The organism is Aeromonas sp. YN13HZO-058, assembly GCF_001921245.1.
Taxonomy (GTDB): domain Bacteria; phylum Pseudomonadota; class Gammaproteobacteria; order Enterobacterales; family Aeromonadaceae; genus Aeromonas; species Aeromonas allosaccharophila.
In genome coordinates this window covers 1-56,268 of record NZ_MQSY01000059.1, presented here as the reverse complement: position 1 = coordinate 56,268, position 56,268 = coordinate 1, and the positions used below count along the sequence as shown (strand labels likewise).

The window sequence follows — 56,268 nt, the reverse complement described above, 5'->3', positions numbered from 1 at the left end:
TCCCCCAGATGGAGCTGGGCTTTCTCCCGCTGGAACACCTCGTTCTCCAGATCCTCGATGGCCTGCAGACGCAGGCTCTCGGCCCGGTTGGTCTCGGCAATCTGGGCATTGAGGCGACTGATGTTCTCCTGCAACTGGGTATTGAGCTCCAGATCCCGCTCACGCATATCCTGCAGCTTGCGCACCATGCGCGTCAGCCGCTGGCGGGAGTCCTCCAGCTGATCCACCACGATGGAGAGAAAATAGACGGCCCAGGGGGTCACCAGCAGGCCGAAGAAGACCGAGCGAACAAAGTCGATCACATCGATATTACCGCGCAGGAACAGGGTCACCCCCATCTGGATGGCGACCGCCAGCACGATAATGCCCGCCGCCAGAAACATGCTGAATCGCACCAGTCCCAGCTTGGTCATCAGATCGACGTAATATTGCGCCCAGGATTTAATCTGTTTCATCTTGTTGTTTTCCCCCGATATTCGCGGTACAGAATACCAGCACAACAGGGGGAACTCTTCTTTATCTCATCCCGTTGCGTCACGATTCTGTGAGCTGGCTGACGAATGTCGGCTGCTTGAACCTCATCTTTTCATCCCGAACGATCGGATCAGGAGAACACTTCGATGCGTCACATCTCTCTGCTGGGCCTTGGCCTGCTTGTCGCCAACAGCGCCCATGCCGATTTGGGGAGCATTCCCAAAGAGTCCGGCTGGTCCGGTTTTCTGCTGGGCGGCATCAATGTCGTCACCTACGAATCCAACTTCTACAGCGGCGATGATGACCACAACACCCTCTCCGGTCTGGGCAGCCCGCAGAGCAGTTCGGCCGTCACGCCGCTGATCAATGCCGACATCCGCTACACCTTTGCCGACACCCGCACCCAAATTTTTCTCGGCAACCTGATCCAGGATGCCATTCGCTTCGACTTCACCCAGCAACTGGGGCTGCGGCAGGAGCTGGGGGACAAGGGGATTGTCGGCGGCTCGCTGGTGTTCAGCGCCATGCCAACCGAGCAGTGGAGCGATCCGTTTGCCGTGGGGGTGGCCCGCAGCTCGACCGACATCAACTCGACCGGCGTGCGGGCAAGCTGGGACAATATCTGGGGCAGCAATTTCAATGGCAGCCTGACCACCCGCAACATCGACGTGGATGAAGAGCGCAGCGGCCAGCAATACGACGCCATCCACCATACCAACTACGCCTCGGCCCTCGATCGCAACGGCAAGATCCACGCCCTCGAACTCTCCTATCAGTGGCGCTTGAGCGGCGGCCACGTGATTGAGCCCGCGCTGATCTATCGCGATGCGGATCTCGACGGGCGCGCCCAGCGCTACAAGCAGAGCGGCATACAGCTGACCTATGCCAAGCGGGGCGCCCAGTGGTCATTTGTCAGCAACCTCTACCTCGGCCAGAGCAACTATGACGAGGCCAACCCCCTCTTCGGCCAGTACGCCGATGCCGACGAGTTTGCGGCGAACGCCATCTTCTTCTGGCACAACCTGTTTGGCGTTAGCGCCCTCTCGGCGACCGCCAGCGCGGCGTATGGCAAATCCAGCTCGGATATCAGCTTCTACGATTCACAAGCCACCCGCTTCAGCACCGGCCTGCTCTACAACTTCTGACCCCCGATACAGCGCAAAAACACAAGGCCACTCGAAAGTGGCCTTGATGTCGTCTGGCTTGCGCCTCAAATCCCGAGGGAGTCGAGCAGATCGTCGTGATCGTTGGCGACCGGGGCTGCTGCCTGAACCGGCTTGGCAGCATCCAGCTTGGTCTGGGCGATCAGCGCATCGGGATCCAGCTCCTCATGCTCCATCCCCTCATTGTGGATGCGGATGAACTCGGTTTTGTCCATCGCCAGCTCCAGATAGAAGATGTTGTTGCGGGCGGTGAAGAAGGTGACGCGGCGGGACTCCGGGCTGTCGAGATTGGTATCGACGCTCAGCATTACCTGTTTGTTGAGGGCCAGCATCTTCGGCTGGTTCTGGGTGATGTGGGTCTGCAGATCCCGGCCCACCTTGACGGTGAAGCTGCCGACGATCTGGTTCATCAGCTCGCCCATCACGTTGCTCACCTCGTCAGAGGTGTGGGAGATGGCGAGATCCTCCTTGGAGAGCCCCATGCTGAGCATGTAGCTCTCGTACAGCTCCATGGCGGCGGCGGCGGAGAAGTTGATCACCACCAGACCGGAAAAACCGCCATCGAACAGCACGAAACAGCCGATATCGGGCTTGAGGCAGGTCTTGCTGATCCGCTGCACCATGCCGGAAAAACGCACCTGACTCATGGTCGCGGCACTCAAAACGTCCGTCACCGAGTTGCACAGGCTGAGCAGCACATCCTCTGTGGTCAATACGGCATCGTCATCGGATCTTGTCACTATCATGGGACCTTCCTGAACTTCGAAAATGGGCTTATCTATACCATAACTCTAACAGATGGCGCGGCCCGGAGACTGAAATAGCGACACGCCTCTCAGTTGACTCCGTTATCAGCAGCCACAGGGGTGAAACCGCTCAGCTTGGCGAGCCGGGCACGCCATGTATCGGCCTGCTGCGCCAAAACTTGTGGCTCGTAAGGCACGGCCGGATGAGCTCCCCAGATGGGGCCGGGCCAGGCGCGATCCGTCGCAAAGCGGGCGACATGGTGAAGGTGGAGTTGCGGCACCAGATTGCCCAACGCCCCTATGTTGATCTTGTCCGGGCTGAGGGCCTGTTCCATCAGGGCGGCGACGGCGCAGGACTCCTGCATCAGCTGTTGCTGCTGCTCCGGCGCCAGATGGTGAATTTCCCGCAAGTTAGCCACTCGCGGTACCAGGATCAGCCAGGGATACTGGCTGTCTTTGGCCAGCAAGACACGGCAGAGGGGCAGATCCCCGAGCCACCGGGTATCTGCCTGCAGGCGTGAATGCAATTCAAACATGAAAACCTCGTTGAGTACGATGAACAGAGCGCCTGAAAAAGGAGTGTCCACGTTACTGCAACGGGCGGAAAACTTAAAGCTGCGGCACGGCCCAACCGATGAAGCGCTTGCGCAGGGCCGGATCGGCCTGCAGGAACAACTGCTGCAACTGCCCTTCCAGCTCGCTGGCTGCCACAACGGGTTGCGCCCCGCTGGCGAGCGTAGCCGTTGGCTGCGCAGCAACGGCGACGGCCGTCAACGCCGCCTTGCCGCCGCTGCGGTTGTATTCAGCCAGTTTGCCGTTCCAATCCACCCCAAGCAGCATGCCGCTGGTCACCAGCGCATCCTGCTGGATGGCAAGCGCCCGGCCATTCTCCTGCAACGCTACCACTGGTGCCTTGGCATACGCCTGCATGCCCCGCTCGTCTCCCGGTACGCTGGCAGTCAGCTGCAAATGTTGATTGCTGCCCTGATAGCGCACCACCTGCGGCTCGGAGCGCACCTGCCGGTCATTCTCGCTGCTGCTGCGACTGGGGATCACCCCCTCGAAGCGCACCAGCAGTTGCTGCTCGCCATCCGCCAGGGTGGCATGCTGCTCATCCTGCAAGGTGCCGTTGCTCACCGCGAGGATGCGAAAATTATCCGGCACCTTCACTTCCACCATGGCCTGCGCACTGCCCGCCGCCAACACTGCACAGAGCAGCACAAACCCGGTCAACCCTCTATTGCTCTTCATTCCCGCTGATCTTCCTGATGCCGATGATGGGCGCAGGGTAACAGCCGAAGATGACAGAAAAATAACGCGGCTCAGAGCAGGTAGCGGGACCGCTCGGCAAACCACTGGGCCAGCACTTGCTTGAACAGCCGGATCTTGCGCGGCACTCGCCGCTGCTGGGCATGCAGCACATGAAGCTGATGCAGGCCGCTCTGCCACTCATCGAGCACTGTCACCAGCTCCCCCGCCGTCAGCAGCGATTCCACCAGCATTAGCGGGCACTTGGCATAGCCCATACCGGCGCGCGCCAATTGCAGCACAGTGCTGTAGTGGTTGGCTCGCACCTTGCCCTGCACCAGAATGTGGGCCTCTTCCCCCTCACGGATAAAGTGCCACTGCTCCCAGGCCGGATTGTGCCCCTGCAACAGGCAGCTGCGCCCGCTCAGCTCATAGGGCGTGGCAGGACGCCCCTCGCGCGCCACCAGTGCGGGGCTGGCCACCACCACATCCTTGAGCCGACCCAGCGGCAGGGCCACCAGATTGTCCGGCACCTCGTTCATGGCGCGCAGGGCGATGTCGTTCTCACCCTGACTCATGTCGACCATCTGGTTGGTGAAGTTGAGCTCCACCTCCACTCCCGGACAGAGCGTGGCAAAGCTGGCCAGCAGCTCGCTCACCATGCGATCGCCAGTGCTGACCGGGCAGGTAAAGCGCAGGCGGCCGCCATCCTCTTCGGTCAGCGCCTGAATATCCTGCTCCGCCTGTCGTGCCAGCGCGAAGATCTCCCCCGCCTGCTGATAGAGGGTCTTGCCTGCCTCGGTCAGGCTGAGGCGGCGGGTGGTGCGCTGCAACAGTTGCGCATTGAGGGAGGACTCCAGCGCGCTGACGTGGCGGCTCAGCATCCCCTTGCTCACTCCCAGCGTATCAGCAGCGGCCGAGAAACTGCCGCGCAGCACCACTTCGTAAAAGCTGGCCAGATGGGCGATATCCATCATTAGCTCCAATATGGAAACAATTGGTTTATTTTACGCGCTTTTTCGCATTTTCTGTTGCGCTAGAATCAACACATCCCAACCAGGAGTGATGCAGATGAAAATTGTGATTGTGGGTGCCTCCGGCACCGTCGGCTCCGCGGTCAGTGAACTGCTTGCCAAAGATCATCAGGTGATCCGGGTCGGCCACAGCCGTGGTGATGCCACGGTCGACATGCGCGATCCCACCTCCATCAAGGCGCTGTTTGCCAAGCTGGGGCAGTTCGATGCGCTGGTCGTCGCCAGCGGCAGCGTGGCCTTCAACGGGCTGACCGAGATGACCGACGAGCAGTGGCAGGTGGGAGTGGAGAGCAAGCTGATGGGCCAGATCAACCTGACCCGCGCCGCCATTCCCCATCTGAATGACAAGGGCTCCATCACCCTGATCAGCGGCATCCTGAGCGAGGAGCCGATCAACTGGGGCGTGAGTGCCAGCACCGTCAACGGCGCCATCGATCACTTTGTGAAAGCGGCCGCCTGCGAGCTGCCACGGGGCCTTCGCATCAATGTGGTGAGCCCCACCGTGCTGGAAGAGTCGATGGACAAATACGCCGACTTCTTCCCGGGCTTCGTGCCGGTGCCCGCCGCCAAGGTGGCGCAGGCTTACAAGAAGTCGGTGCTGGGTATCCAGACCGGTCAGGTGTTCAGGGTCAACGGCTGATCGCCGCTCGCTTGCCGCCAGACCAACAATAAAAACGGGCCCCGCTGCGGGGCCCGTCTGTTTCTCTGCCTATCTCCTTCGCCACCAGCAAACGTTTGTTTATTAGCGACAAAAAAAGAGGGCAACCCTTAATCGATCAGACCGTACTGCTCGCGCAGCACCTCGATGATCTCCTGCTTGGGATTGGCAGAGCGCTCCAGCTTGTGGCCGATGATCTTCTCGGCAATCCCGACGTAGGTGTTGGAGATATCCATCATCACTTCGGTCGGCAGCTTGTTGTCGCGAGCCAGGGCGAAACGTTCCGGCATGCGGTTCTTGTTGAGCAGGATGTCCGGGTCCGGGAAGTGGTTAAGCAGCCACTGACGGAAACCCTCTTTGGACTTCTCGACGATCTGGCCGTCGCGCAGCGCCGCGCCATCCCAGATACGGGAGCTGTCGGGGGTGCCCACTTCGTCCATGTAGATCAGCTTCTCGTTGCCCGCCGCATCGTGGACGTAACCAAACTCGAACTTGGTATCGACGAAGATCTGATCCAGTGCGGCCAGCGCGTCGCTGATGACGTTGAAGCCCTCTTTGAGCAGCACTTCGTAGCGGTCGATGTCGGCCGGTTTGCTGAAGTTGAAGCCTTTATAGTGGCGCTCGATATCGGCACGGGAGACGTTAACGTCGTCGGCTTCAGGCACGCCATCCAACCCTTTCAGCACGCCCTTGGTAGACGGGGTGATGAGGATCTCCGGCAGCTTCTGATCTTTTTTCAGCCCTTCCGGCAGGGTGATACCGCAGAACTCGCGCTCACCATCCTTGTAGGCACGCCACATGGAGCCGGTGATGTATTGGCGGGCAATCGCCTCGATCATCACCGGACGGGCTTTTTGCACGATCCAGACGAAGGGGTGCGGAATATCCAGAATGTGGCTGTCGGCCAGTCCCTTCTCCTTGAACAGCTTGAACCAGTGGCTGGAGATGGCGTTGAGCGCCGCCCCTTTGCCCGGTACGCCGTTCAGGCCATCCACACCTTGCCAGATGCAATCGAAGGCCGAGATGCGATCGCTGATCACCATGAGGGCGAGGGGCGCATCGGCCGGCACATCATAGCCTTTCTCTTTTATGAGCCGGGCACTGTCTTCGGGGGTCAACCAGTAGACGCTGCGCACTTTGCCGGAATGGACAGGTTTATCGGTACGGATCGGCAAATCGTCATTCACCGCCAATACTTGATCTGCAAGACTCATGGCTAATAACACTTCCTGTTTGTGGGGGGTAAACATCGCGAGTCCCTCACCTGCATGTTGTGTTTGCAACGGGCTGGCAAGGGGACTCACCTCATCGAAAACCGGTCACAATCCCCCCTCGTATTCAGGGGAATTCTGATAACAAAACAGGGGCACAAGGCCCCTGTATTTATTCTGCTTTTGCTGCTGCCTGATCGGCCAGCCCCTTGGCGAACGCCTCGGACAGGCTGATATACATCTGGGAGATAACCCCGGACGATACCGGCTTCTTGTCCTTGTCGAACAGGGTGATGGAGGTCTTGCCTCCCGCCATTTCGCCAAGCTGGAAGCGGTATTTCTCCTCCTCCAGTTTGAACGGCTCGCTCCCTTTCGCCTTCCAGAACTCGGCACCCGGCTCTTCGTACTCGACGTCGATCCAGCCCAGTGACTGCTGGGTGTCCTTGATGATGAAACCGTAAGCGGGCAACACCTGGTTGAGGCGACGCCACACCTGATCAAAGGAGCCTTCGGCAATCCAGGCGCTCAGTTCGTTGTTGTCCAGACCCAGCTGCAGGCCCATACCATCGTTGAACTTGTGCTGTTCGCGGGCTTTCAGCTGGCTGTCGTAATAGAGAGAGAACTGGTTCAGCACCCGCGCGGCATAGCGCTGGGCATCGGCAGGGGTCAGCTTGTTGCTGGTCTCGCCGTCGATGGTCTCTTCGTGATCCAGCACCCGGACCGACATGTTGACGGCGTGGCGCTGGGCATCGTTGCGCACGGTGAACTGGTAGCGCTGACGGATTTTGAAATCTTCGTCATCTTCACCCCAGCCATCGAGGGCGACCGTGTTGTCAAACCAGCCGGTCTGCAATACGCCGTCCTGCTGATCCAGCTTCTCGGTGGTGACCTTGTGTTTGGCCAGGAAGTTCATCAGGAACGACCAGGTATCGCGCTCCACGCTCTGGCTGGTGCTCAGGGCATAGAAGGCAACGGTCGGTTCGGCTGCGGCCTGCACCACCTGACTGCCCGGTACCACGGTCAGCAGCTGGGCGGGCGGGCGCACGTCGATCTGGGCGCCTAGGGCACCTTCACGGCTGCTCTCGGGCAGCGGCGGGATATCGTACTGGCTGTTGAAGGTGGGGGCGCTCAATCCTGCGGGGATCAAGAACGCGCGGCCCTCAAGGCGGGCATCTTCATAATCGAAGTCACGGTTGGCCATTTTGCGATCCTGGGGGGTACTGCAACCGGCCAAGACGGCCAGGGTCGCAACGCTCAGCACCAGACGGGCTCTATTTCCCTTTCCATTAGATTTAAACACTCGCCATCAACTCCGCTGTGGTCAGTGCTCGCGCCATCAGCTGTTCGCCCTCGGGGGTGAGGTCAACCAGCGGCAGGCGCAAGGTGGCTGTTGCAATCAACCCCAGTTGGGCACAGGCCCACTTCACCGGGGTAGGGCTCGGTTCGCAGAACAGAGTCTTGTGCAACGGCATCAAAAGATTGTTGATGTCATGCGCCCGCCCGGCATCACCGGCCAGCGCAGCACGACACATGTCGGCCATCTGGGCCGCTGCAATATTGGTGGTGACCGAAATCACGCCATCGCCACCTTGCAGCATAAAATCACAACCAGTGGCATCATCGCCACTGTAGAGAGCAAACTCCGGCCCGCACAGTTCGCGCAGCAGCGGAGTGCGGCTCAAATCACCGGTTGCCTCTTTCAAACCGATAATGCCGGGAACCTTGGCCAGACGGGCCACGGTCTCCGGTTTGAGATCGCAGCAGGTTCGACCGGGCACATTATAAAGAATTTGGGGCAGACCACTAGCCTCGGCGATCGCACAATAGTGACGATAGAGACCTTCCTGAGTGGGTTTGTTGTAATAAGGGGTCACCGAGAGGCCCGCTACCACGCCGGTTTTGGCCAGTCGTCTGGTCAATTCAATGGCATGGGCGGTATTGTTGGAGCCGCAACCGGCAATGACGGGAATGCGTCCGGCAGCATACTCAACGGTCTTTTCAACGACGGCGATATGCTCCTGCTCGCTCAGGGTCACCGATTCCCCCGTGGTCCCCACCGCAACAATGGCGCTGGTCCCGGCGCTGACATGATAGTCGACCAGTTTGGCCAGACTGGCCCAATCGACTTCACCTGAAGCCAGCATGGGGGTAACGAGCGCAACAATACTACCGCGTAACATGGACTTTTCTCCCGATTTTCAGGGGCGTAATGGTAAAGCTGCCCCCTTTGAAAAACAAGGGAGAGAGGGGGCAAGCCGTGATACCATCCGGCACAAAAAGCAATGGACGAAAGTCGGCAGCGCCCCTCAGGGAGTGGTCATCAGGGCCGGAGGGTTGGCTTGCCAGCGCGGCTTTCGCAACGAAATAACGGACGAGAGAAGATTTATGACTCACTACCTGGTCGTAACGGCCATCGGCACGGACAGGCCTGGCATCGTCAATGAAGTGACCCGCCACGTCAGTGGCTGTGGTTGCAACATTGTGGACAGCCGCCTTGGCATCTTCGGCAATGAATTTACCTTTATCATGCTGCTCTCGGGCGACTGGAACAGCTTGATGCAACTCGAAATCAGCCTGCCCCTGCGTAGTCAGGAGTGGGATCTCATCACCATGATGAAACGCACCGAACGCCACCAATCCCTGCAGTATGACGTCCGCGCCAGTGCCGACCTGTTGATCCGCGACGAGCCCGGCATCGTAAGCCAGTGCACCCAGTTCTTCAGCGAACATGGCTGGAATATCCAGGCGATGCAATCCATGACCCTGGAGCAGCAGCCGTTCAACCTGCTGAAGATCAGTTTTCAGCTCAATCTGGCCAGAGAGGGTGAAGTGGAAGGTTCGCAAACCGCCTTCGCCGAATTCTGTCGTCAACTGGGTGCCGAATCGTTCGAGTTTATCGTCAATCGCAAACACGCCTGAGGGCGTTTTACCCGAGGAGACCCCATGCAACCACTACAAGCTGGCAGCCCCGCCCCCGATTTCTCCCTGCCCGATCAGAATGGCAATCAGGTCAGCCTCGCTGGCCTGCGCGGCAAAAAAGTGCTGGTCTACTTCTATCCCAAGGCGATGACCCCCGGCTGCACCACCCAGGCCTGCAGCCTGCGCGATGTGAACGCCGAGCTGACCGCCCTCAATGTGGTGGTACTTGGCATCAGCCCGGATCCGGCCAAACGGCTGAAAAAGTTCGAAGAGCGGGACCAGCTCAACTTCACCCTGCTGGCCGATGAAGACCACGCAGTGGCCGATGCTTTTGGCGTCTGGGGCCCGAAGAAATTTATGGGCAAGGAGTATGACGGCATTCACCGCCAGAGCTTCCTGATCGATGAGGAGGGCAAGATTGCCCACCACTTCGACAAGTTCAAAACCAGCGATCACCATCAGGTGGTGCTGGATTTCCTCAAGGGGTAACCCTCCCCTGCGTTATTGAAAGGCCTGCCACGCAGGCCTTTTTTGTCTGGCCAGCCGCCCCTCGCCTGCAGATTTTTCTCACCAACTCCCCCGCCCAGATCAAAAAATTCATTTTATATATGGGTTAACGTGACCCCAGAATCATCTTCCAGCGAGATATCCCATGAACATGAGCAACACTGAGCGTTTGATCCTGAGCAACCAGTACGAAATTCTGGCGAAACTCAACCCGGAGAAGGCGGACGTCTACCAGCGCGCCAGCACCATCATCGAGCGCGGCTACTGCCTGCAGATCCTCGAGCTGGAGAAGAGCTTCGGCCATCTGGATCTGGCGACCTGCCAGGAGGTGATCGATACCCTGGAGCTGCACCACGCACTGGCCATCTCATGGGGCAATCTGGATGCCGCCGATCAGGGCGAGATCAATGCCAGCCGGCTGGAGTTCAACGGCTACAGCCGCAGCCAGGAGCGGGAGCTGGCCGACTACGTCTGCTTCCTGCTGGAGGTGGACAAGCGCTTCCCCGAACTCAAGTGCCCGTGCGACGAGCTCTCCAGCGACATCGCCATGCGTGACAAGTACCAGCGGATGCTGCAGGTATGGCGTCAGTGCCCCCGTCAGTACAAGCTCTCCATCCAGGAGATCCGCAAGGTACTGGCGGCCTGATCCGCACACCGACCGCAACAAAAAAGGCGCCACTGGCGCCTTTTTGCATCTGAAGCGGATTATTCGTAGAGAAAAGATTTATCGAGCTGCTGGAAGGCGGCCTTGAGGGTATCGGCCAGCTCTTCGTAGCGCGGCTGTGACACCAGCTGGCGGCGACCCCCCTGCTCGTTCATCTTGCCGTTGATCTCCCGATACCAGCTCGCCAGCGAAGGGGGCAAACGGGTGTCGGCACGCTGGCCGAGCCAGTAGTAGCCCTGCAGCGGCAAACTGAGCAGAAACAGCACGGACGTGATGACGGAGGGCCAGTAGTGCAGCTCGCCAAACTGGAACTGCAGCATCACACTCAGCACTGCCAGCGCGGGGATCACCTTGAGGGCGAACTCGGTCGCCTTGATCACCCGATTTTCAGGAAACATCGAATTGAGCTCGGGACGGCGCGGCCAAAGCGTCATATAATGGCGCCCTTGCTGTAACTTAGTTCCAAAAATGTTCATGCTCATACTACCTCCGAGCGCTTTTTGAACGTACTAACGGCAAAACCTCGACAAAATTTGATGCAAAGTAACAAAGGTTGAGGATGACTTTGTTATTTTTCAACAATCGGGTTATCCTTTGTACGCCCATTTTTGCGTCAAAAGCGTCTTGCTATTGACCTGTCAGGGACGTCTGGATTTCGGGTCTTGTATCACTATACAAGGGGCAAGCAACAGATTGCCAACCCTCATAAGGATAAGTTGAAAGTTTTTGGCCGCACCGCGTCCAACGCATCCGCCTACACAACCCAATCTGCGATAGGATTTATTCATGAGTAAGCTGGTTCTTGTTCTTAACTGTGGCAGCTCTTCCCTGAAGTTTGCTGTCATTGACGCAACCACCGGTGATGACCTGCTGTCCGGCCTGGCCGAGTGCTTCAACCTCGACGACGCCCGCATCAAGTGGAAACTGCATGGCGAGAAAGGCAGTGCCGATCTGGGCGCGGGTGCCGCTCACCAGGAAGCACTGGACTTCATCGTCAACAAGATCCTGCCGCTCAATCCGGAACTGGCCAAGAACCTGATCGCCATCGGTCACCGTGTTGTTCACGGTGGCGAGCGCTTCACCTCTTCCGTTGTCATCTGCGAAGACGTGATTGCCGGTATCGAAGCCGCTGTGCCTTACGCTCCGCTGCACAACCCGGCTCACCTGATCGGTATCCGTGAAGCACGCCGCGTATTCCCGGCACTGGCTGACAAGAACGTGGCCGTATTCGACACCGCGTTCCACCAGACCATGCCGGAAGAAGCCTTCCTGTACGCCCTGCCGTACAAGCTCTACAAAGAGAACGGCATCCGTCGCTACGGCGCCCACGGCACCAGCCACTACTACATCAGCCTGGAAGCTGCCAAGCAGCTGAACAAGCCGGTTGAAGAGCTGAACATCATCAACTGCCACCTGGGCAACGGCGGTTCCGTCTGCGCCATCAAGAACGGCAAGTCTGTCGACACCTCCATGGGTCTGACCCCGCTGGAAGGCCTGGTCATGGGTACCCGCTCCGGCGATCTGGACCCGGCCATCATCTTCTTCCTGCACGACAAGCTGGGCATGAGCGTTGCCGATATCAACACCATGCTGACCAAAGAGTCCGGCCTGCTGGGTCTGACCGAAGTGACCTCCGACTGTCGTTTCGTTGAAGACAACTACGACAGCAAAGAAGAAGCCAAGCGTGCCATGGACGTTTACTGCTACCGCCTGGCCAAGTACATCGGTGCCTACGCCGCCGCCATGGACGGTCGTCTGGACGCCGTCGTCTTCACCGGTGGTATCGGTGAAAACTCCGCACCTATCCGTGAAATCACCCTGAACAAGCTGGGTCTGCTGGGCTTTGACGTCGATCACGACGCCAACCTGAAGGCTCGTTTTGGCAAGGGCGGCGAGATCACCAAGGCCGGTTCTACCAAGGCCCTGGTTATCCCGACCAATGAAGAGTGGGTGATTGCCCACGACGCGCTGGAACTGGTCGGCGCTTAATTGACGCAGTAACCTCGAGGCCGCCCACCAGGGCGGCCTTTTCCTGATCCCAAAAAATGAACAAGGGGTATAAAGTGGCACGCACTATTATGCTTATCCCGGTCGGCACTGGTGTCGGCGTAACTTCCGTGAGTCTTGGCGTTGTTCGCGCTATGGAACGTCACGGTGTCAATGTCAGCTTCTTCAAACCGGTTGCCCAGCCGCGTCCGGGTGAAACCGGTACCGAGCGCTCTACCGCCGTTATCCGCGCTGCTGCCAACATCAATCCGCCCGAGCCGTTCGCCCTCTCCTACGCCGAGAACATGATCAGCGCCAGCAACACCGACATCCTGCTGGAAGAGATCGTGGCCCGCTTCGAAGAGCACGTGAAAACCAGCGGTGCCGAAGTGCTGGTTGTCGAAGGTATGGTGCCGACCGACAAGCAGCCCTTTGCCAACAAGCTGAACTACGACGTTGCCAAGGCGCTGGATGCCGACATGGTATTCGTGACCCATCCGGGCCATGACTCCAGCCAGAAGCTGAAAGAGCGCATCGAGCTGGCCTGCTCCAACTTCGGTGGTGTCAACAACCCCCGTATCGTGGGTTGCGTGATCAACAAGGTTGGCGCACCGGTTGACGAGCACGGCGTAACCCGCCCTGATCTGACCGAGATGTTCGAAGCGCATCACCATGCGTCTGACGCCGCCCACAACCTGGAAGTGCTGCAAGTGTTCGGCAAGAGCCCGCTGCGAATCCTGGGTTGCATCCCTTGGAACACCCAGCTGATCGCCCCGCGCGCCAAGGATCTCGCCAAGCATCTGGCCGCCAAGATCCTGAACAAGGGCGAACTGGACAGCCGTCGCCTGCAGACCGTGACCTTCTGTGCCCGCTCTATCCACAACATGATCGAGCACTTCCGTCCGGGCAGCCTGCTGGTGACCTCTGGCGACCGTTCCGACGTCATCGTCTCCGCCTGTCTGGCCGCCATGAACGGCGTCAAGCTGGGCGCGCTGCTGCTGACCGGTAACTACCATCCGGAACCGCAAGTGATGGCCCTGTGCCAACAGGCGATGGCTACCGGCCTGCCGATCATGATCACCGGCACCAACACCTGGCAGACCGCCGTCAGCCTGCAGAACTTCAACGTCGATATCCCGGAAGATGACCGCGAGCGGATCGAACTGGTGCAGGACTATGTGGCTGGCCACATCGACAAGCACTGGATCGAGTCGCTGACTGTCAGCTCTACCCGTTCCCGTCGTCTGAGCCCGCCGGCGTTCCGTTATCAGCTGACCGAACTGGCCCGCCATGCCAACAAGCGTGTCGTGCTGCCGGAAGGCGATGAGCCGCGCACCATCAAGGCTGCCGCCATCTGTGCCGAGCGTGGCATCGCCCGTCCGGTGCTGCTGGGCAACCCGGAAGAGATCCGTCGCGTCGCCGAGCAGCAGGGTGTGGTACTGACCGATCGCGTCGAGATCATCGATCCGGTTGTGGTACGCGAGCGCTATGTGCCGCGTCTGGTCGAGCTGCGCAAGAACAAGGGCATGACCGAAGTGGTTGCCCGCGAACAGCTGGAAGACAACGTGGTACTGGGTACCATGATGCTGGAGCGCAATGAAGTTGACGGCCTGGTATCCGGCGCGGTGCACACCACTGCCAACACCATCCGTCCGCCGATGCAGATCATCAAGACTGCCCCGGGCTCTTCCCTGATCTCCTCCATCTTCTTCATGCTGCTGCCTGACCAAGTTCTGGTCTACGGTGACTGCGCGATCAACCCGGATCCGACTGCCGAGCAGCTGGCCGAGATCGCCATCCAGTCCGCCGACTCTGCCGCCGCATTCGGCATCGAGCCGCGTGTAGCCATGATCTCCTACTCTACCGGTACCTCTGGCGCCGGTGCCGATGTAGAGAAAGTGCGTGAAGCGACCGAGCTGGCCAAGGCCAAGCGTCCCGACCTCATCATCGACGGCCCGCTGCAGTACGACGCGGCCATCATGGAGAACGTGGCCAAGTCCAAGGCACCGAACTCACCGGTTGCCGGTAAAGCCACCGTGTTCGTGTTCCCTGACCTGAACACCGGTAACACCACTTACAAAGCGGTACAGCGTTCTGCTGATCTGGTCTCCATCGGCCCGATGCTGCAAGGCATGCGCAAGCCGGTCAACGACCTGTCCCGTGGCGCCCTGGTTGACGACATCGTCTACACCATCGCCCTGACCGGTATCCAGGCTGCTCAGGCTGACGAACAAGCTTAATCAGCTCTAGCCTGAAAAAACCGATCACAAAGGCTGCTCACCCCAGGTGAGCAGCCTTTTTTATTAGTTCTCTTTTGAAGACCAGTGAAACATCCCATCCGCACCGTGTTGTGCAGAATAATGCCATCCGGCACGTCAACAACGTTTTGAGCAGAGCGTCTCGGGGACGTGTGCTCACCAAATCAAAGATGCATCTGAAATACATTCCAGATCATAAGGTTGGCTATACGGAGGCATTCATGGCGGAGCGCTTATAGCAAATCCGCCACCATCGGCATGAGAATTTGACCTGTCAGAAGTTGCAGTGAAAAAGACCCGTTCGATACGCTATTTCTCAATGTGCCCACTCGGCAAAATCCAACATCATGGAGGAATGGAAATGCTGATGAAGAAGCTCTCTGCAGTCATGCTGCTGGCCTGCTTGCCCCTGTTCAGCCAACCCGTGCTGGCAGCGGAGAAAACTGCGCCCAAGCAGACCACCACAATCGCAGCCGCCAAGGAGGACGGCAAACTGAATATCAATACAGCCACCCTTGCCGAACTCACCAGCCTGAAAGGGATTGGCGACAAGAAGGCACAAGCTATCGTCGACTATCGGGAAAAACAGGGTAAATTCACCTCGGTCGATCAGCTGGCGGATGTCAACGGCATTGGTCCGGCCACGCTGGAAGCCAACAGGGATATGATAATAGTCAAATAATGTCGAATGGATCAGTTACAAATGGGGCAGCCGGTGGATGCCCCATTTTTCTTGGAGTATCATGGCCGCACTTTAATCCCGCTGGATAGTTTTCCATGAAAAAGACTCCTCTTGTTGTTCGCAAGGCCGTGCTCCCGGTAGCAGGTCTGGGTACCCGCATGTTGCCAGCCACCAAAGCCATCCCGAAAGAGATGCTACCGGTGGTCGACAAACCGCTGATCCAGTATGTGGTGCGCGAAGCGATCGCCGCCGGCATCAAGGAGATCATTCTGGTCACCCACTCAAGCAAGAACTCCATCGAAAACCACTTCGACAAGAGCTTCGAGCTGGAAGCGACCCTCGAGAAGCGGGTCAAGCGCCAGCTGCTGGAAGAGGTGCAACAGATCTGCCCGAAAGACGTCACCATCATGCACGTCCGCCAGGGCGAGGCCAAAGGTCTGGGCCACGCTGTGTTGTGTGCCCGTCCGCTGATCGGTGACAACCCCTTCGCCGTGCTGCTGCCGGATGTACTGATCGACGAGGTTGCCAGCAACCTCAAGCAGGACAACCTGGCCGAGATGGTGCACATGTTCGAAGAGAACCAGATCAGCCAGATCATGGTGGAAGCGGTGCCCGAGAGCGAAGTGGACAAGTACGGCATCGCCGACATCAAGGGTGAAGCGCTGACCGAGGGGATGTCCCTGCCGATGCAGGCCATTGTCGAGAAGCCGCCCCGTGACGAAGCCCCCTCCAATCTGGCGGTCGTGGGTCGCTATGTGCTCTCCTCCAATATCTGGCCGCTGCTGGAGAAGACCCCGGCCGGTGCCGGTGACGAGATCCAGCTGACCGACGCCATCGCCATGCTGATGGAGCAGGAACAGGTCAACGCCTACTTCATGAAAGGCAAGAGCCACGATTGCGGCAGCAAGCTTGGCTACATGAAAGCCAATGTGGAATATGCCGTGCGCCATCAGGAGCTGAACGGTGAATTCATCGGCTGGCTGAAGCAGTTCGTCAAGCAGTTGTAATCGCTGATAAATCTGTTTTTTATAGAGGTATTCAAGGAGCATCAAATGATGCTCCTTTTTCATTCGCGCAACAAAAAATCAATCAATAGTAAATAAACTCTCAGCAAATCATAATGTTGTAATTTATTCACGCATGCTCTATAAGGATTGAGGCGTGTTTCTCGCCCTTGCATAAAAAACTCCAAAAAATATAAGACACAGGTGGAAGTTCCAATGAATAACCCGTCAAAAGGGACCTTTTTAGGTCACCCTAAAGGGCTTTTTTTGCTCTTTAGTACCGAACTGTGGGAGAGATTCTCCTATTACGGCATGCGTGCCGTGCTGGTGCTCTATCTGACTGACCTGACTGCCAACGGCGGTCTGGGCTGGAGTCAGGCTGATGCCCTCAAACTCTACGGTATCTATACCGGTCTGGTTTATATCACTCCGCTGATCGGCGGCTGGCTGGCTGACTCCTTCCTGGGTCAACGTCGCGCCATCCTGATCGGTGCCGTGCTGATGGCCGCAGGTCAGTTCACCCTAGCACTGCCCCACGCCATGTTCCCGGATATGGTCAACACCATGTTCTACGCTGGCCTCGCGCTGCTGATCGTGGGTAACGGCCTGTTCAAACCGAACATCTCCACCATGGTGGGTGACCTCTATGAAGAGGGTGATCACCGCCGTGATGGTGCCTTCACCATCTTCTATATGGGCATCAACCTGGGTTCCCTGCTGGCAGGCGTGATCTGTGGTGCTGCCGCCACAGCCTACGGCTGGCAAGCTGCCTTCGTCGGCGCCGGTATCGGCATGCTGCTCTCTCTGGTGATCCAGGCCACCATGGCCCAGCGTTTCCTCGGTGACATCGGTCGCGTCACTGCCGCCCAGCGCGCAGCCGCCCTGCGTACTACCGAGCAGAAAGCGCCGCTGACCAAGCAGGAAGTGGATCGCATCAAGGTCATCCTGGTGCTGGGTCTGTTCACCATCATCTTCTGGGCCGGTTTCGAGCAGGCCGGTGGTCTGATGAACCTCTACACCCAGGAGTATACCGACCGCATGATCGGCAGCTTCGAAGTGCCGACCGCCTGGTTCCAGTCCCTGAACCCCTTCTTCATTATCACTCTGGCCCCGATCGTGGCAGCCATCTGGATCAAGCTCGGCAAGAAAGAGCCGAACTCTCCGGTCAAGTTCGCCATGGGTCTGCTGTTCCTGGCTGTCGGCTTCCTGTTCATGATCGGTGCAGTGCTGCAGCAAGGTGGTGACCAGACCGTCAAGACCTCCATGTTCTGGCTGGTTGGCGCTTACCTGTTCCACACCCTGGGCGAGCTCTGCCTCTCCCCGATCGGCCTCTCCATGGTGACCAAACTGGCTCCGCTGCGTCTGGCCTCCCTGATGATGGGTGCATGGTTCGGCTTCGTTGCCCTGGCCAACTATGCTGCCGGCTTTATCGGCTCCTTCGTGGGTGAAGCGGGCCCGATCGCCATCTTCGGTGGCATCGCCCTGGCTGCGTTACTGAGCGCCCTGATCCTGCTGACCATGGCCAACCGCCTGGTTTACTGGATGCACGGTGCCGAAGGCCCAGCCAAAGAGCCGCAAGCTCAAGAGAAGAAACTGCACTCCGCCGCCGTCTAAACGGTCAGGATTGTAAAAAACAGACAGGGCGCCCATCGGGCGCCCTGTTTGCTTTGACCTGTTGTCAGGCGGCATCAGTGATGGCGTACCTGCACATCCAGCGATCCGCCGCTGTCGCTGCGAAACTGCAAAGCAAACGGTTCATGCCAACTGCGCTTGTGCAGGGCATAGTGGCTGCTGTGCATCAAGCCAAGGGGCAAGCCACCGGAGCGCATCAACCAGTGAGGAGAGGTGAGCCCGGCGTTGGCAAACACCAGCCCATCGTGCTGATCAAACAGCAGCGCCGCCATGGCAAAAGAGTGACGTAACCCAGACGCCATCAGCTGATGATTGAGGTAGTCGAGCAACCGGTGCGGCTGGCTTAGCAAACGGCTCTCGTTTTGCTGAAACTGGCGATAGGGGACGTTCATCAAGGAGCGCACCAGCGCTCCGCAAAATGCCGCATCCGTTCCCATGATGGGCAGCTCCATCACCAGCACCAGCAGTTTGTCCTCCACCTTGAAGGTATCGGGAATGAACAGATGGCCCAACCCCTTGAACGTAACCTGCCAGGGGCCCCACTCCTGCAAGCCCGGCGGTTTAAGCCCCGCCAGCAGTCGGCTGGCCGCCTTGTCGTGGGCACTGAAGTAGTCGATATGATCCATCAGCTCCAGCTGCTGCGCCCGGTTGGCGCTGCCGTTGAGGCACTGTTCGATGCTGCGCTCGACCAGTGCATAATCCTCCAGCGGCTTGAGCAGATAATCCCGCGCACCGGCACGCAACGCGCTGGCGACCGCCTCCATGGTGCTCTGAGCCGAAATGACGATAACCGGAATATGGGGATAGCGGGCAGAGAGGCAGGCGATCACCTCGTGACCATCCATATTGGGCATATTGAGATCGCACAACACCACATCGGGATGATAGAGCGCTGCCGCCGATATCCCCTCAATCCCATCCTCCGCCTGAAACACCGCTGCCCCGTCCCGTGCGAGGTAACTCACTAACGAGTGGCGAAAAACGGCCTCGTCCTCCACCACCAGGATCCGTAGCCCGGCTTTTGGCATCTTGATAAAAACCTTATTAGTCAATTGGTTATTTAAGTAATAAGACTAGACCAAATCGGCTGGAATGCAGCGATTCCTGCGTCAAAAAGAGACAGTTTACCCGGCTTTCGATTTCATCACGCGTATTGATGAGGCGATATCCAGACGCCATCTGCCTGACCCAATCCATTGTCAGCGCCCCCCGCACCATGACCTCTTGGCTAGGGCTCAGGATTAACCGGGTTGTCACCTCCCGTGCGAATTGTGCAAGCCTGCGCCATAAGGGATAATGCCCCCCACTCCAGCCCGTGAAGAAGACCATGACCCCAGCCGAATACAGCGCCCTTGCCCATCCCAGATTGTCCCATCCGGCTCGCAGTCTCTATACCCTGCAGCTGCGCAGACTGGTGCTGGAAAATCAGCTGCCCCGGCTCAACTATCCCGAGCTGGGTCGGGCGCTGGCGGTGGTCGATCCGGGCGATCCCTGCGGCTTCTCGTTTCAGGTCAATGCCCGCCAGCTCACCGAGCTGTTCGATGAACTGATGGAGGCAGGCCTGCTGCAGATCGAGGCGCAACCCGAGAGTGAGCACTACCATCAGTGTCCGTTCCAGTTGCCACTGCTGACCCAGAAACTGCGCAGTCCGCTGCCGGAGCGCCCCTTCCAGATGCATCTGCAGTGGCGCCCGGATGAGGAGCTGCCCGCCCTCGCCCGCCTGTGCGGGGTGATCGATGCCAGCTACAGCGAAGAGGATCTGGGGGAGTTTATCGCCTACTGGCTGGGGCGCCCCGAGGTGTTCGACTCCCAGCATCAATGGATGCTCAAGTTCATTCGCGCCCTCAAGACCCGCCGCTATACCCGCCGCAAGCCGATGGAGGTACAGGGCTACCAGCAGGTGACGCCGGCTCCGGCAGAGGCAGGCCCCAGCAAACGGGCCCAGCAGATGATCGAAGAGGCCAAACGGCTGGCCCAACAGCAAATGCAGGAACCCGCGCCGCAGCAGGAGCCGGATAATGATTGATAGCGGCCCCTGCCTGCAGGCAAAATCAACCCCCTGTCTACCCATCCCTGATCGAGCAGAAGGAGCATTCCATGACTGACCCGCAAGATCCCCTGCGCCAGGAGCTGGAAGAGATCGAAGCCAAGCGCAAAAGAATCGCCAAGGCCAAGCAGGACCATCGCGTTCACGATCCCGAGCTGAGCCAGCACGTTGGCGGTCTACTGGAGCGCATTCGTCGCCTGCAGCAAGAGACCGGCGGCGGCCAGTATGACTACGAGACCCTGCGCAAGGAGTACGATGCCAAGGCCAACGCCGAGGTGCGCGAGCTGCAGAAGGCGGCCCGCCAGGAGCGGATCCAGAAGCTGATCGCCCAGGCCGACCTCAACCCCGACTGGGTGTTCGAGAAGATGGACGCCACTGATCCCGCACTCCAGTACCCCATCGAAACGGCCCGCTACTTTATCAGCGGATTCGAGCACTGGGAGAAGAGCGGCGGCGGCTGCATGCTGATTTACGGCGACTATGGCACCGGAAAATCGACCCTGGCAGGCGCAGTAGCACACGAGCTGATCGCCCTTCACCAGAAGTCGGTGATCTTCCAGCAGTGGGCCTCCATCGTCGATCGCCTGTTCTTCAACGTGATCCCCGATCAGGATGAGCGCAACCAGTACCGCCGCGCGCTGGAAGAGGTAGATCTGCTGATCATCGATGAGGTATCGGCCAACCGCGCCAAGATGGCGGAGAGCCAGTCCAGCTTCCTCGGCCACCTGCTGCGCCGTCGTCGCAACTTGTCAAAGAGCGTCATCATCATCACCAACCACACGCCCCAGAGCCTGCATCAGGCGATCGGTGATTTCAGCTATGAGGCGATCAAGGCGTTCAATCCGGTGGATATCCACCTGAGCGGCCCCAGCCGTCGCCCCAGTATCGGCAACTACAACGGCTGACCCCCTCGATGCGAGTGCGAGTCCTGGCGGCTCGCACTCTCTCCTTCCTGCCAGCTCACAAATAGAAACAACTCTCATTTACAGCACGCGAACAAGCCACTAGGCTAGCCCCTTTTGCCAAGGGAGCTCAGCTATGCCAACCACACTGATTTTCGGAGCCAGCCGCGGGCTGGGCCGCGCCTTTACTCACCACGCCCTGCGCGAGGGTCACCGGGTCGTAGCGCTGGTGCGAAGCCCCGAGATGGCCATGGAACTGAGTGCGCTGGGGGTCGAAGTGATCGAAGGGGATGCGCTGGATCCGGCTGCGGTGCAGCAGGCCTGCCTTGTGTCAGGGCAAGATGCACAGGTCATCTCCACCCTCGGCAGCTTTCGCCAAACGGCGCCGGTGGACTATCAGGGCAACCGTCATGTAATCGATGCCATGGAGCAGGCTGGCCTGAAACGGCTGCTGCTGGTCACCTCCCTCGGCTGTGGCGACAGCTGGCAATATCTGCCACAGCGGGCCCGCGCCGCCTTCGGCCACGAGGTACGTCTCAAGAGTCTGGCGGAGAGCTGGCTGCAGACCAGCACCCTCGCATGGACCATTCTGCGCCCGGCAGGCCTGCAGGATGGCGACGCCACCGGCCGTGCCGAGCTGAGTCAGGGCAAGGAAGTGCACGGACTGGTGCGCCGTGCAGATGTAGCTGCCCAAGGCTTGCGCCTGCTGGCGGATGAGACGGCGGTGGGGCAGATCTACGCCATCGGCGATCCCGCGCTCCAGCGCGGCTAAATCAGCGCCATATCCATCCTCTTCATAGATCCGCGGATACAAAAACGGTCAGCCCAAGGGCTGACCGTTTTTCGCTTTACTGCACGCTTAATGTCACGCGCGCTTGCACTATCCCGCTTAACCGGCGGTCGTTTCACTCTGTACGACCGGCTGGCTGGCCACCGGCAACGACTGCTGCCGCTGGCGCAGCAGCAGACAGGCCAGCGCGCCGTAGAGCAGCGCCAGACCCCATAGCTGCCACCAGTAACGGGAAACCTGCGCAAAGTCGGCCCCCATCTGGTTGAGGCGCAGAAAACCCTCGATGGCCGGAATAGTGGGCACCCACTGAGCCAGCCAGTTGAGGGGCGCCGGGATCAGCTCCAGCGGCCAGATAAAGCCCGCCAGAAAGACCAGCGGCAGGGAGGAGATCAACACCACCTGAGTGGGCAGATCCCGCCGGGTAAAGATCGCCCCCAGCACAATCCCGAACCAGCAGGTCGCCAGCAGGAACGGCAGGGCGAATAACCACAACTCCAGCGGATCGGCATGACGGGCGATGTTGTAGTGATCGAAGCAGAAGCCGAGGAAGTAGCTCACCGGCAGCAGGAACAGCCCGGCCAGCACCAGGGTTCTGGCCAGCAGCAGCGGCAGTACCGGTGCGCTTTGCCAGTAACCGTGCTCGCCGCGACAGCTGCGCTGGTTCTGGGTCGCCCCCAGGATCCCCGCCCCCATCAGCAGCACCTGATGCAGGATCAGCACAAACACCGCCGGCACCACGTAGTTGACGTAGCCCATGGTGGGGTTGAACACCGGCACCACGTTGAGGGCCACCGCATTCCAGCCCATGGCCGCTTGCGGCAGTGCCTCGCCGTGGCTCAGCAAGCGCGCCACCTTCACCTGCGCGGCAAGGGTACCACCCGCCTGCGCCAGCCCTTCGGCAATGGTGCCGTAGACCAGGAAGTAGGAGGCATCACCGGCATAGCTCAGGGTGACGCACTTGCCCTGCATCAGATCCCGATAGAAGTGGTTGGGAATGTGCAGGATCCCGCTCGCCTCTCCGGCCATCATCAGCTGGCGCGCCTCGGCCAGCGAATTGGCCCGCGCCAACAGCTTCACCTGCGGTGTGGCATCGGCTATAAACTCCAGCTGACGCGACAGCTGGCTGCCATCCTCGTTGACCACCACCACCGCCTCTTCCCGCGGCAACTGATGCAGATAGGGCTGGGGATAGAGAAACGAGTAGAAGATTACGCCGCCAAACAGGGTCAGCATGATGGCGCGATCCGCCAGCAGGGTGCGCAGCTCGAGGCGCAACAGATCGACAAATCCCAGCATCACTCGGGCTCCTTCTCGGCGACGGCCACAACGGCAGCAGCTGATTGACGGGCAAGCTCCGCCTGCTGCTTATAACGGCGCACCACCAGCAGCAGGGGGAGCAGGAACAGCAGCAGCGCCCCCAATTGCGGCAAGGCCGATGCGAGGGGCAGACCATAGTTGCTCTGGCCAATCTGCAGCTCCACATAATGAGAAACCGGCAACAGGCTGCGCCAGAAGCGGGCGAAATCCCCCATGGCGCTCACCGGAAAAGTAACCCCCATAAAGGCGAAACCGGGCGCCGTGTAAGCCCCCGCCAGCGACAAGGCGCGGGCCGGATCCCGAATGATGCCGTAAAAGAACGCCCCCATGGTGACGCAGGCGGCCGAGGCGAGCCCAAGACCCACCGTCAGCACCAGCCAACTGCCGTGCATGGGATAGGCCAATCCCTTGAACAACAGCAGCGTCCAGACGATCCCCCAGCCCCAGCCAATCAACACATGGGGCAGCAGGGTACGCCACAGGCCGAACCAGACACCGCGGGTGGTCCAGTCCAGTCCCAGCCGATCGGTGCGGGCTAGCGCATTGAGGCCGAACAGCACCACCAGGATCTGCCACACCGCGGGCAGAATGGCGCTCAGCAGAAACTGGGCATAGCTGGAGTTGAGGTTATAAAGGGCAGTCACCTGACTGCTGATGGGCACCGACTGCCCAATCGCGCCAAGCAGCGCCTTGCCGTCGGCCATCGCCTCCAGCACACCTACCTGACCGTTGAGAGTGCCTACCACCTGCGCCAGCGCCGAGTTGACCAGCTTGGCGATCAGGATGAACTGGCCATTGTTGAACACCGTCACCTGCGGCTGGGTACCCCGGCGGGCATCCCGCTCCAGATGGTTGGGGATCACCACCAGCGCATAGATGTCGCCACCGCGCAGGGCACGCGCGCCCGCATCAATGGAGTCAAACTGATTGGCCACCTTGAGCCCGGCCGAGCCATCCAGCGAGGAGGCGAGCTGGCGCGACAGCACGCTTCGGTCCAGATCCACCAGCCCCACCTTGAGGTCGCGGGCCAGCCCTGCGGAGAAGATCCAGCAGAGGATCCCCATCAGCAGCAGCGGTACCCAGCTCATCAGGGCACGGCTGAACGGGTCCTGCCACAGCAGCCGAAATTCACGTCCCATCAGAGTTCAACCAGCACACTCATGCCAACCCGTAGCCCCTCAACCGGTTGCAGCGGACGGGCCTCCACCTGGAAGCTCTTCATGTCGAAACCCTGACGGGTATCGGTGGCGCGCCAGGTAGCGAAATCCCCCATCACCGCCACATGAGTTACCTTGAAGCGGACTGTCTGATCGCCAAGGCCCGGGATGCGGGCATCAAACTCGGTATCCACGGTGAAACGGGGCAACAGATCTTCGCGGATGTGGAACTGGGCCCAGGCATCGCTCATATCGAGCAGCGTCACCACCGGGAAGCCTTGCGGCGCCAGCTCGCCGCTACGCAGCAGCACCTGACTCACTTCACCATTGTGGGGGCTGGTGATGCGGGTGTCGGCCAGATAGGCCTCTACCTCGGCCACCGAACCCGCCGCCATCTTGGCCTTCTCGCGAGCGGCGATCTTGGTCTCTTCCCGCGCCCCTTCCAGCGCCATCTGGTACTGCTGCCACGCCATCCCTTCGCTGTAGCGGGCAGCTTGCCAGGCAGTCCAGGCCTCATCGCGTTTTTGCAGCGGCATTACGCCATCGCGGTGCAGGCTGGCGACCCGCTCATAGGTCTTGCCACGCAGCTGGGCGGCGGCCTTGGCTTTTTGCCACTGATCCTTGGCGGCGGCGATCTGCTGGGCTCGGGCCCCCTTCTCCGCCTCTTGCGCCAGTGCGCCCGCGGCCGCTTCGCCGGCCTTGGCCTGGCTCAGCTTGGCTTCAATCTCGGGGCTCGCCAGGGTAAAGACCAGCTGATCCCTGGTCAGCTGATCGCCCTTTTTGACCAACACCTCATCGATGCGACCCGGCACCTTGGAGGAGACCGAGTACTGCTGCGCCTCAATTTGCCCTTGCAGGTGCACAGGCTCCGGCTGATAGGCGAGCCAGAAGCGCCAGCCGAGCCAGACCACCAGGATCACCAGCGCCAGCGGCAACAACAGCGGTTTACCCTGGCTCATCTTCTTTTTGATGGGGGGATGGCTCATCACTTCACCTCGACAAACGGGCGACCCTTGGCGGTCGAAACAGACATGAAAAAAGGAACAGACAGGGCAGGGATCATGAGTTCACCTCGATCACCTGACCATGCTGATATTGATTGAAACTGTTCATCTGGCCGGAGAGCGCCAGCAGGCGAGCCAGCGACACTACATATTGATAGGCCGCCGCCGCGCGCTGGGTCTTGACCCCCGCCAGCTGGTTCTGGGCATCCACCACATCGAGAGAGGTGGAGAGCCCCTGACCGAAGGCTTTGTCACGCAGCAGCACGTTCTCCTCTGCCAGCGCCTGGGTAGAGGAGAGGGATTGATACTCCTCCAGACCCTGCGCCGCCTCGCGCCAGGTCTTCTCTACCAGCAGCTCCAGATCCTGGCGGGTCTTGGCTTGCAGCAGATTGACCTGCAGCTCGGCGCTCTTGGCCGCCTGCACCGTCTCGGATCGGCCATCGCGGCTTACCAGCGGCATGCTGACACCCACCCCCACCAGCCAGTCCGGCGCAGTCTTGGCGGCCAGTGAATCATCTTCATAGAGGTTGTAGTTGCCGAACAGGAATACTTCGGGGGCATATTTGCCCTTCTCCATCCGGATCATCCCCTTGGCCTGCTCTTTCTTGGCGCTGAGCAGCTTGAGGCCGGGGTGCACCTCAAGGGTCTGGCTCACCAGTCCCTCAAGGCGCGGCAGCTCCTGATTGACGAACAGGCCGCTGTCGGGCTCGGCGCGGGACAGCTTGAGCATATGGCCGAGGGCCAGCTCGGCGATCTCGAGGCCACGGCGGGATTTCTGGGTATCGATGCGGGCCCGATCATAGGCCGACTGGGCGGAGAGCCGCTCCACCCTGGCGATCTGGCCCTGAGCTTCAAGCTTCTTGGCGTGATCCAGATGGTGGGCCAGCCCCTCTTCGATCTCCTGCTTGGTCTGCACTACCTGAGCGGCCAGCACGACGCCGAAATAGGTCTGGGAGAGGCTCTCGAAAGTGGCTTGCTGTTTGAGCACCAGCAGCTGCTGCGCCTCGCTCACCTGTGCCTGGCGAATGTCCTGCGCCGCATCGATGCGGCCACCGGCAAACAGCGGCCACAGCATCTTGACCGAGCTGGTCACCACGTTCTGTTTGGTCAGCGGGGTAACGAAATCGTCCGGACTGAGGTGAAACTTCTGCATGAGTGGCGCCAGCACCTTGCCCAGTTCCGGATGGTTGGCGATGGGATTGAGATCCATCATGTCCAGTTCCATCGGCTGATCGAGGTGGGTATAGCTGGCCCCCAGATCCACCTTGGGCAGATACATGGCCTTGGCAGCCTCGCGCAGTTGCTTGGCCCGATCGACCCCAGCCTGCTCGGCGGCCAGCCCCTCATCCTGCTGGATGACCCGGGTCCAGGCTTCGCCGAAACTGATGGTCTGCGCCTGTGCCGACCCCAGCACGGCCCCCAGCAGACACGGCCAGAGTGATGTAATGAACCTTGACGTCATAGATCCCCAATCCGCTTTTGTTGCATAAATGTTTGGAGCATTTGCTCGACTTAAGCCCGTTATCATAACGCAAAGCAGGCCGGCAAGTGGACTGACAATTATGCAGACAACCAACATAGGTAGTACAGCCATCCCTCACGAGCAATCTGGCCGTTTTTCAATAACTCCAGAATTTGCAAGCCTTGGCGCGACGTTTTTTTCAGAAAAAAATGGCTGACGCTCAAATACTAACCTTTTCTCCTGCCTAAAAAATGCGTAATATACGCCGCCCTAAGCCGATGGTAACCGTGGAATGCAGATAGGTCCCCACACGCTTGAAACTCCCTTGATTGTGGCTCCCATGGCCGGTGTAACTGACCGACCATTCCGCGAACTTTGTTTGCGACTGGGGGCTGGCATGGCCGTTTCCGAGATGCTGCTGGCCAACCCGGATGTCTGGGATACCCAGAAAACCCGGATGAGGATGGATCACTCTGCAGAAGGCGGATTGCGATCGGTCCAGATTGCCGGGGCCGACCCCGAGATGATGGCGTTTGCTGCCCGCTACAACGTGGAGCAGGGCGCACAGATCGTCGACATCAACATGGGATGTCCGGCAAAAAAAGTGAATAAGAAGTTGGCAGGTTCCGCCCTGCTGCGTGCCCCCGATCAGGTCAAAGCAATTTGCCGGGCCGTGGTGGATGCAGTGGAGGTGCCTGTCACCTTGAAGATCCGCACAGGATGGGATCCGGATAACCGCAATGGCGTGGAGATCGCCCGAATCGCCGAAGATTGCGGTATCGCGGCCCTCGCCGTGCATGGTCGTACCCGTGCCTGCCTCTACCGGGGCGAAGCGGAGTACGACACGATCAGGGCGATTAAGCAGGCCGTATCGATTCCTGTTGTCGCCAATGGTGACATCAACAGCCCGGAGAAAGCCCGGTATGTCCTCGACTATACCGGTGTCGACGCCGTGATGATCGGCCGAGCTGCGCAAGGACGACCCTGGATTTTCCGGGAAATCCGTCATTTTCTTGAGACGGGCACCAAGCTGCCGCCTCCCGAGAGGGAAGAGGTTCGCACCCTGATGAACGAGCATGTAACCAACCTGCACCGGTTTTATGGTGCATATCTGGGAGCGCGCATAGCCCGTAAACACGTGGGCTGGTATCTGGATGAAGAAGAGACGGGCCGAGAATTCCGTAAGCACTTCAATGCCCTGGATTGCGCAGACGCGCAACTTGAGGCACTCGAAGCGTATTTCGATGGATTAGGTTAACAAGATAACTAAAGAGCCGACCGAATATGTTCGAACAAACCCTGACTTCTGATGCATTGGTAACAACTACTCACAATCACGCTGCCGAGCCGACCCAGCGCCCCCTGCGTGACTCTGTGCAACAGGCCCTGCGTAACTACCTGGCCCAGTTGAACGGTCAGGAAGTGATTGATCTGTACGATATGGTTCTCTCCGAAGTCGAAGCGCCGATGCTGGACGTGATCATGCAGTACACCCGTGGTAACCAGACTCGCGCTGCCGTGATGATGGGTATCAACCGTGGCACCCTGCGCAAGAAGCTCAAGCGTTACGGCATGAACTGATTGCTGGCCGCGAGCCGCGACGGCGGTTCAAGGCAGATGCGAAAGGCGCCAGGTAGCAATACCTGGCGCCTTTCCTTTATGCTCTCCCCTCCATTTCACCATGACGACCCCGATGAACCGCACTCCCCTGCTGCTGATGGTACTGGTCACCCTGCTGGCCGCCGCTGGCTGGCTCTTCTCGAAAGAGGCGATCCGCGAACTGCCGCCCGCCGCCTTTATCGGCAGCCGCTTCCTGCTGGCCGCCCTGCTGTTGCTCCCCTTGGCTTGGTTGCGTGAACCACCGCCCACCCGCGCTCAACTGCTGCGCGCTGCAGGTTGCGGCACATTGCTCGGTGCCAGCCTGCTGCTGTGGGTCACCGCCATCAGCCAGAGCGAGGCGCTGGGCAGCGGCGCCTTTATCATGAGCGTCGCCACCCTGATGGCACCGCTAGCCGCCTGGGCCGCCTTCCGGGCCAAGCCCGGCCGTCACTACTGGCTCACTCTACCCATCGCCATCGCTGGTTTGCTGCTGCTCTCCAGCAGCACTCACTGGGGTGGAGATCACCCCGAACAAACGGGCGTGTCGCTCTCGCTGTTCTGGTTTCTGGCGGCGGCCACCACCCTCGGCATCCAGCTCGCCGTCCATCGCCACTTTGCCCAATCCATTGCCCCCACCTGGCTCACCAGCATCCAACTGGCGATGACCGGTCTGCTCGGCACCCTGCTCTCCCTGCTGACCGAACAGTGGCCCGAGGGCGGGATCAGCCACGGTATCTGGGGCTGGTTTGCGGCGAGCGTCTTGATCGCCACCACATTGCGCTACTGGCTGCTTACCCACGCATTGAGCAAGATGACCACCGCCCATGCCGCCCTGATGATGCTGCTGGAGCCGGTCTGGACGCTGATCCTGAGCACCCTCTTCTACAGCGAACCTCTCGGTGGTGCCAAACTGGCCGGTGCCGGACTGGTACTCGGCGCCCTGGTGCTCTACCAACTCCCCCTGCTGCTGCGCAGTGCTAGGCTAAAGCCCGCCACCTGAGTACCGATAGCGGGTATCACTGACATCACTGACTACGTACAAAGACAAACGGGCCTGCAACTGCAGACCCGTTTTTATTGCTGGCTATCCATCCCTTGGCGCTGACAGAAGCGCAACGTCATAAGAGAAACTCAGAGGCGGGAGGCGAAATAGAGATTCACCAGCTTGATAAAGTTGCGCTTGCGTTTGTATTCGGTCGCCAGCGCCCCGAGCTGCTGGCTAAAGCTCTCCTGCAGCGCCTTGTCATCCCCAAGCGATTGCTCCCGCTTGCGCAGCGCCGCTGCAGCTTGCTCATAACCATCGTTATGACCTGTCGCCACATAGCTGGCGGCAACCCGAAAGGTATAACTGATGGCCAGCAGCGGATTGTCCGGGGCGATCTTGTCCGCCAAGGTAAGCAGCAGCTCCGGGCTTATCTTGTGGATGGCCACCCAGTTGCAGGCATCCAGCACCCGCTCCTGATCGAGATAGAAGCGCACCAGCGCATCCTGATGAGAGGATAAATTGAACGGCTGACTGACCGCGGCCTGATCCTTGAAACACTGCTCGGCCCAGGGCAGCAGGGTTTCGTCCTGCCACTCCAACTGTTGTTGCAACTGGCGCAGCCGCTTGAACCCGTCAAAATGAGGCATCCGCTCGAACCCGGCCCGGGCCAGACGCCATGCCCGCCCCTTCTCGCCAAGGGCGATAGAGAGCCGGATCTCGACCTCATCGCACTCACTCTTTTCATGGGGTGATACCGCCAGCTTGCGCGCCTTGGCGAGCCAATACTCCCCCTCCAGCGGCTCATCATGATCGCAGCAGATGCTGCAGAGCCGGAGCCAATCCCGTGGCATGGTGGCAATACTGGCCAGCAAGGTCAGCTCGCGCCGCCAGTCACCGGCCGCGCGGGCCGCATCCAGCAAGGGGAGGGTATAGCGTTGCAGATCCCAGTCATACTCATCGCTCGGCACCCGTTCCGCCCGCAAGCTGGCGAGCTTCTGCTCGCAGCGCGCCAGAAGGGCCGGACTGTGCATGATATCGCCAAACGCCTCCTCTTCGGGGAAGATATCCTGCGGTTGCTCGATGAGGTGAGTAAAGAGCCAGTCGATCTTGTCACTCTCTGGCCATGGCAAGCGAGCAAAAAGCGCAGGGAGGCGTTCGCAGAGCGCAAACTCCAGCTCGCAGCGATCGCCATTGGAGTCATCAACCTGTAACAGCACGGTATTGAGCCGGTCCAGCGCGTAACAGGTCAGCGGCCACTGCTGCTCGAGCGAGAGGGTATCGATCCCCTCCCAGATCTCTTCAAACAACGCTTCGGCCTCGCTGAAGTAGTCGCTCACCGCCCGCCACTCCCACACATCCCGCTTGGGCAGCGCCCTGTTGATCATGCTTTTCAGTTTGGCCGGCGAGAGCGGCTGCTCACTCAGTTCCACTTTCCTCAACCAATAATCCCAGCGCTTCGGGTCGCGCCGGATCTCATCGATCAGCACATCGAGCAGCGCCGGTTGCGCTTGCCGCTCGAAATAGCCGCGCAATCTGGCCCGCGCATCGGGCACCAGTGCCACCGCGCCCTCCTCACCGTCCAAGCCGCTGAGCTGCATATTGAAGGCCAGCGCAGTAGCGACTCCATGTTTGCAGAGCGTCTGATAGTCGGCAGCGGGGCAGTTGCAGTGACTCACCATCGTACGCCCGCACTCCAGTCTGACCCGATAGAGATGACTGCCCTGTACCCGGGCGGTGATGGTCTCACCATCCTGAGCGAGCTGCTGTACCGCCCCCTGACTGGCCAGTTTCACCCCCTTGGCAAAGCTGGCGTCGCCGCTTTGCGCCTTGAGTTCGGCAATATCGATCAGTTCAGCAGAATGTGAGGTGCTGCGGGCCAAAGGGGCTCTCCTTCTCCGGTGTGTCTATGGTCAGATGGCGCCATACATGTGATGGCAAGGTTTATCGAAAGCAGAGCGCATCAAAGCTCGGTGTCTCATCCCATATGGCGTGCTGATGCTCGTCCCAGCGCTCGGCCAGATAAGGCTTGAGGGTTTGCAGGATGGTGATGGACGCGAGCTGCGCATGCAACTGTTTGATATCGCACTGCAGGTAGATAGTACCGATGATCCTCTAACGCGAGATCGGTCTTCTTCTTCGCTCTCTGTTTAAACTTGTGCAAGGTGGCCCCCAGGTCACCATATCACCTGATTGCTGGCAATCTGTTAACGGTATTTAACCCTTGGTATCCATAGGGTTAAAGGGCATACCCCATGAAAAAATGCCATATGGCCAGCTTGATGGAGGTCACATTCCTTCCCCCCGACCCTCCCTATCATGCCCCCATCATTCGCCAGCCCGTCAAGTTGGCGATGGCACTTAAGTGGAACACTCACGAATAACAAGAGAACAGACCATGCAGCAAACCAGCCCCCTCAAGACGGTCACGGTCAGCATATTGGCAACCGCCATGCTGATCTTTGTGGCCCAGTACCTGATAGGCAAACAGGAGATCCGGATCGGCATCGCCATCATTCCGATCCTGCCGATGCTCTTTGCCGTCATCATCGGCATGTGCATTTCCGCCAAGCCGATCAAGGATCGCATCCCCGGCTGGAAGCAGCTCTTCACCGAGAAAGAAGAGGGCTTCTGCGGCAAGATGGTGGGCTTCAGCCTGCTGATCCTGGGTACCCAGTACGCGGGGATGATCATCCCCAACATCAAGATGATCCTGAGCGTCGGCGTGCCGTTGTTCCTGCAGGAGATCGGCAACCTGTTGCCAATCCTGATCGCCATTCCGCTGGCAGTGAAGTTCGGCTTTGGCCGCCGTGCCATCGGGGCCTGCTCCTCCATCAGCCGTGAGCCGTCCGTCGCGGTGATCCAGGGCAAGTTCGGTACCGGCTCTCAGGAGTACATCGGTGTGCTGGCCATCTACCTGTGCGGCTCCGTCATCGGCACCCTCTGGTTCAGCGTGCTGGGCAGTATCGCTCCGCTCACCGGCCTGCACCCGCTGGCGCTGGCCGCCGGTTCCGGCGTGGGCTCAGGCTCCATGCTGAGTGCCGCCTCCGGTGCTCTGATCAACGGTCTCGACGAAGCGCTGGCCCAGCAGGTGCTGAGTATCGCGGCTGCATCGAATCTGCTCTCGTCTGCCCTCGGCGCCCTTTCCCTCACTTATCTGGGTCTGCCGCTCGCTGAAAAAATCTATGCCCTGACTGCCAAAGGAGAGAACGCATGAAAAGCATCGTAATGGATATGCGGTTCGTCTTTCTGGCGATCCTGCTGGCCATGTTTACCCAGACCCTGACCACCGGCACCCCGCTCTGGCTGATGGGTGACAGCTTTATCGCCATGTCGCTGGTGGTGTTCGCTTCGCTGATTGCCAAGCGCTACCTGCCCTCCTCCCTACCGGCGTTTGCCTATGCCACCATCATCGGCATTCTCATCTGCCTGCCGGAGACCCCGGTGCGCGGCCTCTTTATCGATGCCGTCGCCAAGATCTCCTTCCTCTCCTGCTGCGTGCCGCTGCTGGCCTTTGCCGGTCTCTCGGTGGGCGGTCAGCTGGAAGAGCTGAAGAAGATGTCATGGAAAGTGATCCTGATCTTCATGATCGTCTCCACCTGCTGCTTCTTCGGCGCGTCGCTGGTCGCCCAGCTCGGCTTCACCATGCAAGGGATCATCTGATGAACAACATCCACATTGAACCGGCCCTGCTGGCCCTGCGCGACTTCAGTCAGGAAGTGCGCCACCACCTGCACACCATCCCGGAAGCCTCCGGCGTCGAATTCAAGACCTCGGCCTACTGCCGCGAGCTGATGACAAGCTTCGGCTACCGTCTCACCGACTACCCGGGCTTCACCGGTTTTCACGGCGATCTGATTGTTGACCCCGTGCTACCGACCATCGCCTTCCGTGCCGACATGGATGGCCTCGAGATGCACGACATGAGCGACGTTGCGTTCAAGTCGACCCACGAGGGAATGGCTCACAACTGTGGTCACGACTCCCATATGGCGATCGCCCTGACCGCCGCCAAGTTTCTGGCCGCCAACCGAGATCGCCTGCAGTACAACGTCCGCTTTATCTTCCAGATGGCGGAAGAGGATATGCGGGTGCCGGGCGCCGAGAAGATGGTGGAGCTGGGCTGTATGAAGGGGGTGGACGAGGTCTATGCCCTCCATAACGACGGCGCCATGGAGACCGGCACCATCAAGTTCAACAACGGCGTCATGTCCTCCTGGGGCTCCGCCTGGACGCTGGATGTGCACGGCATCTCCGCCCACGGATCCACTCCCCACAAGGGGCTGGATGCCATCCGCGAAGCGGTGCGGATCATCGAGGATATGGACTACATCGTCGCCAAGCGCACCAGTCCGTTCAGCCCGGCGGTGTTTGGCTGCGGCATGATCAACGGCGGCACCATCCCCAACGCCATCGCCGATCACGTGCAGGCACGCGGCACCATCCGCGCCATGGATGCCGAGACCGACCAGATCCTGAAGAACAGCTTCAAGGAGATCGTGGCCCAGAGCGAACTGCGCGGCTTCAAGACCAAGATGGTCTATGCCGGGTATCCAGCGGTCGAGAACCACGCCGATGCCTGCGCCCGTCTGCTGCAAGCGGCCGCCGACGTATTGCCCAGCGAGGGGATCAACGCTCAGGGTCAGCCGATGACCGGCAGCGAAGATTTCAGCTACATGGTCAACGCCTGCCGTGGCCGCAAGGGCGCCATGTTCTTCCTCGGCAGCGGCTGTCAAGCCAAGGGGATCTGCAACTACCTGCACGCGAATCCCTACTATCTGGATGACGACTGCCTGTTAGTGGGAGCCCAGATCTTTATCAATCTGGCAACGACTAAAAGCGCCTGACAGGCTAAGGGATTTGCAACTACCTGCATCAAGTCAAATCCCCTACTACCTGGATGACGACTGCCTGCTGGTAGGAGCCCAGATCTTTATCAATCTGGCGACCCGCTGCGATTGATCCCGCATCCCGATAAAACCAAAAGAGAGGCCACGGCCTCTCTTTTTTTATCTCTGCATGTTTGCTCTGTGCGTGGCAAACAACCTGCGGCTAGAGCCACGGCAGCTCCGCCATATTGGCGGCGGGCGGCTGGTTGATAAGATGCAGCTGCACCGTCTCCCGGCTGATATGGGGGGCGTAGAGGTGGATAAAGTCGTACATATAGTCGCGCAGATGGGCATGTTTGCGCAGACAGATATGAGTGGCGCTCGAGGCTATTAGGTGGTCGATGTTGAGGCTCACCAGATCCTCCCTGTCCCCCTCGTCGAAGGCCACGCTGGCAATCACCCCGACCCCCATCCCGAGCCGGACATAGTGCTTGATCACGTCGGTATCGGTGGCGGTCAGCACGGTTTTCGGCGAGAGGCCGTGGCGGCTGAAGGCCTTGTCCATCTTGGAGCGGCCGGTAAAGCCGAACACATAGGTGATCAGGGGATAGCGAGCCAGATCCGCCATCGAGAGCGGCTGGCAGTCGATCAGCGGATGGCCGTGGGGTACCACCACGCTGCGGCCCCAGCGATGGCAGGGAATCGCTGCCAGCTCATCGAACAGATACATGGATTCGGTGGCAATCGCCATATCCACATCGCCGCTTTGCACCATCTGGGCCAACTGGGCAGGCGCCCCCTGATGCAGATTGATCGCCACCTCGGGATAACGGCGAGTGAACTCGGTGATCACCGCTGGCAGCTTGTAGCGCGCCTGGGTGTGAGTAGTGGCGATGCGCAACACCCCGCTGGTGGCCAGCTGCTCCCCCAGCGACAGCTGGTTGATCTGCTCCACCTGCGCCACCACCCCCTTGGCCAGCTCCATCACCTTTTCACCCGCGCTGGTCAAGCCGACCAGATTCTTCCCCTTGCGGGTAAAGAGGGCGAGCCCCAGCTCATCTTCCAGCATCTTCATCTGCTTGCTGAGGGTGGGCTGGGAGGTGTAGAGCTTCTCCGCCGTCGCCGAGATGTTGAAGTTGTTCTTCACAATCTCGGTAAAGTTCTTGAGCCGGGCGATGTTCATCTGGGTAAGGGATCTCGCTGCTGCAGCCAGTGGGGCTGGCCTGAAAAAGAGAGAACGGGGCTTGCCCCGCAGCTGACCGTCGACCATACCACAGCGCCGCGCACGATAACCTGCCCCAGGTCAGAAAGCGGCGTGCTAGTCGCTGGCGAGCTTGATCCCGAGTCCGACAAACAGGGTGCCGATGCCCCGGTTGAGCCAGCGACCGAGACGCTGCGACAACCGGACCTTGTGGCTGGCATAGACGGTGGTAAAGACCAGCAGGTGACACCAGATGATGCCACCCAGATTGAAGATGCAGCCGAGCAGGATAAAGGCGAGCGCCTTGTCGGGGGCATCGGGTGCGATGAACTGGGGCACGAAGGCGAGGAAAAAGAGCGCCACCTTGGGGTTGAGCACATTGGTCAGCACCCCTTGCCGGTAAATCTGGCCATAGGAGAGGGCAGGCAGAGTGGCCCCTCTCTCCATTGATCCTGTTGCCTGCTGGCGCAGCAGGGAGAACCCCAGATAGATGAGGTAGATGGCGCCAGCCAGCTTGATGAGGGCAAACAACTCGGCCGAGGCGCTGAGCAGAGCCGACAAGCCGAGGGCCGCTGCCAGCACATGCACCATGACACCGGTGCCGATGCCCAACGTCGCGACCGAACCGGCACGCCACCCTTGCGAGCCGCTGCGCAGCATGACCAGCAAGGAGTCGGGCCCCGGCATGATATTGAGCAGCAGCCCCGAAACCATAAACAGTGCCAGATCATGAATACCGAACATCACCTCTACCCTCGTCAAGCAAAACCAAACAAAGAGGGCTCCGCAGAGCCCTCTTTCCTTTCACTCTGCGGCAGCTGACACATCATCAGCTGCCCCGCCAGCCATCAGGGCCGCAGTGCCTTGTCCGCCCGCGAGATACCGCAGACGCCGGAGCGCACTACTTCGATGATCTCGTTGGTCTGGGCGGCAGTCTTGATAAAGGCATCCAGCTTTTCGCTGGTGCCCACCAGCTGTACCGTGTACTGCTCGGGGGTGACGTCGACAATCTGACCACGGAAGATATCCGCCAACCGTTTCAGCTCGTCACGGGCCCCACCGGCGGCGCGCGCCTTGACCAGCGCGATCTCCCGCTCGATATGCTCCCCTTCGCTCAAGTCACACACCTTGAGCACATCCACCAGCTTGTGCAGCTGCTTCTGGATCTGCTCCAGCACCCGCTCATCCCCCATGGTGACTATGGTCATGCGCGACAGGGTGGGATCCTCGGTCGGCGCCACCGTCAGGGTCTCGATGTTGTAGCCACGCTGGGAGAAGAGGCCCACCACGCGGCTCAGGGCGCCGGATTCGTTCTCCAGCAGAACGGAAATTATATGTCTCATCAGATTTCCCCCGCCTTGCTCAGCCACATCTCATCGGCGGCGTGATTCACCAGTACGACCGAAATAATATGTTCCATCGTCAGGTTCTCTCCGTCTTGCTCAGCCACATCTCGTCCATGGCACCAAACTTGATCTGCATCGGATAGACGTGCTCATCCGGGTCGACCGAGATATCCATGAACACCAGCCGATCCTTCATGGCGAAGGCCTTTTCCATGGCGCTCTCCAGCTCGGCCGGATCGCTCACCGCGATACCGACGTGGCCATAGGCTTCCGCCAGTTTGACGAAGTCCGGCAGGGACTCCATGTAGGAGTGGCTGTGACGGCCGCCGTAGAACATCTTCTGCCACTGCTTGACCATACCCAGCGCACGGTTGTTGATGGAGATGATCTTGATGGGCACCCCGTACTGCAAGCAGGTCGAGAGCTCCTGAATGTTCATCTGTACCGAGCCGTCGCCGGTGACGCAGCAGACCACCGCATCCGGGTTGGCAAACTGGGCCCCCATGGCAGCCGGAATACCAAAGCCCATGGTGCCGAGGCCCCCTGAGTTTATCCACTGGCGCGGCTTGGCAAACGGGTAGTAAAGGGCGGCAAACATCTGGTGCTGGCCCACGTCGGAGGCAACGAATGCCTGACCCTGAGTCACCTTGTAGAGGGTCTCGATCACCTGTTGCGGCTTGATCTGGGTGGCCGATTTTTCGTAGGCCAGGCAGTGACGGGAGCGCCACTGGTTGATCTGGCTCCACCACTCCGCCAGCGCCTCCTTGTCGTTATCGAAGCCACACTCGCGGATCACCTCCAGCATCTGCTCCAGCACGGTTTCCACCGAGCCGACGATGGGTACATGGGCCTGCACCGTCTTGGAAATGGAGGTGGGGTCGATGTCGATGTGGACTATGGTGGCGTTGGGGCAGAACTTGGCCACGTTGTTGGTGACGCGGTCATCGAAGCGGGCACCCACGGCGAAGATGAGATCCGCGTTGTGCATGCTCTTGTTGGCTTCGAAGGTGCCGTGCATCCCCAGCATGCCGATAAATTGCGGATGGACGCCGGAGAAGGCCCCCAGCCCCATCAGGGTGGTGGTCACCGGCAGGTTCAAGAGCTCGGCCAGCTTGGTCACAAGATGATCCGCATTGGCGTTGATGGCGCCGCCGCCCACATACATTACCGGGCGCTGGGCATCCACCAGCAGCTTGGCCGCCCGCTTGATCTGGCCCTTGTGGCCAGACTTGGTCGGGTTGTAGGAGCGCAGGGAGACCGACTCGGGATACTGGTAGGGGAATTTCTCTTTCGGGTTCTGCACATCTTTGGGCAGATCCACCACCACCGGCCCCGGGCGGCCGCTGGCGGCAATGTAGTAGGCCTTCTTGATGGCCTCGGGAATATCGCTCGCCTTCTTGCACAGGAAGCTGTGCTTCACCACCGGGCGGGAGATACCGATCATGTCGGTCTCCTGGAACGCATCCTCACCGATCATGCTGGTTGGCACCTGGCCGGAGAGGATCACCAGCGGAATGGAATCCATATAGGCGGTGGCAATACCGGTAATGCAGTTGGTCGCTCCCGGGCCTGACGTTACCAACACAGTCCCCACCTTGCCGGTGGAACGGGCGTAACCGTCTGCCATGTGAACCGCGGCTTGCTCGTGCCGCACCAAGACATGCTCCATCTTGCCGTTTTCGAAGAGAGCGTCATAGATGTCGAGCACTGAGCCACCAGGGTAGCCGAAGACGTGCTCAACTCCCTGATCTTCCAGCGCTCTAACCACCATCTGGGCGCCTGATAACATCTCCATGATAAAGCCCTCCAGGCTTTGCTCCGTTTAGCGAATCCCGCCGACGATGCCGTGCTTCCCGGCACGGCCCGATCCGTTTCTTGTTGTTATCTGAATGCAGATCGGCCCGATTCAGCCCCGTCGACAGGTGAAAAAAAGGATTTTTCCGTCATTCACCCGAAAATCGGGTGAAAAACCAACTTAACCCGCCAATGAACGGTTGTCCACGGCTTTGTCTGGCCAGAACAGTCATAGATTTCAACCGGCTATTAACATTCAATGAGTTGCCGCAGCGACCATGAGACAAACGGGAAGGAAGTCGGGGAATGGCCAGCGGATCATTCCGCTGAGGGGGAAAACAGCCACAAAAAAGCCCACCGCTCAGCGGTGGGCTTGATGCCGGATGATGACTCAGTTGTCCTGATCCGGCTCCGCCAGCCAGATCTGCTGATCCGGATCGGTCTCTTCACTGACCGAGATGCTGACGCCCATATCGAGCAACTCGTGCAGGGTCAGATTGTCCGCCAGCGTCATGGTTTCGCCATTCTCATTGGTAAAGCGCATTTGCTCCGTCCTCTCCTTGGTGGGATCGCCTTTCAGTCTAGTCAACAACGCTCACTTGCGATAACCAGCAGCTGGATAAACAGTCGCCCCCATCCAGCTCGCTCAGGCGATCACTCACCTCCTCCGGAAACAGGGTGCGCGCCCATAGCCGGCGCGACAGAGAGGCTACGCTCTCGTCAGCGCCCGCCGCCAGCCAGCGGGCCAGCTCCCCCGCTACATCGGGGTAGCAGACCGCCCCCGGCGAGGCGCTGTCGAGCCAGGTGCGCACCAGATTGGCATCCAGCACATCCATCAGGGTCGCCAGCCCCATCATCTCGAGCGTCTTGCCGTTGGTCAGCTGCTCGAACTGACCGCCGAGGGGCTTGACCAACAGCTTCTTGCCGAGGGTGAGCGCCTCGGAGGCCAGCTCGAAACCCGCGTTGGAGATGACGCCGCGACAACCGGCCAGCACAGCGACAAACCCGTGCCGCGACGGCGGCTCGAAGCGCAGGTTGCGCCATTGGCTCGGGGTACGAATGGCGGGGTGAAAGCAGACGAAGCGCTGCTGACCAAAGCGCGACAACAGGGCGGCGATCGCCTCGGTCTGCTCGAACGGCAGATAGACCAGAATCTCGCCGTTATCCGGCGCAGCGGCGATGGGGTCAATCACCGGCGGCAACAAGGGGTGACCAAAGTGAAACCAGTGCAGCCCGAGCAGCTGATCCACAGGAGCAAAGTGGCGCATCAGCTGGCGGCTGACCCCGTCCTCCCCCCAGCGCGGGATGGGCCAGTTGAAGCTGGCCTGATGACTGATGGTGAGGCTCGGCTTGCCATAGCGGCGGGCAGCGTGGGCGGTCAGCGGCTCAAAATCGCTCACCACCAGATCGTATTCGCTGCAATCGAGGGCCCGCAGATCCCGCCAGAAGGTGAGCGGCGAGGCGGCCTGCAGGGTGCGCCACGGCGAGACCCGCCCCTCGTGACTGACAAAAGTGAGGCCAGCAAAGGCGCGGTAGGCACCAAACTCCTCCATGTCGAAGTAGCGCTCGGCAGGACGGCCGCTAAAGAGATAATCCACCTCGACCCCTGCCGTGCGCAGCGCCCGAGCCAGGGTGCGACTGCGACTGATATGACCGTTGCCGGTGCCTTGCACCCCAAACAGTATCCTCATGAGTGGCTCCAGCCGAGCGCCAGCACGGCGCAACCGCCACCCAGCAGGGCTCCGGCCACCAGATCGCTCAGGTAGTGTACCCCGAGTAACAATCGCGATGCCCCCACCAGCGTCGCCCAGCCAAACAGCAGGGGGGCCCAGAGCGGAAAGCCGGTCGCCAGTATGGTGGCCATCAGAAAGGCAGCGGCGGTGTGGCCGGAGGGAAGGCTGTAGCGATCGGAGGGGGTGATAAAGACCGGCAAGCCGATAGGCCGTTGCCGTTTCAGGCTGTTTTTCAGCAGCAGATAGAGGGGCAGCTCGATGGCGAAGGCGAGCAGCGCCAGTCGCACCAGTTCCCGCTCTGCCTCACCCTGCCACCAGAGCAGGGCGGCCAGCACGGCGTACAGCGGGCCATCACCGGTACGGGAAATGAGGCGACTCACCCTCGCCAGCTGCCGGTTGTAGCCGTGCAGCAGGCAGACCCGGCACACCTGCAGGTCCCATTGCTGGATCTTGTTCATATCCCCTCCTTCCCTGAATTCTGCTTGCAGAGTAGGAAAGCGGGATGACGTTACGTTGAACGAGGGATAACAGATTTATGAAAAAAGGGCCGAATGGCCCTTTTTAATCTCGATGTTGCGGCAAAATCAGTGGCTGCCGCGCAGGCCGGTCTCCATCAGACGGCAGTTGTGATCCGCCAGACGGGCCATGAAGTGCTCATCCACTTTCAGGCCAAACACCTGCTCGTAGAGATCTTTCATCACGAACGGCTGCCACATCATGCTGAGGAAAGAGATCTTCAGCATCTCGGGATCCAGGTTGTCACCCAGCTCGCCGTTGGACTTCATGGTTTCCAGCAGGGCATCGAACTGCGGCAGCTGACGTTCCAGCAGGCGGTTCAGCACAAAATCCCGGCCAGGGCTCTTCTCGGTCGACAATGCGCTGGAGATGGCCGAGGTCAGCTCGCTATTGGGCGCCATCACCTGATAGTAGGTGTTGAGCAGCTCGTTGAGGCTGTGATTGCTGTGTTCATCTTGCCAGGCATGGTCGAGGGGCTCGGCGACATCGCCCAGCACCGCTTTGTAAAGACCCTCTTTACTGCCGAAGTAGTAGTGGATCATTGCCAGATTGGAGCCAGCAAGCTCGGCAATTTCGCGTGTAGTCACCTTGCTATAGGGAGTATTGAGAAAACGCTCACGGGCGGCAGCAAGCAACTTGTCACGAATGTCAGAACGTCCGACCGGACGACCAGGTCTACGTTTTTCCATTTAACACCTCAGATAATTCAGCCAATGCTGATAAGTCGATCTGGTTGTGCAGAGAATAGAGCACAGCAGGAATGACCAGATAATCGGTCATGGGCCGAATATGGGACAAGGAAATTTGCAATCCTTTACAATCCGATTAAATACGTCAGCAGATTGCCCCTGACCTTCCGTGTTGACACAGCATAAAAATCTCGATATTGGTAAAAGCGTTATCGACTGGAAGGAATAACAACGTCATGCATATCGCCACCCCGCTACTACTAATCTCCCTAATCGCGTTAACTCGCGCGGGATCCTTGTAGCCGGGCTAAGGCATCGCCGGAATTTACAAAAACCCGTGCACCCTGCACGGGTTTTTTTATGCCGCCGCAGGATGCACGTTACCGAACTTAGGAAGAGGGAAGTCACATGTCAGATCGGGTCATCATATTCGACACCACCTTGCGTGATGGTGAGCAGGCCCTGGCGGCCAGTTTGACAGTCAAGGAGAAGCTGCAGATCGCCCAGGCACTGGAGCGGCTCGGTGTCGACGTCATGGAGGTGGGCTTCCCGGTCTCCTCTCCCGGCGATTTTCAATCGGTGCAGACCATAGCACGCCACATCAAAAACAGCCGGGTCTGCGCCCTCGCCCGCGCCCTGCCCAAGGATATCGACGCTGCCGGTGAAGCCTTGCGGGTCGCCGATGCGTTTCGCATCCACACCTTTATCTCCACCTCCTCCATCCATGTGGAGAGCAAGCTGAAAAAGAGCTTCGAGGATGTGCTGGAGATGGGGGTCGGCGCCATCAAGCACGCCCTGCGCTACACCGACGATGTGGAGTTCTCCTGCGAGGATGCAGGCCGCACGCCGATTGATAATCTCTGCCGCATGGTAGAAGCCGCCATCAAGGCGGGGGCCCGCACCATCAATATCCCCGATACCGTGGGCTACACGGTACCGACCGAGTTCTCCGGCATCATCCACACCCTGTTCAACCGGGTCCCCAACATCGACAAGGCCATCATCTCGGTCCACTGCCACGACGATCTGGGGCTCTCGGTGGCCAACTCCATCGGCGCGGTGCAGATGGGAGCCCGCCAGATCGAGTGCACCATCAACGGCATCGGTGAACGGGCGGGCAACTGCTCGCTGGAAGAGGTGGCGATGATCCTGAAGACCCGCGCCGACCTGCTCGGGGTGCAAACCAATATCCGTCACAACGAAATTCATCGCACCAGCACCCTGGTCAGCCAGCTCTGCAACATGCCGGTGCAGCCCAACAAGGCGATCGTCGGGGCCAACGCCTTCTCCCACAGCTCCGGCATCCATCAGGATGGGGTGCTCAAGGCGAAAAATACCTACGAAATCATCACTCCCGAGAGCATTGGTCTGACCCAGAACAACCTCAACATGACCTCCCGCTCCGGCCGCCACGTCATCAAGCACCGGATGGAGTCCATGGGCTACGCCGAGAGCAGCTACGACCTCGACCACCTCTACGGCAAGTTCCTGACCCTGGCCGACAAGAAGGGACAGGTGTTCGACTACGACCTCGAAGCGCTGGCCTTCTTCAGCCAGATCCACGAAGAGCCGGAGCACTTCAAGCTGGAGTACCTCGGGGTGCAGAGCGGTAGCTCGGTGCTGGCCACCGCCTCGGTCAAATTGAAAGTGGGGCAGGATCTGATCTGCGAAGCGGCTACCGGCAACGGCCCGGTGGATGCGGTCTACCAGTGCATCAACCGCATTACCGGTTATGAGATCCGCATCGACAAATATGCCCTCAAGAGCAAGGGCGAGGGGGAAGATGCCCTCGGTCAGGTCGATATCGTCGCCGAATACAAGGGGCGCAAATTCCACGGCATGGGACTGGCCACCGACATCATCGAATCCTCGGCCCACGCCCTGCTCCATGTGATCAACAGCATCTGGCGCGCCGATCAGGTCGCCGAACAGATGGAACGAAATAACACTATCAAGACGGAGACAGTATGAGCAGTTATCGGATCGCAGTATTACCGGGTGACGGCATTGGCCCGGAAGTGATGGCCGAGGCCGTCAAGGTGCTGGAAAAGGTGCAGGCCAAGTTCGGTTTCGCCCTCGAGTATGATCGCCATGACGTGGGCGGCATCGCCATCGACAACCACGGCACCCCGCTGCCCCAGAGCACCATTGCAGGCTGCGAGGCGGCCGATGCCGTGCTGTTTGGCTCGGTCGGCGGCCCGAAGTGGGAACATCTGCCGCCCAACGATCAGCCGGAGCGTGGAGCCTTGCTGCCCCTGCGCGCTCACTTCAAACTGTTCTGCAACCTGCGCCCTGCCCGTATCTACACCGGTCTGGAGCAGTTCTCCCCGCTGCGCGCCGACATCTCCGATCGCGGTTTTGACATCGCCTGCGTGCGCGAGCTGACCGGCGGCATCTACTTCGGCCAGCCCAAAGGGCGCGAGGGAGAAGGGGCGAACGAGAAGGCATTCGACACCGAGGTGTACCATCGCTTCGAGATCGAACGCATCGCCAAGATCGCCTTCGAATCGGCTCGTGTTCGCCGTGGCAAGGTCACCTCCATCGACAAGGCCAACGTGCTCGCCTCCTCCATCCTGTGGCGTGAGGTGGTGACTCAAGTAGCCAAGGATTATCCCGATGTCGAACTGAACCATATGTATATCGACAACGCCACCATGCAGCTCATCAAGGATCCGTCCCAGTTCGATGTGCTGCTCTGCTCCAACCTGTTCGGCGACATCCTCTCCGACGAGTGCGCCATGATCACCGGCTCCATGGGGCTGCTCCCCTCCGCCAGCCTCAACGAATCGGGTTTCGGCCTGTTCGAACCGGCCGGTGGCTCAGCTCCCGATATCGCAGGCAAAGGGATCGCCAACCCCATCGCCCAGATCCTCTCCGCCGCCCTGATGCTGCGTTACAGCCTGGGCCAAGAGTCTGCCGCCCAGGCCATCGAGCAGGCCGTGGCCCAGACCCTGGCCGAGGGTTACTTCACCGCCGACCTGCATCAGGCCAGCGCCCGCCATCCGGTGCAGAGCACGTCCGAGATGGGCAGCCAGATCGCCGCCCGGATCTGAGCTGAAGAACAGATAACAAGGAAGAGAGAAGCAATGGCCAAGACCCTCTATCAGAAAGTATTCGACGCCCACGTGGTACGGGAAGTGGAAGGGGAAACGCCCCTCATCTACATCGACCGCCACCTGGTGCATGAAGTGACCAGCCCGCAGGCATTTGACGGCCTGCGCGCCATGAACCGCCAGCTGCGCCGCCCGGATCTGACCTGGGCCACCATGGATCACAACGTCTCCACCACCACCAAGGACATCGCTGCCTCCGGCGAGATGGCCCGCATCCAGATGGAGACGCTGGCCGACAACTGCAAAGAGTTCGGGGTTCGCCTCTACGATCTCAACCACAAATATCAGGGGATCGTCCATGTGATGGGCCCCGAGCTCGGTATCACATTGCCCGGAACCACCATCGTCTGTGGCGACTCCCACACCGCCACCCACGGTGCCTTCGGTTCACTGGCGTTCGGCATCGGCACTTCCGAGGTGGAACATGTTATGGCCACCCAGACCCTGAAACAGGGCCGTGCCAAGACCATGCGGATTTCGGTCAACGGCAAGCTGGCCGAGGGGATCAGCGCCAAGGATGTAGTGCTGGCTATCATCGGTAAAGTTGGCCACGCTGGCGGTACCGGCTACGTGGTGGAGTTCGCTGGCGAAGCCATCGAAGGGCTCACCATGGAAGGGCGGATGACGGTGTGCAACATGGCCATCGAGCTCGGCGCCAAGGCCGGCATGATCGCCCCCGACCAGACCACCATCGACTACATTCGTGGCAAGGAGTTTGCCCCCAAGGGCGAGGTACTGGAGCAGGCTATCGCCTACTGGCAGAGCCTCAAGAGCGACGCCGATGCCAAGTTTGATGCTGAAGTGGCGCTGGACGCCGCCGACATCGCCCCGCAGGTCACCTGGGGTACCAATCCGGGGCAGGTGATTGCCGTTAATGAACCCATTCCGGCACCGGAATCCTTTAGCGATCTGATGGAGCAGCAGTCCGCCCGCAAGGCGCTCGCCTACATGGACTTGCAACCGGGCCAGAAGCTCTCCGACGTCGCCATCGACAAGGTGTTCATCGGGTCGTGCACCAACAGCCGCATCGAGGATCTGCGCGCCGCAGCCGCCATCGCCCGCGGTCGCAAGGTCGCTGCTGGCGTACAGGCGCTGGTGGTGCCGGGCTCCGAGCAGGTGAAGGCACAGGCCGAAGCCGAGGGTCTGGACAAGATCTTCATCGAGGCTGGTTTTGAGTGGCGCCTGCCCGGCTGCTCCATGTGTCTGGCCATGAACAACGACCGGCTGCAACCGGGAGAGCGCTGCGCCTCCACCAGCAACCGCAACTTCGAAGGGCGTCAGGGCCGCGCCGGCCGCACTCACCTGGTGAGCCCGGCCATGGCCGCCGCCGCTGCCGTCACCGGCCGCTTCGCCGACATTCGCGTACTGTAAGAGGACATTACGATGACAGGATTCAAACAGCATAAAGGGATCGTCGTCCCCCTCGACAGCGCCAACGTCGACACCGACGCCATCATTCCCAAACAGTTTTTACAAAAAGTAAACCGCATCGGTTTTGGCAAGCACCTGTTCCACGACTGGCGCTTCCTCGACGATGCCGGCGAGCAGCCCAACCCCGAGTTCGTGCTCAACCAACCGCAATTCGCCGGAGCCAGCATTCTGCTGGCCCGCGAGAACTTCGGCTGCGGGTCGAGCCGCGAGCACGCCCCCTGGGCGCTGGCCGACTACGGCTTCAAGACCATCATAGCGCCGAGCTTTGCCGACATTTTCTACGGCAACGCCATCAACAACGGCATGGTACCGGTGCGCCTGAAGGAGGAGGAGGTTGACGCCCTGTTCCAGCTGGTGGCAGCCAAACCGGGCATCCAGATTGAAGTGGATCTGGAAGCCAATCAGGTGCGCGCAGGTAGCCTCAGCTTCGGTTTCGAGATCGACGAGTTCCGCCGTTACTGCCTGCTCAACGGCTTGGATGCCATCGGTCTGACCCTGCAGCACGAGGCCGCCATCAGCGCCTTTGAGGCGAAGCAGCCGAGCTGGATTTAACGCGCCAGTTGCAAAAAAACGAGTAGAATCAACAGGGAGCTTCGGCTCCCTGTTTTACTGTCTGCTACGCTTCCCACTTTGGGCCACCGGAACTGGCCCGTGCCACAGGAAAGGATGATGAAGAGACCGACGGCAATTCCTCTGCTCTGTGCCCTGCTGCTTGCCCTGCCTGCGGGGGCCAGCCAAACCAGCTTCAACAACAGCCTCGGCCAGATCAGCGTCGGCTGGCAGGATAGCGAAGGCAAACCCCAGCAGCTCACCTACCGGCTCGAACAGGGCAAGTTGCCGCCCCTTATCGCCTATCGCCCGGCGAGAATGCAGGAGGAGGTGTTGCAGGTGTTACTGCGGGAGGTGCGCCAGAACTACCCCGAGGTGCAGTTCACCCTCGCCCGTCCCTCGCTGGAGCTGCATCTGAAAAGCCGCAATCAGGACAAGGCGCGCGAGGCGATGGCCTTTCTGCAGTCCCAGCGGAGCAAAGAGGAGCAGGCGTGGCTGACCAAACACTACTTCCAGTACTTCAACACCCCCGACGGGCAGCTGGCGGTGAAGCAGGATCATGTGCGCATAGCGCTGGAGAGTCGCAGCGGGCTGGCTCCACTGGCGGATCAACTCAAACAGCAGGGCAGTACCGAAACAGAAGCGCGCCAGAAAACCGTGGCCCATATGCTCACCTTTATCCAGAGCATCCCCTATCAGCAGCTCGACAGCCTGAACGGCAGGCAGGGCAAGGGCTTTCTCCCGCCCCGTCAGGTATTGGAGCAGAACCGGGGCGACTGCGACAGCAAGGTAACCCTGATGGCCGCCCTGCTGGCCCAGCTCTTTCCCGAGCTGAAACAGGCCATGGTGTTCATCCCCGGCCATGCGCTGCTGGCCGTTGACCTGCCCGCCAAGCCGGGGGATGTGACTCTCAACTGGCAGGGGCAGAACTACCTGCTGCTCGAACCCACCGGCCCCGCCACCTTGCCTGCTGGCCAAATAGCATCGACCAGCAAAACGCTGGTCGATAGCAAGCAGTTGAGTGTGCAACCGGTTCAGGAAAAAGGGTAATCCCCTCCCTCTGCCGATAGGAAGAGAAAGGATTAACCCTGAGGCAGAAACTCTACCGCCAGCAGCAACCCGCTCTCCTCCTCCAGCACCCGGATAATACGGGCATGGGCTTCAAAGGGAGGCAACAGGTTGTTGTTGGTGGCAAGACTGATCCGGATGGGCTGATTGATGTCGAGCTGGTGTTCAGAGACCGCAATCCCCATGCCGTTGGCACTGAGATCCCGGCAGATCCCCTCCAGCACCAGCTGCTGCTGATAGACGGTGACCGGAGCATTGATGACCATGCGCGCAAAGGCACGCCTTTCCTTGGTATTGGTAAGCACGCGAACATCCTCTGTTGGGTGGGCGTCATCTCATGGGTATTGCACAATTGTGCTGGTCTACCCAAAAGAACGTTAATACAATGCGATTCGTTTCTCAAACGGGGTGCGGTTTACCGCTGAGATTATACCCGTGTACCTGATCCAGATAATGCTGGCGGAGGAATTTGAGGCATGGCGCTCATTTTTTGCGCCCTCACCCGCTGGCACCTCGTTATTAACAAGTAATAGGGAGTGCCACCCATGAAGACCCTGCTGCTGGTCACCACCGGCCTGCTGTCGGCCAATGTGTTCGCCGCCGACACCCTCACCGTCTACACCTACAGCTCCTTCACTGCCGAGTGGGGTCCGGGGCCCAAGATCAAACAAGCCTTCGAGAAAGAGTGCGGCTGCACCCTCAATCTGGTTCCCCTCGAAGATGGCGTGGCCATCCTCAACCGGCTGCGACTGGAGGGCAACCACAGCAAAGCTGATCTGGTGCTGGGGCTCGACGATGCCCTCATCAGTGAAGCCAAGCAGAGCGGCCTGTTCGCCCCCCATCCCGCCAAGCTCAACGGCATCAAGGTGCCGGGTGGCTGGCAGGACGACACCTTTGTCCCCTACGACTATGGCTACTTCGCCTTTGTCTATGACAAGGACAAACTCAAGCAGCCACCCAAGAGCCTGAAAGAGCTGGTGGAGCGCCCCGACCTCAAGGTGATCTATCAGGATCCCCGCACCTCCACCCCGGGACAGGGGCTGATGCTGTGGATGAAGTCTGTCTACGGCGACAAGGCGCCTGCCGCCTGGGCCGAGCTGGCCAAGAAGACGGTCACCGTCACCAAAGGGTGGTCAGAGGCCTATGGCATGTTCCTCGATGGCGAAGCGGACATGGTGCTCTCCTACACCACCTCTCCGGCCTATCACCTGATTGCCGAGAACAAGCCCCAGTATCAGGCGGCGGCGTTTGAGGAGGGGCACTACCGTCAGGTGGAAGTGGCCGCCAAACTGAAGAGCGCCAAACAGGAGAAGCTGGCTGAGCAGTTCCTGCAATTTATGGTGAGCCCCGCCTTCCAGCAGGAAATCCCGACCGGTAACTGGATGTATCCGGTGATCGACACGCCGCTGCCCAAGGGCTTCGAGCAGATGATCACTGTAGCCAAGCCGCTCGCCTTCAGCAGCGATGAGGTCGCCGCCAATCGCAAAGGGTGGATCCGCGAGTGGCTGCAAGCCGTCACCCAGTGAGCCGTTATCTGAAACCACAGGCTCGTCCCCTCTGGTGGCTGCCGGGCAGTGCAGCCACCCTGTTGATCCTGCTGTTATCTCTCGGGCCGCTGGCGGCCCTGTTGTGGCAGGCCGGTGCGCTGGCACCCCGCACCCTGCTCGCAGATCCTTATCTGCGCCATGTGCTGGGGTTCAGTCTGGGGCAGGCACTGCTCTCCACCCTGCTGAGCCTGGGGCTGGCCATTCCGGTGGCCCGCGCGCTGGCGCGGCGCCGTTTCGTTGGCCGCACCCTGCTGATCAAGCTGTTCGGCCTCTCGCTGGTGCTGCCGGTCATCATCGCCATCTTCGGCATCGTGGCGGTACACGGCAAACAGGGGTGGCTGCCGCAACTGCTGCGCTCACTGGGGCAGGATCCCGGCAACTACCTCTACGGCCTGTTTGGCATCCTGCTGGCCCACGTCTTCTTCAACATGCCACTGGCGGCACGGCTGATGCTGCAGAGCATAGATAGTATCCCCGAATCGAGCTGGCGCCTCGCCAGCCAGCTCGGCATGCGATCAAACCACATCTTCCGGCTGCTGGAGTGGCCGCTTATTCGCGGCATATTGCCGGGACTTGCCAGCCTCATCTTCATGCTCTGCTTTACCAGCTTCACCACAGTGCTGGCGCTGGGAGGCGGGCCGAAATCCACCACGCTGGAGGTGGCCGTCTATCAGGCGCTACGCTTTGACTTCGATCTCGCCACCGCAGGCGGACTGGCGCTGGTGCAACTTATCCTGACCGCAGCCCTACTCGCCCTGCAACACAAGCTGCAGAGTACGCCGGCCAGCAGGGTGACTCCACGTCGCCCCTGCCTGCGGCCGGATCGCCATCAGCCGGGCACGGCCGTGGTGGATGCGCTCTCGCTCTGCATCGGGCTCGCCATCTTTTTGCCGCCACTGCTGGCTATCGTGGTGGCTGGCCTTCACCCCGGCCTGCTGACGGCGCTCACCTCCAGCAAGCTGTGGCAGGCGAGCGGCCAGTCCCTGCTGATTGCACTGGCGGCAGGCACCCTGGCGACCCTGCTCGGCAGCGGCCTGCTGCTGACCAGCCGTCACCTCAAGGTGCGCACCCGCCAGCGGCGGGCTGCCGCCATGTGGGAGGCCAGCGGCTCGATGATCCTGATGATCCCGGCGGTGGTGCTCTCCACCGGCCTCTTTATCCTGTTTATGCCGTTCACCGATGTTTTTGCCCTTGGCCCCTGGCTGGTAGTACTGGTCAACGCCCTGATGGCACTGCCCTATGTGCTGCGCACCCTCTCCGCCCCCATGCAACTGGTGGTGCGCCAATACGACCGGCTGGCAGACAGTCTGGGGGTGCGCGGCCTGCATCGCCTGCGACTGGTGGAGTGGCCGCTGCTGCGCCGCCCGCTGGCACTGGCGATGGCGCTGTCGATGATCCTCTCGCTGGGGGATCTCGGCGCCATCGCCATGTTTGGCAGTCAGGAGCTCACCACCCTGCCCTGGCTGCTCTACCAGCAGCTCGGCAGCTACCGACTGACCGAGGCAGCCGCCACCGCCCTGCTACTGCTGACACTCTGTTTCTCCCTGTTCTGGCTGGTGGAACGGGGGCTTGGAGGAAAACATGCTGAACATTGATACGCTGGTGACCAGCTACCCCGACTGGCGCGTCAGCTTCAGCGCGAAGCTGCCCAAGGGGGAGATCACCGCACTGATTGGCCCAAGCGGCGCAGGCAAATCGACCCTGCTCGGGATGATCGCCGGCTTCGTGCCGGTGGAATCGGGCCGCCTCAGCTTCGATGGCGAAGATCTGCTGCCGCTGGGCCCGGCCGAGCGACCGGTCACCACCCTGTTTCAGGATCACAACCTGTTCCTCCACCTGTCGGTGTTCGACAACATCGCCATCGGTCTACACCCTGGCCTGCACCTGAGCGCCGCACAGCGGGCACAGGTGATCGATGCAGCCACGCGAGTCGGTCTTGGCGAGATGCTAAGCCGCCTGCCGGAGCAGCTCTCCGGCGGCCAGCAGCAGCGAGTTGGGCTGGCCCGGGCGCTGGTGCGTGGAAAACCGCTGCTACTGCTGGATGAACCCTTCTCGGCCCTTGATCCCGCCCTGCGTCGGGAGATGCTGGCCGAAGTGGCCCGCCTCGCCTGCGAACAGGGCATCACCGTGTTGATGATTTCCCACAATCCGGAAGATGCCCAGCTCATCGCCGATCAGGTGCTGTTCGTCGACGAGGGGCGCATCGCCCTGCAGGGCAAACCCGACATCCTGCAACACAGCAACCACCCGGGGCTGCTGCGCTACCTTGGACAGTGACCCAAGGACACTGAACTGGTGACGGGATCAAAAAAGGGAAGCCAAGTGGCTTCCCTTTTTCATATGAAGATAGTCAGCTAAATCAGAGATTTTCCTCGGCGAACGAAGCCAGTCGGCTGCGTACCACGCCGTTGAGGAAGATGTTGGCACTGCCGTCGAAATCCTTGAAACGCTCGACGATGTAGGTGAGACCCGAGGTCACCGGGCTCAGGTAGTTGGAGTCGATCTGTGCCAGGTTACCGGAGCAGACGATCTTGGTACCCTCGCCGCAGCGGGTGATGATGGTCTTGATCTGGGAGGCTGTCAGGTTCTGGCACTCATCCAGCAGCACGAAGGTGTTCTGGATGCTGCGCCCGCGCATGAAGTTGACCGACTTGAACTGGATGTTGGCCTTCTCCATGATGTAGCTGAGCGAGCCGCTCATGTTCTCGTCCTGCTTGTGCAGCACCTCCAGGGTGTCGGTCACCGCCGCCAGCCAGGGCATCATCTTCTCCTCTTCGGTGCCGGGCAGGAAACCGATGCTCTCGGCAATTTCCGGGGTATTCCGGGTGACAATGACCTTCTCGTAGATCCCCTTCTCAATCACCAGCTCCAGCGCAGCAGCCATGGCCAGCAAGGTCTTGCCGCAACCGGCCGGGCCGGTCAGGATCACCAGATCGATGTGCGGATCCAGCAGTGCATCCAGCGCCATCCCCTGATAGACGTTCTTGGGATGCACACCCCACGCCTTACGGGACATCAGTCGCTCGCGCCCCAGATCCTTGATGCGGATCTTGTTGCCATCATGGCTGAGCACCCGGGCGGCGAAGAAGTTCTCCTCGTCGATCAGGTACTGGTTAACGTGAACGCCTTCCAGCAGATTGGCATCGATCACATGGATGGTGTCGCGGCCATGGGTCTCGCTCTCGCACTCGCCAACCCGCTCCCAAAAGCTGCCGGGCACAACCTGAAAGCCTTTAGCCAGCAGGCGGATATCGTCGATCAGCTGGTCGCTACGGTAATCTTCAACGTGAGCAAGCCCGGCCCCCTTGGCCTTGAGGCGCATGTTGATGTCTTTGGTGACCAGCACCACCTGACGCTTCAACTCGTGCTTTTGCAGATAGAGGGCCGCGTTGATGATGCGGTTGTCGGCCTCCTTGTCGGTAAACACCTCGGCATCCTGCGGCAGATGGTGATCGCTGAAGATGCAGATATTGCCGCTCGCTTCGCCAGCCAGCGGCACGCCTTGGGTGATCTGATCCGGGGTTGCATCACGGAACACATCTTCCAGCGCACGAATGGCCACCCGCGCGTCGCGGCTGACATCCTTGTTGCGATCCTTGATGTTATCGAGCTCTTCCAGCACCGTCATGGGGATGAGCACGTCGTGCTCTTTGAAGGAGTAGATAGCGAGGGGTTCGTGAAGCAGAACGTTGGTATCCAGGATAAACAGCTTTCGGTCCGTATTGTCCATAAGCATCCTCCTTGGCACTGAAGGGCCACGTGTGTGAATCTCAGATGTCATTGAAACCACACGGCCGTGACAGTTTTATTACCTTCAACGCTACGCCCGATTTTACTATCGCGCAACAAATCACTTGGCCGCCTGATTTGATTGCGCATAAAAACAGCAATGCAAAGACCGGCACTGTGGCCGGTCTTTTCTCTATCGTTCAACTACTTGGGCATGTCTGTCAGCCGCACTTGGAGTCGCCACAGTTGAGGCAGGTCATGCAGCCATCCTTCAGCACCAGCGCCTTGGTATGGCACTTGTAGCAGAGCGCGGCATTGGCCGGAAAACCACTGTTCGCCTGCTGCTCTTCGGCGTCCTGAGCCGCCTTCAGCTCGGCCTGCTTCTCGGCCAGGAACGCCTGCTGATGCTCGTCCAGTCCGGTTGCCTTGAGCATGCCAATCTCGGTGAGATGGCTCTCGATCACGTTGCCAATTTCGGCGATCAGCGACGGCACATACTTGCCCTTGTTCCAGTAGCCGCCCTTGGGATCAAACACCGAGCGCAGCTCCTCCACCAGGAAGGTGACATCCCCACCCTTGCGGAATACGGCAGAGATGATGCGGGTCAGCGCCACGATCCACTGGTAGTGCTCCAGGCTCTTGGAGTTGATGAAGATCTCGAACGGACGGCGGGTTTCATGAACCGTGCCCTCGTTGAGAATGATGTCGTTGATGGTGATAAACAGCGAGTGCTCGGAGACATGCTCCGGCGTCTTCAGCTTGTAGGTAGTGCCCATCAGTCGCTCCGGGCGCAGCACGGTTTCGTGCATGTGCACCACGTCATCCTGCGCAGAGAGATCTTCTTGCGGCTCATCCTTGGTACGCACCTTGTAGGCGACGATTTTCTTGTCGATCTTCTTGACCATAATGTCGTTCTCAGAATTTACCGTAATAGCCTTCTTTCAAGGCGTCGTAGAGGTTGGCGGCAGTGTGCAGCTCGCCATCGTATTCGATCTCTTCGTTCCCCTTGACGGAGATGACTGAGCCATCTTCCAGAGTGAACTCATAGAGGGTGTTCTCCAGATCCTTCTCCTTCACCAGAACGCCCTGGAAGGCCTCCGGATTGAAGCGGAAGGTGGTGCACCCCTTGAGGCCGGAGTCCGAGGCATACATGTAGATGTCCTTGAACTGCTCGAACGGGAAATCGGTCGGCACGTTGGCGGTCTTGGAGATGGAGGAGTCAATCCAGCGTTGGGCCGCCGCCTGTATGTCCACGTGCTGGGCCGGGCTGATGTCATCGGCAGTAATGAAATAGTCCGGCAGACGGCTCGCCTCCTCTTCGCTGTAAGGCATGGCGGCCGGATTCACCAGCTCGCGGTAGGCCAGCAGCTCGAAGGAGTAGACATCCACACTCTCTTTGCTCTTCTTGCCCGGCTTGATGACATTGCGGCTGTAGTGGTGAGCAAAGCTCGGCTCAATACCGTTGCTGGCGTTGTTGGCCAGTGACAGCGAAATGGTGCCGGTGGGTGCAATGCTGCTGTGGTGGGTGAAACGCCCGCCCACTTCCGCCAGCTCGGCGACCAGCGCAGGATCCACCTCGGCAACCTGCTGCATATAGCGGCTATAGCGCGCGTGCAGCACCTTGCCCTTCAACTTGTCACCCACCTTGATGCCATCAGCTGCCATTTCCGGGCGCAGACGCAGCATCTTGCCGGTCACTTCGAACTCCTGCTCCATGATGGGCGCCGGGCCCTTCTCCCTTGCCAGACGCAGGGATTCCTGCCAGCCGGTCATCGCCAGCTCCTGGGATACCTGCTCGGTAAAGGCCACGGATGCAGCGGAGCCGTACTTGATCTGCAGCATGGTGAGGGTCGAACCAAGCCCCAGGAAACCCATGCCGTGACGGCGCTTGTTAATTATCTCCTCGCGCTGCTTGGCCAGCGGCAGCTGGTTGATCTCCACTACGTTGTCGAGCATGCGGGTGAAGATGGCCACCACCTTGCGAAACGCCTGCCAATCGAACGCCGCGTTTTCGGTAAAAGGGTCGCGTACAAACTTGGTCAGATTGACCGAGCCAAGCAGACAGGCACCGTAAGGTGGCAACGGCTGCTCGCCACAGGGGTTGGTCGCGCGGATCTCTTCACAGAACCAGTTGTTGTTCATCTGGTTGACCTTGTCGATCAGGATGAAGCCGGGCTCGGCATAGTCATAGGTGGAGGTCATGATGACATTCCACAGCTTGCGGGCTGGCATGGTTTTGTAGACCTTGCAGGCAACCTGCCCCAGCTCGTTAAAGACAACGCCCTCTTTGTTGGGCCAGTCGGCCCAGAGCACCTGAGCAGGATCATCTAGCGCAATGCCATCCTGCTCCACCTCTTTGGCGGTGTAGGGGAAGATCAGCGACCAGGGCGCATCCTCTTTCACCGCCTTGACGAAATCCTCGGTGATGAGCAGGGAGAGATTGAACTGACGCAAGCGGCCATCTTCCCGCTTGGCCTGGATGAATTCGATCACATCGGGGTGACGGATATCCATGGTGCCCATCTGGGCGCCGCGCCGACCGCCAGCTGACGAGACGGTGAAACACATCTTGTCGTAGATATCCATGAAGGAGAGCGGGCCCGAGGTATAGGCACCGGCACCCGAGACGAAGGCGCCGCGCGGACGCAGGGTCGAGAAATCATAACCAATGCCGCAGCCCGCCTTCAGGGTCAGGCCCGCCTCGTGCACCTTGCCGAGAATATCGTCCATCGAATCTTCGATGGTACCGGAGACGGTACAGTTGATGGTTGAAGTGGCCGGCTTGTGCTCGAAGGCACCCGCGTTGGAGGTGATACGCCCCGCCGGAATGGCGCCGTTGCGCAGCGCCCACAAGAAGGGCTCATACCAGGCATCAGGCTCCAACTCCTGCTCGGCCAGGGCGCGGGCAACCCGCTGGTAGGTCTCGTCGATAGAGCCATCTATGGGGGCCCCATCCTTGCTCTTGAGACGATACTTGCTGTCCCAGATCTCGAGGGACGTTTCCTGCAGGGGGATGAGGCGGGAGCCGAGTTCACTCTCCAGCACCGGGTTGGATTTAGCCATTTTCAATCAACCTTATGTGAATGCATCAACGTCATGACAGCGACAAAAACACAATCAATAGTGCCATCTAAAATAAATAGCACAACATATAGTACATCTGATGCCATGAGGGCGGCGATTCTAACCTAAAAAAATGGCTATGTCCCAATTACGTGTTGCATGGGGCGCCCCAGCGCCTCATGCAAACACGCTTTGATATTCACGCCCCTCCCGT

The 56,268-nt window shown here is 59.9% G+C and carries 54 protein-coding genes and 1 riboswitch (1 of these 55 only partly in view); of the genes, 27 read left to right on the top strand and 27 right to left on the bottom strand.

Annotated elements, in window-relative coordinates; all coding sequences use genetic code 11:
- Positions 1-455: the 5' portion of an aerobic respiration two-component sensor histidine kinase ArcB gene (gene arcB, locus BSP75_RS14700; RefSeq protein ID WP_075113697.1), read on the bottom strand. 1,858 nt of this gene lie to the left of the window's left edge; the window shows 455 of its 2,313 coding nt (coding positions 1-455); the start codon lies at positions 453-455; the stop codon falls past the left edge of the window.
- Positions 456-620: 165 nt separating this feature from the next.
- Between arcB and BSP75_RS14695 the strand changes: the two genes are divergently transcribed.
- Positions 621-1,619 carry a DUF2860 family protein gene (locus BSP75_RS14695; protein WP_075113696.1) on the top strand — a complete coding sequence of 333 codons (999 nt, stop codon included), beginning with the start codon at positions 621-623 and terminating at the stop codon, positions 1,617-1,619.
- Between the two features lie 65 nt (positions 1,620-1,684).
- On the opposite strand, the gene BSP75_RS14690 is transcribed toward BSP75_RS14695, so the two are convergent.
- The 4 genes from BSP75_RS14690 to BSP75_RS14675 all read right to left on the bottom strand — a co-directional run bounded on the left by BSP75_RS14690 (position 1,685) and on the right by BSP75_RS14675 (position 4,605).
- Positions 1,685-2,383, bottom strand: a complete 699-nt coding sequence (locus tag BSP75_RS14690; protein ID WP_042656806.1) for a DUF3334 family protein — start codon at positions 2,381-2,383, stop codon at positions 1,685-1,687.
- An 89-nt stretch (positions 2,384-2,472) separates the two neighbouring features.
- Positions 2,473-2,919, bottom strand: coding sequence for an HIT domain-containing protein (locus BSP75_RS14685; protein WP_075113695.1), 447 nt, complete (start codon positions 2,917-2,919; stop codon positions 2,473-2,475).
- Between the two features lie 73 nt (positions 2,920-2,992).
- Positions 2,993-3,634: a DUF2057 domain-containing protein gene (locus BSP75_RS14680; RefSeq protein WP_075113694.1), complete on the bottom strand. Its 642-nt coding sequence runs from the start codon at positions 3,632-3,634 to the stop codon at positions 2,993-2,995.
- 71 nt (positions 3,635-3,705) lie between these two features.
- The gene (locus tag BSP75_RS14675) at positions 3,706-4,605 is read right to left on the bottom strand and encodes a LysR family transcriptional regulator (protein WP_075113693.1); all 900 of its coding nucleotides are present in this window, start codon (positions 4,603-4,605) and stop codon (positions 3,706-3,708) included.
- Between the two features lie 97 nt (positions 4,606-4,702).
- Between BSP75_RS14675 and BSP75_RS14670 the strand changes: the two genes are divergently transcribed.
- On the top strand, positions 4,703-5,305 hold the full coding sequence (locus tag BSP75_RS14670; protein WP_075113692.1) for a short chain dehydrogenase: 603 nt from the start codon (positions 4,703-4,705) through the stop codon (positions 5,303-5,305).
- Positions 5,306-5,433: 128 nt separating this feature from the next.
- Here the strand turns inward: BSP75_RS14670 and BSP75_RS14665 are convergent, their stop codons facing one another.
- The 3 genes from BSP75_RS14665 to dapA form a co-directional block, all read right to left on the bottom strand.
- A complete protein-coding gene (locus BSP75_RS14665; RefSeq protein WP_075113691.1) occupies positions 5,434-6,537 on the bottom strand; it encodes a phosphoribosylaminoimidazolesuccinocarboxamide synthase in 1,104 nt (367 codons plus the stop codon).
- A 169-nt stretch (positions 6,538-6,706) separates the two neighbouring features.
- Positions 6,707-7,834 carry an outer membrane protein assembly factor BamC gene (bamC, locus tag BSP75_RS14660; protein ID WP_042059891.1) on the bottom strand — a complete coding sequence of 376 codons (1,128 nt, stop codon included), beginning with the start codon at positions 7,832-7,834 and terminating at the stop codon, positions 6,707-6,709.
- Positions 7,827-8,714, bottom strand: a complete 888-nt coding sequence (dapA, locus tag BSP75_RS14655; RefSeq protein ID WP_058053052.1) for a 4-hydroxy-tetrahydrodipicolinate synthase — start codon at positions 8,712-8,714, stop codon at positions 7,827-7,829. The genes bamC and dapA overlap by 8 nt, the downstream gene beginning before the upstream one ends.
- Before the next feature lie 205 nt (positions 8,715-8,919).
- Here dapA and BSP75_RS14650 point away from each other — a divergent pair, with 205 nt between their 5' ends.
- From BSP75_RS14650 to BSP75_RS14640, 3 genes are all read left to right on the top strand, one after another.
- Entirely contained in the window at positions 8,920-9,453 is a 534-nt protein-coding gene (locus BSP75_RS14650; RefSeq protein ID WP_005341119.1) for an ACT domain-containing protein, read from the top strand.
- Positions 9,454-9,477: 24 nt separating this feature from the next.
- A complete protein-coding gene (bcp, locus tag BSP75_RS14645; protein WP_042059887.1) occupies positions 9,478-9,942 on the top strand; it encodes a thioredoxin-dependent thiol peroxidase in 465 nt (154 codons plus the stop codon).
- Between the two features lie 163 nt (positions 9,943-10,105).
- Positions 10,106-10,606: a YfbU family protein gene (locus BSP75_RS14640; protein WP_005341125.1), complete on the top strand. Its 501-nt coding sequence runs from the start codon at positions 10,106-10,108 to the stop codon at positions 10,604-10,606.
- Between the two features lie 59 nt (positions 10,607-10,665).
- Here the strand turns inward: BSP75_RS14640 and yfbV are convergent, their stop codons facing one another.
- Positions 10,666-11,106: a terminus macrodomain insulation protein YfbV gene (gene yfbV / locus BSP75_RS14635; RefSeq protein WP_005339116.1), complete on the bottom strand. Its 441-nt coding sequence runs from the start codon at positions 11,104-11,106 to the stop codon at positions 10,666-10,668.
- A 304-nt stretch (positions 11,107-11,410) separates the two neighbouring features.
- On the opposite strand from yfbV, the gene BSP75_RS14630 reads away from it, so the two are divergent.
- From BSP75_RS14630 to BSP75_RS14610, 5 genes are all read left to right on the top strand, one after another.
- On the top strand, positions 11,411-12,613 hold the full coding sequence (locus tag BSP75_RS14630; RefSeq protein ID WP_075113690.1) for an acetate kinase: 1,203 nt from the start codon (positions 11,411-11,413) through the stop codon (positions 12,611-12,613).
- Positions 12,614-12,669: 56 nt separating this feature from the next.
- A complete protein-coding gene (pta, locus tag BSP75_RS14625) occupies positions 12,670-14,850 on the top strand; it encodes a phosphate acetyltransferase (protein WP_042059882.1) in 2,181 nt (726 codons plus the stop codon).
- 379 nt (positions 14,851-15,229) lie between these two features.
- A complete protein-coding gene (locus BSP75_RS14620; protein ID WP_075113689.1) occupies positions 15,230-15,550 on the top strand; it encodes a ComEA family DNA-binding protein in 321 nt (106 codons plus the stop codon).
- Positions 15,551-15,645: 95 nt separating this feature from the next.
- On the top strand, positions 15,646-16,557 hold the full coding sequence (galU, locus tag BSP75_RS14615; RefSeq protein WP_075113688.1) for a UTP--glucose-1-phosphate uridylyltransferase GalU: 912 nt from the start codon (positions 15,646-15,648) through the stop codon (positions 16,555-16,557).
- Positions 16,558-16,770: 213 nt separating this feature from the next.
- Positions 16,771-18,168: a peptide MFS transporter gene (locus tag BSP75_RS14610; protein ID WP_075113687.1), complete on the top strand. Its 1,398-nt coding sequence runs from the start codon at positions 16,771-16,773 to the stop codon at positions 18,166-18,168.
- A gap of 74 nt (positions 18,169-18,242) precedes the next feature.
- On the opposite strand, the gene BSP75_RS14605 is transcribed toward BSP75_RS14610, so the two are convergent.
- Positions 18,243-19,214 carry a response regulator gene (locus BSP75_RS14605; RefSeq protein ID WP_075113686.1) on the bottom strand — a complete coding sequence of 324 codons (972 nt, stop codon included), beginning with the start codon at positions 19,212-19,214 and terminating at the stop codon, positions 18,243-18,245.
- Between the two features lie 299 nt (positions 19,215-19,513).
- On the opposite strand from BSP75_RS14605, the gene BSP75_RS14600 reads away from it, so the two are divergent.
- The 3 genes from BSP75_RS14600 (at position 19,514) to BSP75_RS14590 (ending at position 21,907) form a co-directional block, all read left to right on the top strand.
- Positions 19,514-20,212 (top strand): DnaT-like ssDNA-binding domain-containing protein, encoded by a 699-nt coding sequence (locus BSP75_RS14600; RefSeq protein ID WP_075113685.1) that lies wholly within the window; start codon positions 19,514-19,516, stop codon positions 20,210-20,212.
- A gap of 71 nt (positions 20,213-20,283) precedes the next feature.
- A complete protein-coding gene (locus BSP75_RS14595) occupies positions 20,284-21,138 on the top strand; it encodes a DnaA/Hda family protein (RefSeq protein ID WP_042059872.1) in 855 nt (284 codons plus the stop codon).
- A 133-nt stretch (positions 21,139-21,271) separates the two neighbouring features.
- A complete protein-coding gene (locus BSP75_RS14590; RefSeq protein ID WP_075113684.1) occupies positions 21,272-21,907 on the top strand; it encodes an SDR family oxidoreductase in 636 nt (211 codons plus the stop codon).
- Between the two features lie 117 nt (positions 21,908-22,024).
- Here the strand turns inward: BSP75_RS14590 and BSP75_RS14585 are convergent, their stop codons facing one another.
- The 4 genes from BSP75_RS14585 to BSP75_RS14570 form a co-directional block, all read right to left on the bottom strand.
- Positions 22,025-23,221: an ABC transporter permease gene (locus BSP75_RS14585; RefSeq protein ID WP_075113683.1), complete on the bottom strand. Its 1,197-nt coding sequence runs from the start codon at positions 23,219-23,221 to the stop codon at positions 22,025-22,027.
- Positions 23,221-24,381, bottom strand: a complete 1,161-nt coding sequence (locus BSP75_RS14580) for an ABC transporter permease (RefSeq protein ID WP_075113682.1) — start codon at positions 24,379-24,381, stop codon at positions 23,221-23,223. The genes BSP75_RS14585 and BSP75_RS14580 overlap by 1 nt, the downstream gene beginning before the upstream one ends.
- Positions 24,381-25,385, bottom strand: coding sequence for a biotin/lipoyl-binding protein (locus BSP75_RS14575; RefSeq protein ID WP_083617203.1), 1,005 nt, complete (start codon positions 25,383-25,385; stop codon positions 24,381-24,383). The genes BSP75_RS14580 and BSP75_RS14575 overlap by 1 nt, the downstream gene beginning before the upstream one ends.
- Positions 25,386-25,458: 73 nt before the next feature.
- A complete protein-coding gene (locus BSP75_RS14570; protein ID WP_075113681.1) occupies positions 25,459-26,865 on the bottom strand; it encodes a TolC family protein in 1,407 nt (468 codons plus the stop codon).
- Between the two features lie 292 nt (positions 26,866-27,157).
- Here BSP75_RS14570 and dusB point away from each other — a divergent pair, with 292 nt between their 5' ends.
- From dusB to BSP75_RS14555, 3 genes are all read left to right on the top strand, one after another.
- Positions 27,158-28,123: a tRNA dihydrouridine synthase DusB gene (dusB, locus tag BSP75_RS14565; RefSeq protein WP_033135778.1), complete on the top strand. Its 966-nt coding sequence runs from the start codon at positions 27,158-27,160 to the stop codon at positions 28,121-28,123.
- Positions 28,124-28,149: 26 nt separating this feature from the next.
- Complete coding sequence (gene fis / locus BSP75_RS14560; protein WP_005309538.1) at positions 28,150-28,446, top strand: DNA-binding transcriptional regulator Fis; 297 nt, start codon at positions 28,150-28,152, stop codon at positions 28,444-28,446.
- Between the two features lie 112 nt (positions 28,447-28,558).
- Positions 28,559-29,464 carry a DMT family transporter gene (locus tag BSP75_RS14555; protein WP_075113680.1) on the top strand — a complete coding sequence of 302 codons (906 nt, stop codon included), beginning with the start codon at positions 28,559-28,561 and terminating at the stop codon, positions 29,462-29,464.
- Positions 29,465-29,595: 131 nt separating this feature from the next.
- On the opposite strand, the gene BSP75_RS14550 is transcribed toward BSP75_RS14555, so the two are convergent.
- A complete protein-coding gene (locus BSP75_RS14550; protein WP_075113679.1) occupies positions 29,596-31,329 on the bottom strand; it encodes an SWIM zinc finger domain-containing protein in 1,734 nt (577 codons plus the stop codon).
- Positions 31,330-31,844: 515 nt separating this feature from the next.
- On the opposite strand from BSP75_RS14550, the gene BSP75_RS14545 reads away from it, so the two are divergent.
- From BSP75_RS14545 to BSP75_RS14535, 3 genes are read left to right on the top strand one after another with little or no spacing between them, the layout of a single operon-like run.
- Entirely contained in the window at positions 31,845-32,663 is an 819-nt protein-coding gene (locus BSP75_RS14545) for a DUF3100 domain-containing protein (protein ID WP_075113678.1), read from the top strand.
- Entirely contained in the window at positions 32,660-33,109 is a 450-nt protein-coding gene (locus tag BSP75_RS14540; protein WP_075113677.1) for a hypothetical protein, read from the top strand. The genes BSP75_RS14545 and BSP75_RS14540 overlap by 4 nt, the downstream gene beginning before the upstream one ends.
- Positions 33,109-34,293: a M20 family metallopeptidase gene (locus BSP75_RS14535; protein ID WP_075113676.1), complete on the top strand. Its 1,185-nt coding sequence runs from the start codon at positions 33,109-33,111 to the stop codon at positions 34,291-34,293. Before BSP75_RS14540 ends, BSP75_RS14535 begins: the two co-directional genes overlap by 1 nt.
- Positions 34,294-34,498: 205 nt before the next feature.
- Here the strand turns inward: BSP75_RS14535 and BSP75_RS14530 are convergent, their stop codons facing one another.
- The 8 genes from BSP75_RS14530 to BSP75_RS14500 all read right to left on the bottom strand — a co-directional run bounded on the left by BSP75_RS14530 (position 34,499) and on the right by BSP75_RS14500 (position 41,554).
- Positions 34,499-35,458 (bottom strand): LysR substrate-binding domain-containing protein, encoded by a 960-nt coding sequence (locus tag BSP75_RS14530; protein ID WP_075113675.1) that lies wholly within the window; start codon positions 35,456-35,458, stop codon positions 34,499-34,501.
- A gap of 135 nt (positions 35,459-35,593) precedes the next feature.
- Positions 35,594-36,220 carry a LysE family translocator gene (locus tag BSP75_RS14525; RefSeq protein ID WP_075113674.1) on the bottom strand — a complete coding sequence of 209 codons (627 nt, stop codon included), beginning with the start codon at positions 36,218-36,220 and terminating at the stop codon, positions 35,594-35,596.
- 104 nt (positions 36,221-36,324) lie between these two features.
- Entirely contained in the window at positions 36,325-36,819 is a 495-nt protein-coding gene (ilvN, locus tag BSP75_RS14520; RefSeq protein WP_005311605.1) for an acetolactate synthase small subunit, read from the bottom strand.
- A gap of 79 nt (positions 36,820-36,898) precedes the next feature.
- Positions 36,899-38,617: an acetolactate synthase 3 large subunit gene (locus tag BSP75_RS14515; protein WP_075113673.1), complete on the bottom strand. Its 1,719-nt coding sequence runs from the start codon at positions 38,615-38,617 to the stop codon at positions 36,899-36,901.
- 390 nt (positions 38,618-39,007) lie between these two features.
- Complete coding sequence (locus BSP75_RS21585; protein WP_098972262.1) at positions 39,008-39,160, bottom strand: hypothetical protein; 153 nt, start codon at positions 39,158-39,160, stop codon at positions 39,008-39,010.
- Between the two features lie 37 nt (positions 39,161-39,197).
- Positions 39,198-40,307, bottom strand: coding sequence for an MJ1255/VC2487 family glycosyltransferase (locus BSP75_RS14510; protein ID WP_075113672.1), 1,110 nt, complete (start codon positions 40,305-40,307; stop codon positions 39,198-39,200).
- On the bottom strand, positions 40,304-40,807 hold the full coding sequence (locus tag BSP75_RS14505; protein WP_075113671.1) for a phosphatase PAP2 family protein: 504 nt from the start codon (positions 40,805-40,807) through the stop codon (positions 40,304-40,306). The genes BSP75_RS14510 and BSP75_RS14505 overlap by 4 nt, the downstream gene beginning before the upstream one ends.
- A 126-nt stretch (positions 40,808-40,933) precedes the next feature.
- Positions 40,934-41,554 (bottom strand): TetR/AcrR family transcriptional regulator, encoded by a 621-nt coding sequence (locus BSP75_RS14500; protein WP_042059830.1) that lies wholly within the window; start codon positions 41,552-41,554, stop codon positions 40,934-40,936.
- 408 nt (positions 41,555-41,962) lie between these two features.
- On the opposite strand from BSP75_RS14500, the gene leuA reads away from it, so the two are divergent.
- The 5 genes from leuA to BSP75_RS14475 all read left to right on the top strand — a co-directional run bounded on the left by leuA (position 41,963) and on the right by BSP75_RS14475 (position 47,697).
- A complete protein-coding gene (gene leuA, locus BSP75_RS14495) occupies positions 41,963-43,525 on the top strand; it encodes a 2-isopropylmalate synthase (protein ID WP_075113670.1) in 1,563 nt (520 codons plus the stop codon).
- A complete protein-coding gene (gene leuB / locus BSP75_RS14490; RefSeq protein ID WP_075113669.1) occupies positions 43,522-44,607 on the top strand; it encodes a 3-isopropylmalate dehydrogenase in 1,086 nt (361 codons plus the stop codon). Before leuA ends, leuB begins: the two co-directional genes overlap by 4 nt.
- Positions 44,608-44,640: 33 nt before the next feature.
- A complete protein-coding gene (gene leuC / locus BSP75_RS14485) occupies positions 44,641-46,038 on the top strand; it encodes a 3-isopropylmalate dehydratase large subunit (protein WP_075113668.1) in 1,398 nt (465 codons plus the stop codon).
- A 12-nt stretch (positions 46,039-46,050) separates the two neighbouring features.
- The gene (leuD, locus tag BSP75_RS14480; protein ID WP_075113667.1) at positions 46,051-46,650 is read left to right on the top strand and encodes a 3-isopropylmalate dehydratase small subunit; all 600 of its coding nucleotides are present in this window, start codon (positions 46,051-46,053) and stop codon (positions 46,648-46,650) included.
- Between the two features lie 117 nt (positions 46,651-46,767).
- On the top strand, positions 46,768-47,697 hold the full coding sequence (locus tag BSP75_RS14475) for a hypothetical protein (RefSeq protein ID WP_075113666.1): 930 nt from the start codon (positions 46,768-46,770) through the stop codon (positions 47,695-47,697).
- Positions 47,698-47,729: 32 nt separating this feature from the next.
- Here BSP75_RS14475 and BSP75_RS14470 read toward each other — a convergent pair whose 3' ends face one another.
- Positions 47,730-48,020, bottom strand: coding sequence for a PilZ domain-containing protein (locus BSP75_RS14470; RefSeq protein ID WP_005339160.1), 291 nt, complete (start codon positions 48,018-48,020; stop codon positions 47,730-47,732).
- An 89-nt stretch (positions 48,021-48,109) separates the two neighbouring features.
- A riboswitch (TPP riboswitch) is annotated at positions 48,110-48,200 on the top strand.
- 60 nt (positions 48,201-48,260) lie between these two features.
- Here BSP75_RS14470 and thiB point away from each other — a divergent pair.
- The 3 genes from thiB to thiQ are packed head-to-tail and all read left to right on the top strand — an operon-like array spanning position 48,261 to position 51,539.
- Positions 48,261-49,241, top strand: coding sequence for a thiamine ABC transporter substrate binding subunit (thiB, locus tag BSP75_RS14465; protein WP_075113665.1), 981 nt, complete (start codon positions 48,261-48,263; stop codon positions 49,239-49,241).
- On the top strand, positions 49,238-50,857 hold the full coding sequence (thiP, locus tag BSP75_RS14460) for a thiamine/thiamine pyrophosphate ABC transporter permease (RefSeq protein ID WP_075113664.1): 1,620 nt from the start codon (positions 49,238-49,240) through the stop codon (positions 50,855-50,857). Before thiB ends, thiP begins: the two co-directional genes overlap by 4 nt.
- Complete coding sequence (thiQ, locus tag BSP75_RS14455) at positions 50,844-51,539, top strand: thiamine ABC transporter ATP-binding protein (protein WP_075113663.1); 696 nt, start codon at positions 50,844-50,846, stop codon at positions 51,537-51,539. Before thiP ends, thiQ begins: the two co-directional genes overlap by 14 nt.
- 82 nt (positions 51,540-51,621) lie before the next feature.
- Here the strand turns inward: thiQ and BSP75_RS14450 are convergent, their stop codons facing one another.
- From BSP75_RS14450 to BSP75_RS14440, 3 genes are all read right to left on the bottom strand, one after another.
- Entirely contained in the window at positions 51,622-52,992 is a 1,371-nt protein-coding gene (locus tag BSP75_RS14450; RefSeq protein ID WP_042010873.1) for a PhoH family protein, read from the bottom strand.
- A gap of 220 nt (positions 52,993-53,212) precedes the next feature.
- Positions 53,213-53,896 (bottom strand): NrdJb, encoded by a 684-nt coding sequence (locus tag BSP75_RS14445; RefSeq protein WP_058053024.1) that lies wholly within the window; start codon positions 53,894-53,896, stop codon positions 53,213-53,215.
- A gap of 10 nt (positions 53,897-53,906) precedes the next feature.
- Positions 53,907-56,054, bottom strand: a complete 2,148-nt coding sequence (locus tag BSP75_RS14440) for an adenosylcobalamin-dependent ribonucleoside-diphosphate reductase (RefSeq protein ID WP_075113662.1) — start codon at positions 56,052-56,054, stop codon at positions 53,907-53,909.
- Between the last annotated feature and the right edge of the window lie 214 nt (positions 56,055-56,268).

What these genes read in the sequence shown, in the direction of transcription:
- BSP75_RS14695 (WP_075113696.1), top strand. Translation starts at nt 621, where the DNA reads ATGCGTCACATCTCTCTGCTGGGCCTTGGCCTGCTTGTCGCCAACAGC.
- BSP75_RS14690 (WP_042656806.1), bottom strand. Translation starts at nt 2,383, where the DNA reads ATGATAGTGACAAGATCCGATGACGATGCCGTATTGACCACAGAGGAT.
- BSP75_RS14685 (WP_075113695.1), bottom strand. Translation starts at nt 2,919, where the DNA reads ATGTTTGAATTGCATTCACGCCTGCAGGCAGATACCCGGTGGCTCGGG.
- BSP75_RS14680 (WP_075113694.1), bottom strand. Translation starts at nt 3,634, where the DNA reads ATGAAGAGCAATAGAGGGTTGACCGGGTTTGTGCTGCTCTGTGCAGTG.
- BSP75_RS14675 (WP_075113693.1), bottom strand. Translation starts at nt 4,605, where the DNA reads ATGGATATCGCCCATCTGGCCAGCTTTTACGAAGTGGTGCTGCGCGGC.
- BSP75_RS14670 (WP_075113692.1), top strand. Translation starts at nt 4,703, where the DNA reads ATGAAAATTGTGATTGTGGGTGCCTCCGGCACCGTCGGCTCCGCGGTC.
- BSP75_RS14665 (WP_075113691.1), bottom strand. Translation starts at nt 6,537, where the DNA reads ATGAGTCTTGCAGATCAAGTATTGGCGGTGAATGACGATTTGCCGATC.
- dapA (WP_058053052.1), bottom strand. Translation starts at nt 8,714, where the DNA reads ATGTTACGCGGTAGTATTGTTGCGCTCGTTACCCCCATGCTGGCTTCA.
- BSP75_RS14650 (WP_005341119.1), top strand. Translation starts at nt 8,920, where the DNA reads ATGACTCACTACCTGGTCGTAACGGCCATCGGCACGGACAGGCCTGGC.
- bcp (WP_042059887.1), top strand. Translation starts at nt 9,478, where the DNA reads ATGCAACCACTACAAGCTGGCAGCCCCGCCCCCGATTTCTCCCTGCCC.
- BSP75_RS14640 (WP_005341125.1), top strand. Translation starts at nt 10,106, where the DNA reads ATGAACATGAGCAACACTGAGCGTTTGATCCTGAGCAACCAGTACGAA.
- yfbV (WP_005339116.1), bottom strand. Translation starts at nt 11,106, where the DNA reads ATGAGCATGAACATTTTTGGAACTAAGTTACAGCAAGGGCGCCATTAT.
- BSP75_RS14630 (WP_075113690.1), top strand. Translation starts at nt 11,411, where the DNA reads ATGAGTAAGCTGGTTCTTGTTCTTAACTGTGGCAGCTCTTCCCTGAAG.
- pta (WP_042059882.1), top strand. Translation starts at nt 12,670, where the DNA reads ATGAACAAGGGGTATAAAGTGGCACGCACTATTATGCTTATCCCGGTC.
- BSP75_RS14620 (WP_075113689.1), top strand. Translation starts at nt 15,230, where the DNA reads ATGCTGATGAAGAAGCTCTCTGCAGTCATGCTGCTGGCCTGCTTGCCC.
- galU (WP_075113688.1), top strand. Translation starts at nt 15,646, where the DNA reads ATGAAAAAGACTCCTCTTGTTGTTCGCAAGGCCGTGCTCCCGGTAGCA.
- BSP75_RS14610 (WP_075113687.1), top strand. Translation starts at nt 16,771, where the DNA reads ATGAATAACCCGTCAAAAGGGACCTTTTTAGGTCACCCTAAAGGGCTT.
- BSP75_RS14605 (WP_075113686.1), bottom strand. Translation starts at nt 19,214, where the DNA reads ATGCCAAAAGCCGGGCTACGGATCCTGGTGGTGGAGGACGAGGCCGTT.
- BSP75_RS14600 (WP_075113685.1), top strand. Translation starts at nt 19,514, where the DNA reads ATGACCCCAGCCGAATACAGCGCCCTTGCCCATCCCAGATTGTCCCAT.
- BSP75_RS14595 (WP_042059872.1), top strand. Translation starts at nt 20,284, where the DNA reads ATGACTGACCCGCAAGATCCCCTGCGCCAGGAGCTGGAAGAGATCGAA.
- BSP75_RS14590 (WP_075113684.1), top strand. Translation starts at nt 21,272, where the DNA reads ATGCCAACCACACTGATTTTCGGAGCCAGCCGCGGGCTGGGCCGCGCC.
- BSP75_RS14585 (WP_075113683.1), bottom strand. Translation starts at nt 23,221, where the DNA reads ATGCTGGGATTTGTCGATCTGTTGCGCCTCGAGCTGCGCACCCTGCTG.
- BSP75_RS14580 (WP_075113682.1), bottom strand. Translation starts at nt 24,381, where the DNA reads ATGGGACGTGAATTTCGGCTGCTGTGGCAGGACCCGTTCAGCCGTGCC.
- BSP75_RS14575 (WP_083617203.1), bottom strand. Translation starts at nt 25,385, where the DNA reads ATGAGCCATCCCCCCATCAAAAAGAAGATGAGCCAGGGTAAACCGCTG.
- BSP75_RS14570 (WP_075113681.1), bottom strand. Translation starts at nt 26,865, where the DNA reads ATGACGTCAAGGTTCATTACATCACTCTGGCCGTGTCTGCTGGGGGCC.
- dusB (WP_033135778.1), top strand. Translation starts at nt 27,158, where the DNA reads ATGCAGATAGGTCCCCACACGCTTGAAACTCCCTTGATTGTGGCTCCC.
- fis (WP_005309538.1), top strand. Translation starts at nt 28,150, where the DNA reads ATGTTCGAACAAACCCTGACTTCTGATGCATTGGTAACAACTACTCAC.
- BSP75_RS14555 (WP_075113680.1), top strand. Translation starts at nt 28,559, where the DNA reads ATGAACCGCACTCCCCTGCTGCTGATGGTACTGGTCACCCTGCTGGCC.
- BSP75_RS14545 (WP_075113678.1), top strand. Translation starts at nt 31,845, where the DNA reads ATGCAGCAAACCAGCCCCCTCAAGACGGTCACGGTCAGCATATTGGCA.
- BSP75_RS14540 (WP_075113677.1), top strand. Translation starts at nt 32,660, where the DNA reads ATGAAAAGCATCGTAATGGATATGCGGTTCGTCTTTCTGGCGATCCTG.
- BSP75_RS14535 (WP_075113676.1), top strand. Translation starts at nt 33,109, where the DNA reads ATGAACAACATCCACATTGAACCGGCCCTGCTGGCCCTGCGCGACTTC.
- BSP75_RS14530 (WP_075113675.1), bottom strand. Translation starts at nt 35,458, where the DNA reads ATGAACATCGCCCGGCTCAAGAACTTTACCGAGATTGTGAAGAACAAC.
- BSP75_RS14525 (WP_075113674.1), bottom strand. Translation starts at nt 36,220, where the DNA reads ATGTTCGGTATTCATGATCTGGCACTGTTTATGGTTTCGGGGCTGCTG.
- ilvN (WP_005311605.1), bottom strand. Translation starts at nt 36,819, where the DNA reads ATGAGACATATAATTTCCGTTCTGCTGGAGAACGAATCCGGCGCCCTG.
- BSP75_RS14515 (WP_075113673.1), bottom strand. Translation starts at nt 38,617, where the DNA reads ATGGAGATGTTATCAGGCGCCCAGATGGTGGTTAGAGCGCTGGAAGAT.
- BSP75_RS21585 (WP_098972262.1), bottom strand. Translation starts at nt 39,160, where the DNA reads ATGCGCTTTACCAATGAGAATGGCGAAACCATGACGCTGGCGGACAAT.
- BSP75_RS14510 (WP_075113672.1), bottom strand. Translation starts at nt 40,307, where the DNA reads ATGAGGATACTGTTTGGGGTGCAAGGCACCGGCAACGGTCATATCAGT.
- BSP75_RS14505 (WP_075113671.1), bottom strand. Translation starts at nt 40,807, where the DNA reads ATGAACAAGATCCAGCAATGGGACCTGCAGGTGTGCCGGGTCTGCCTG.
- BSP75_RS14500 (WP_042059830.1), bottom strand. Translation starts at nt 41,554, where the DNA reads ATGGAAAAACGTAGACCTGGTCGTCCGGTCGGACGTTCTGACATTCGT.
- leuA (WP_075113670.1), top strand. Translation starts at nt 41,963, where the DNA reads ATGTCAGATCGGGTCATCATATTCGACACCACCTTGCGTGATGGTGAG.
- leuB (WP_075113669.1), top strand. Translation starts at nt 43,522, where the DNA reads ATGAGCAGTTATCGGATCGCAGTATTACCGGGTGACGGCATTGGCCCG.
- leuC (WP_075113668.1), top strand. Translation starts at nt 44,641, where the DNA reads ATGGCCAAGACCCTCTATCAGAAAGTATTCGACGCCCACGTGGTACGG.
- leuD (WP_075113667.1), top strand. Translation starts at nt 46,051, where the DNA reads ATGACAGGATTCAAACAGCATAAAGGGATCGTCGTCCCCCTCGACAGC.
- BSP75_RS14475 (WP_075113666.1), top strand. Translation starts at nt 46,768, where the DNA reads ATGAAGAGACCGACGGCAATTCCTCTGCTCTGTGCCCTGCTGCTTGCC.
- thiB (WP_075113665.1), top strand. Translation starts at nt 48,261, where the DNA reads ATGAAGACCCTGCTGCTGGTCACCACCGGCCTGCTGTCGGCCAATGTG.
- thiQ (WP_075113663.1), top strand. Translation starts at nt 50,844, where the DNA reads ATGCTGAACATTGATACGCTGGTGACCAGCTACCCCGACTGGCGCGTC.
- BSP75_RS14450 (WP_042010873.1), bottom strand. Translation starts at nt 52,992, where the DNA reads ATGGACAATACGGACCGAAAGCTGTTTATCCTGGATACCAACGTTCTG.
- BSP75_RS14445 (WP_058053024.1), bottom strand. Translation starts at nt 53,896, where the DNA reads ATGGTCAAGAAGATCGACAAGAAAATCGTCGCCTACAAGGTGCGTACC.
- BSP75_RS14440 (WP_075113662.1), bottom strand. Translation starts at nt 56,054, where the DNA reads ATGGCTAAATCCAACCCGGTGCTGGAGAGTGAACTCGGCTCCCGCCTC.